Origin of the sequence: Thermodesulfovibrio sp. Kuro-1, from assembly GCF_006538445.1 — a bacterium.
Lineage (GTDB): Bacteria > Nitrospirota > Thermodesulfovibrionia > Thermodesulfovibrionales > Thermodesulfovibrionaceae > Thermodesulfovibrio > Thermodesulfovibrio yellowstonii.
Map to the genome: position 1 here is coordinate 1 of NZ_BJKS01000006.1, position 57671 is coordinate 57671.

The window sequence follows — 57671 nt, forward strand, 5'->3', positions numbered from 1 at the left end:
AGTATTCACTTACATTTTAGCCCTCTCTGAGAGAGGTTACGGAAAAAGGCACTAAAAAGCCATAAAAATCAGTAAGTTACAAAGGCTACCGTTGGAAAACAAGACCTCATTTAAAAGGGATTGCGACATTTTATCTTTTTTAATTTTTGTTACCATTTTCCCTCGTTGGAAAACAAGACCTCATTTAAAAGGGATTGCGACTTATTCTTCTTCTGAAAAAGAAAAAGGTAAGAGAGACTTAGTTGGAAAACAAGACCTCATTTAAAAGGGATTGCGACGATTTTTTTTCTGAATTTCCTCGTATTCGCCCCAAAGTGTTGGAAAACAAGACCTCATTTAAAAGGGATTGCGACCAATTCATTTTCTGCTCCATAACCGCTTACATAAAATTGTTGGAAAACAAGACCTCATTTAAAAGGGATTGCGACTCTAAGCACACTTTCTCTTACTTCTAAAGTTTTTTTTGGTTGGAAAACAAGACCTCATTTAAAAGGGATTGCGACTTTTTCAAACATCTGATAGCTTTTAATCATTTTCTCCGTTGGAAAACAAGACCTCATTTAAAAGGGATTGCGACATATTACTATTGCTAACATAAAACGCATACCTTTTCTATGTTGGAAAACAAGACCTCATTTAAAAGGGATTGCGACTTATCTTTATCTTTATCAAACCATCCATTTTTACATATGTTGGAAAACAAGACCTCATTTAAAAGGGATTGCGACACATCAATTTTATTTGGAATCAGATCTATTGCTTTTTGTTGGAAAACAAGACCTCATTTAAAAGGGATTGCGACAAACTTCAACTATAATGACATAGAAAGATTTCCATGTGTTGGAAAACAAGACCTCATTTAAAAGGGATTGCGACTGATTAAAAATAGGGCTATCAAACATCCCTTCTCTGCTAAAGTTGGAAAACAAGACCTCATTTAAAAGGGATTGCGACTTTGATCAAGCAACTCTTTTACTTTGTTGACTTCTACGTTGGAAAACAAGACCTCATTTAAAAGGGATTGCGACTTTTCAAATACTTGAAAATTTTGGTAATCATTTTCCCCGTTGGAAAACAAGACCTCATTTAAAAGGGATTGCGACTCTAAACCTCCTTAATTTTTGATTTTCTTAAATCCGTGTTGGAAAACAAGACCTCATTTAAAAGGGATTGCGACTTGTTTTAAATGATGATGAATCTTTTGTTCTTTTTATTGTTGGAAAACAAGACCTCATTTAAAAGGGATTGCGACGGAATTACACTGTAACTGCTCCAACTCCTTAACTGTTCGTTGGAAAACAAGACCTCATTTAAAAGGGATTGCGACTCTCTCCCTGCCTTTGAGAGCCTCTTGTGGCTGTAAAGCCGTTGGAAAACAAGACCTCATTTAAAAGGGATTGCGAGAGATCTCTGAGCCATTTCGGCTCAAAGGGTTCTTTATGTTGGAAAATAGGACCTCATTTAAAAGGGACATTTATACCTTCAGAATCATGAGAAAGAGTCTCCTTCCAAGTTAAAACAAGAAATTTGAGACTTCAGGACTTAATTTTTGGAATGATATTAGGAATATTTTAATTTCTCCCTAAAAAGTGTTATATTTTTATATGTTTTTTGATGTTGAACTCCTTTTTTAAAAATACTTAGGATTATAGAAAAATCAAGATGAAAAAGCATATTCTTCTATGCGTAATTGGTATGACTCCACAGATAATAACAGAAACAATTTATGCACTTGCTAAGAAAAAAATTAATATTGAAGAACTTCATGTAATTACTACCTTAGATGGTAAAAGAAAATTAACTGAAACCCTTATCAATAAAGGCATTCTCTCACAACTTATATATGAGTATAACTTACCATCTATAGATTTTTCTGAGAAATCAATTTACTTAATTAAAAATTTTAAAAATAAGCCCCTTTCAGATATAAGGACACCCCTTGATAATGAATCCGCTGGAGAAATAATCTGCAAAGTAGTTCATAAACTAACTGCAAGAAAAAACACCATTCTTCACTGTAGCCTTGCAGGTGGTAGAAAAACAATGGGTTTTTATCTTGGAGCAGCTCTTCAGATGTACGGAAGAAAAGATGACAAACTCTATCATGTTTTGGTTAATGAAGAGTTTGAAAATCTTCCCGAATTCTTTTACCCACCTGCAAAATCAAAGGAGATTATAATAAAAACAAAAGATGGACAATTCTTGAAAAAATCTACATCTGAGGTAAAAATAGAATTAGCTGAATTGCCTTTTCTGAGGCTCAAAGAATTAATTGATTTTAGTGGGAAAACATTCAGAGAGCTAATTGATAGCACCCAGATTAAATTTGATAATTTCAAAAAAATACCTTATTTGGGTTTCATCCCCGCTGAAAATATACTAAAAATAGGCGATAGAAAGATAAAACTCAGTTACAATTTGTGGGAATTTTATACTAAATTAGCACTTCAGAAAAAAAGAGCCTGCAAACACCCTCAGAAACTTTTCTGCATGAACTGCACAGACTGTTTTCTACCAATGAAAGGCAATACATCTCTCTTAACTTTATTCAATCAAAGAGAGGAAAATATAAGAATGAAAATCTCAAAAATAAACTCTATAATAAAGAACTCTCTCATTGCCTATTATGGAAAGGACAATATAAACTTTTTCTTAATTAATTCTGTGGGTAGTCATGGCAGTAAAAAGTATGGTATTTTTCTTGATAAATTAAAGATTGTCAGGGAGGATTAGCTAAAACTGTTAATATTGGCTTCATGTTCGTTTTTCTATATTTGAATATTGTGAAATTTCATTTCTTTTCTGAGCCATTCAAAAAATTCATTTAAAAGTTGTATATCAAGTATTACATTGGTAGGTTGTATTGATGGCGTTATATTAATGTATTTATTATCATCTATTTTTGAAAGGTCTGGCTGAAAACTGTATGGCATGATAAGATATATAGTTTTTTCAAATGTTTTTTCTCTTTGAATAAAAGGACAACTTCCAATTAATTTATTACTTAGTTTTATCTGCCACCTGCCATCCTGCCTTTTGACTAAATCAGGTTTTTTTACATACAGGATAAAAGTAGCAAAAGAACAAGTGTTTTCCTTTTCTGAATTCTTTTTGAAAAACGATTTTAGTGAATCAATTCTCTTTGAATCCATATTAAATAATCCTCCACTGATTCTCTCTGAATACATGTCAACAAGCTCTACCTTTGAATCAAAAAACTTTTTTATTGCTACCGCTGTAAATGTTGCTTGTCCAACAATATTTCTAATAGGGTCAACTACAGGATTTGTAATAAGCATTAAACTATATTTACCATTCTCTGGAAAAAGAAATTTCATAAAATCTTGTTTGTCTGAATTTTCTATGGATGAAGTAATCTGATTTATTCCGATTTGCACCCATTTTTTATGAATCTCATCCAGTTCAATTTCTTGTTCGTTTTTCCAGTCTGAATATGTTTGAGTTATTTTTTGATAATAATTCCATAAATTTTCTGTTTCCAGTTCAAAAGATTTTTTATCTTCACTGGCTAAACAAAAAGAATTAGCAAACAATATTACACCCAAAAACACATAAATCAAAATAAGTAACTTTTTCATATGAATATCCTCCTTTCTTAAAACATTCCGCCAATTTGATTGGCAATTTTTTCGGCAATTGCTCTTGCTGCTTCTACTTTGTCAATGTTTGTCTGCTGAGCAGTGCAGGCAATTTTGGTTCTGTAAATCTGGTAGTTTGAGCTTATTTCCTGCTTTGTCTGTATCGTAGTTGAACTCCCTTGCTGAGCATTGGTTACAATCTGTCCTGTAACTGGTTTATCAGTTTTCTCCTGTATCTGCACATCAACAACTCCTGCATAGGTTTCAACTTTTAATGCTTTGCCAAGAATTGCTCCACCAATTCCACCAACTAAAGCTCCAATTAATCCAAGGGCTATTGAAGTATCTCTACTCTGTCCAATTAAAGCACCGCTTCCACCACCAACAAGTGCTCCTTCCAGAGCCCCCTCTTTTGTTCCTGTCTGGCGATAATAATCCATATACAAAATATTAGTTTGAATAATGTAGCCAGCCTGAGTTGGGTCATTTACAACTTGATATCCCTTTGCTGCAAGTCTGCTTGTAATAAGATTCTGTAGCATCGTTGTATCTACTTCCTGCATGTCTGATGTGTTGTTTACTGCTACGTAGATTGTTCTGTTTTTGGCTTTTACTACAGGATCAAGAAATATTGTGTCTGTCATTTTAAGTTTTACTTGCATGTCACTGTGTTCAATAGCGTTAATCATCTGCCCGCAGCCTGTGGTTTGAAGAAGAAATAAAGTAAGAATGAGTAAAATAAAAACTTTCTTTTTTGGATTTGTCCATTCTCTCATAAGCAATCCTCCCTTTTAAATTATGAATTTTAAAAAACTTGCAATTCCCTGGAAATCAAGAAACTGCAAGCCTATTTAACCTGCTCAAGCAGGCAAGAAATATTCTCCAATCCCTTTATTTTTTATATTTTCTAAATTAACATTAATCTGAACATGAAAGACTATTTTGGAAACATTTTGGAAATATTGGCAAGAAAAAGTTCTACAAAGCAGGTTTATTTAGCTCTTGGATGATGTTTAATATACTCTTTACGAAGTCTATCCATTGAAACTTTTGTATATATTTGTGTTGTAGATATATCGCTGTGACCAAGCATTTTTTGCAAAGACCTCAAATCTGCTCCACCTTCAAGCAAATGAGTTGCAAAACTATGCCTTATCATGTGAGGTGTCACATTTACTCCGGCGATTCTACCAATTGCTTTTATGTTCTGCCAGAATCTTTGTCGGGTCATTGGTTGTCCACGATTGTTTAAAAAAACATACTCTGAAGCTTTTTTTTTAAGAAGGACAGGTCTTAACTTAGTTAAATAATTTTTAATTTTATCTATTGAACGCTGAGCTATCGGAACAACTCTTTCTTTGTCTCCTTTGCCTTTAACCCTTATAAATCCTGCTTCAAAATTTATATCACTTAATTTTAATTTTACAAGCTCACTAACTCTTAATCCTGAAGCATACATTAATTCAAGCATGGCAATATCTCTTAAATAATACTTATTTTCAGCCATTACTGAAAGCAGCCTTTTTACCTCATCAATCTCAAGAGCCTTTGGAAGTCTGAGCCAGAGTTTTGGTGATTTGAGCCCTTCTGTTGGGTCATGGTTTATTATGCTGTCAAAAATCATAAATCTAAAAAACTGCTTTAGAGACGAAAGAATTCTTGCAATAGATGTTGAGCTATAAGTTTTTTCTTTAAGATTTAAAAGATACTGCACAATATCATCTTTTTTACAGTTCAAAACTAAAATATTTTGTTCAGTAAGCCATTTTAAAAAATTTTTTAAGTCATTTTCATATGATTTAACTGTATTGATAGAAAGAGCTTTTTCAGTGAGAAGATAATTAAGAAACTTTTTGAGAATCTCTTTTTGTTCCATTACCTGTAAACTCTTCAATTCCTACCTGTGAACGCAACATTTCATAAAAAATCCTTCCGAGATGAAATAGATTCTCTGTATCTGCCCTGTTATAAGAAATTAAAAGTTCAAGACTGTCAGTGCTTCCGTTTAAATAAGCTTTCCATAGTTTTATGGCATCATATCCATTAAGTCCTTTAAGTTCTTCTTGCCTTTCAATTAGAAACATAGTTTCAAGTTTTTTAAGTCCTCCCTGAATTCCAAGCCGTTTTCCCGCAAAAAAAAGGTCAAAATGCGGAATATGCTCAATTTGTAAATTGGGAAACTCTTTTTTAAGAAAAGGAATATCAAAAATAGTTCCATAAAAAGTAATTAGATATTTGTATTCATTAAGGGTTCGTTGTAAATTTTCCTCTGTCAGGTTTTCTCCTCTAATTAGAGATTTATACCCTCCTATTGAATATAAACCAACAACTGTCACATATCCACCCTTTTCATGGGTCAAACCATTTGTTTCTATATCAAGACATACTGCATTATTTATAAATTCCTGAAACAGCCGCCAGTGTTCTCTTTTTTTGAGGTTTTTTGAAAAAAAACTGCAATCTTTACAAGATAAAGCTTCAAAAGCTCGGTGTAAAAAATCGTCATAAATTCGTTTTCTTTCAAAGTCTATATCTAAAACTTCTTTACAGTGAAAAAAGTCTTCCCATGTAAGAATTCCTTCTCTCCATAGTCTCTTTTCTCTTTTTTCTCCAATTCCATCAAGCAGTAAAAATGTATTTTTAATCATAGTTTTATTATATTAAGCTTTGGAAAATTTAGACAAGCATTAAAAAAATTTAACACTTGAATATTGATTTAAAATTTGAAATAATAGTTTATCCAAGATTGAAAAAAGGGGGTGATTTTGTGTATAAACTCAAGAAACTGATATTAAAAATTTTTTCTCCTATAACAATCATGCTTATTCCGCACGGAAGAACAAAAGTTTATGGAGTAAAAATTCCTTTTTTATTAATATTTTTATTTATCTGCTGCTGGCTTGCTTTTAATATTTACGTTTTTTCTATAGCTGTCAATACAATTGAGTATTATCAGATGAAACAAAATCTTTCATCTATAATGAATAAGTTTAATGAACTTAAGTCTACAATTATCGCTCTAAAACATGCTGAAGCAGAATTTAATAAAATCTTCTCATTGAGGTCAAAAAAGGAAATCCTTGAATCAATAAATTTTCATCCCTCTGGTGATATTGATATAGAAGAATTAAAAAAACATGCTGAAAAGGCTATAAACACAGTCAGCGAGATAAAAAATTTCTTATCAGAGCAACAGGACATATACAAATCAACTCCTCTTGGATGGCCCGTAAAAGGGGAAATTACCTCGCCTTTTGGTAAAAGAGAGCATCCAAAATACGGCTATGAAGAATTTCATACTGGTATTGATGTCTCTGTGCCCCCAGGTACAGAGATTAAAGCAACAGCAGATGGCATCGTTGTTTTTTCAGGATATCAGGGTCGTAACGGAAATGTAGTAATGATTAAACATGGTTATGGATTCACCACAGTTTATGCTCACAACAAACAAAACCTTGTAAATGTAGGACAAAAAGTAAAACGAGGAGATATTATTGCCATTTCAGGAAACACGGGCTCTACAACAGGACCACATCTTCACTATGAAGTATGGAAAAATAATTCTCCTGTTAGTCCTTTGTCCTATCTAAAGGAGGATTTCTAATGTTTATAAAAAAACAACAAAAAATGGAAACAGTAATAGGCGCTGAGACTTTTATTAAGGGAGAGATTACTTCAAATAGCAGTATAAAGATTGACGGAACAGTTGAAGGAATAATAAAAGCTGATTGGATTTCAGTGGGAGATTCAGGAAAAATTACAGGAAACATTACATGTAGGGGTATTGTAGTTGGCGGAAATGTTAACGGAACTATAAATGCTTCCGAAATTATCACAATTACTCATAAAGGAAGTGTAACAGGAGAAATATTCACCGTAAAAATTTCCATTGAAGAAGGGGGAAAATTTGAAGGAAAATCCTGCATCCAGCTTTCTTCTCTTTTCCCTGATGAAAAATAGAACACTTTTTTAGGCTCAAAAAATCATCTTGCTTACTATATAAAAATTTCTTTCGGCTAAGAATTTCTTGACATTTCGTTATGTCTTATTATATATTTCCATACTATGAAAAAAAGAGGCAGAAAAGCTCTTAAAGATCCGCATCATTTCTGTGTAACTGGAGGAGGAAAACACGAAGGGTATGAACTTAAAGGAAAAATCTGGATTGATGGAAATGAAGGAACTTTTCTTGGTTATGGAAGAATTGCTTTGCTTGAAAAAATTAAGCAGTATGGCTCAATTTCAAAGGCTGCTAAATCAATAAATATGTCTTATAGGCAAGCGTGGAGACTTATCAGTTCAATGAACAGGCAAGCTGGAAAGTCTTTTGTTGAAACACAGATAGGAGGTAAAAATGGTGGAGGCACAAAACTTACAGAAGCGGGAGAAAAAGCAATAGAACAGTTCTGGAGGATTCATAAAAAATTTAAAAAATTTCTTTCAAAGGAGATTAAAAATTTTGAAATTTAGCTTTTTTTATGTTCCATCGTTATGTTTTATTGAATATAAAGAGGCACTAAATAAAATGTCTGTTAAAAGAAGAGGCTGTTCAATTATTAAGGGTTATCCTGAAGGCTTTGCCTGAGGAATCTTCTTCTCTGTCATTCCGAACGCCCTCAATGGGTGCGAGGAATCTCTACCTTTTTGTCACCCTGAGGTGAAGCCGAAGGGTCTCCTTTGAATGTTAAGAGATTCCTCAGCTGCTTACGCAGCCTCGGATTGACAGAAAAGAGGCTTAAAATGACAGTTGGAGGGTAAGATGAAACGATTTTTAATCACTATTTTGTTCTTACTAATTTTTGTCGGGCGTGCTTTTGCTGAACAGAATGTAATATTACTTGCTACCACCACGTCTGTTGAAAACTCAGGGCTATTAAGTTATATTCTTCCTACTTTTGAGAAAAAAACAGGTATAAAGGTAAAAGTTATTGCAAGAGGAACAGGTGCAGCCATTGAGATGGGTAAAAGAGGAGATGCTGATTTAGTTTTTGTTCATGCAAAGGAGCTTGAGCTTGAAGCTGTAAAACAAGGGTTTTTTATAAATCGTCATGATGTTTGCTACAATGATTTTATTATTGTAGGACCCAAAAATGACCCAGCAGAGATAAAGGGATTTAAAAAAGCTTCAGAAGCATTTAAAAAGATAGCAATTACACACAGTTTTTTTGTTTCAAGGGCTGATAAATCAGGAACATATATGAAGGAGTTGAAGCTCTGGGAGCTTGCAGGCATTAATCCAAAAGGGCAGAAATGGTATTTAGAGGCTGGACAGGGAATGGAAAAAACACTTAGAATCGCAAATGAAAAGCGCGCCTATACACTTACAGACAGAGGAACATGGCTTGCTGTGAAAGACAGGCTTGAGGAGCTTTCTTTGCTTTTTGAAGGTGACCCTGTTCTTTTCAACCAGTATGGTGTTATGGCAGTTAATCCTCAGAGGCATAAACATGTAAAATATAAAGAAGCCATGCAATTTATAAACTGGCTTATATCAAAGGAGGGACAGAGTTTGATAGGTTCTTTTAAAGACAAAAATGGTAATCAACTTTTTGTCCCCAATGCAAAATAAAAGGTGAATTTTCTTTTAGAATCATTTAAAGAGGCTATTAATTTAATTTTAAATTTAGATATAGAGCTGCTCCAGATAATTCTATTATCCTTGGAAGTATCTGGAACAGCTCTTATTATTGCAATAATGACAGGTCTGCCTGTTGGAGCTATTATTGGATTAAAAAAATTTTTTGGCAGACAGTTAATAATAACAATACTTAATACCTTTATGGGACTCCCACCTGTTGTAGTAGGACTTTTTCTTTATCTTTTACTGTCTCGTAGCGGACCTTTTGGATTTTTAAGTCTTCTTTATTCTCCTACAGCCATGATTATAGCTCAAGCAATACTTGCTTTTCCTATTGTTGCAGCTCTTACTCATTCAGCCATCATAAAGGTGGATCCTGTGATAAGACTTGCTGCTAAGACACTTGGTGCTACCCCCCTTCAGATAAGTCTTACTGTAATAAAAGAAGCAAGATATGGGATAATGGCAGGAATTATAGCAGCCCTTGGAAGAGTGATGGCAGAGGTTGGAGCAATTCTAATTGTTGGAGGAAACATAGCAGGATATACCCGTGTTATGACAACAACAATAGCTATGGAGACAGACAAAGGTAATTTTGAACTTGCCATGGCACTGGGCATAGTTCTTTTATTGATTTCCTTGATTATAAACTTTTTCATGTTTTTAATTCAGAAAAAAGGAGTAAAAGAAACCTCTCAATGGAGTTAAAACTGATTGTTAAAAACCTCTATAAATATTATAACGAAAAGCCTCTATTTGAGAATTGCTCATACACCTTTGACCGTAGCGGAGTATATGTTTTAATGGGACCAAATGGCTCTGGTAAGTCAACTTTTTTAAGAATGTGTGCCTTTTTAGAGAATCCTGACAGAGGAGAGATAAACTACTTTGAGGGCAACAAAGTTTTACCCAAGGATATAAATCTTATGAGAAGAATAACGCTTCTTCTTCCAGAGGTGGGGGTTTTTAATACCACAGTTTTTAAAAATGTTGCCTATGGGCTAAAGATAAGAGGTTTTAAGAATAACAAAATAAAAGAAAAGGTTGAAGAAGCCCTTCAGTTTGTAGGACTTAGTCATAAGAAAGAGCAGAATGCTTTAACGCTTTCTACTGGTGAGACAAAAAGAATGGGAATTGCCCGTGCTTTAGTTTTAGAACCAGAGGTCTTATTTCTTGATGAACCAACTGCTTCTGTGGATTGGAAAAATACAGAAATAATAGAAAACATAATTATTCAACTTAAAAAAAGGCTAAATTCAATAATAGTTATAGCAACTCACGATAAAGAATCCGCTAGGAGAGCAGGAGATTTCCTGCTTTACATAAAAGACGGTAGAATAGATACAAAACATCCTGAGAAACAAATCTTATAATTTTCTAAATTCAAGTTTGTTCAAAAACTTATAGTTTACTGAAAATCAATAAACTACAAGTTCTTTTATTTTTCAATTACCTCCAATCTGTCATTCCCAAGCGAAGCGGAATGAGGAATCTCCTCCTTTTTTTTAAAATAAAGAGAAGCTCCCTCGGGCAAAGCCCTCAGGATAACCCTTAATTAAGGGGCAGATTCCACCGAATCATTGAGACTCAGTAGAATGCCAGATGATATTTGTTACTGCTTCAAGTTCAGCCAGAACTTGTTTTAATCTCTCCGGGTTTTCATCTTCTACCATTATTCTTATTTTCGGCTCTGTTCCTGAAAGCCTGATAATTATCCTGCCGTTTATTTCTTTTTCAAGTGTTGAGGCTTTTTGGGATAATTTTTTTATTACATTTTTGACTTCATCTTTTGATAATGTTTCAGGAATTTTAATACTTTTTATCTCCTGTGGATATCTTGGAATATCTTTTATTAACTCACTGAGATAGAGTTGATTTTTTTTGATTATATATGCAATCTGTACAGCCGTAATTGGACCATCTCCTGTATTTGTATAATCCATACATATTATATGTCCTGATTGCTCTCCTCCAAGATTATAGCTTCCTTTAAGCATCTCCTCTACTACATACTTATCTCCTACTTTAGTTCTGATCAGCTTAATACCGGCATTTTTCAGGTAATTTTCTACTCCCATATTAGTCATTATTGTCGCAACAACTGTATTTTTCTTCAACTTTCTCTCTTTTTTAAACTCCTCTGCCAAAATTGTTAGAATAAAATCACCATCTATAATATTTCCTTTTTCGTCTACGAGAATTGTTCTGTCTGCATCTCCATCATGAGCCACTCCAAAATGTGCCTGTGTCTCTCTTACTATTTTTATAAGAGATTCAGGATATAATGCTCCACATTCTTTATTAATGTTCACTCCATCAGGTTTATCATTGATGGTTATAACTTCAGCTCCCAGTTCATGAAATAATGTTGGTGTTATCTTGTAAGCAGCCCCATTTGCTGGGTCAATAGCTACTTTTAAACCTTCCAGATTTGAATCCTTTGGCAGTGTTGACTTTATGAATTCTATATACCTTCCCTGAGCATCTTCAATTCTGTATGCTTTCCCCAATTCTCTTGCAGAAGGTCTTATAGCAGGAAAATCCTTATCATTTATTAATTTTTCAATGTCATTCTCAAGCTCTTCTGTTAACTTGAAACCATTATTAGAAAATATCTTTATTCCGTTATCACTAAAAGGATTATGGGAGGCTGATATTACAATGCCTGCATCAACTCTCATACTTTTAACTAAAAAAGCAACAGCAGGTGTGGGGATTGGACCAACAAGATAGACATCTCCTCCCATTGAGGTTATTCCTGATGTTAAAGCAGACTCTATGACATATCCTGAAATTCTTGTATCCTTACCGATTAAAATTTTAGGCTTATGGGGAAGTCTTTTCTTAAGTAGAAAGCATAAAGCCATACCTGCTCTTAAACAAACTTCAGGTGTCATAGGATAATTGTTTATTGTGCCTCTTATGCCATCAGTACCGAAAATTCTCATTAGTGCCTCCTTAATTTGACAGTCACGTATACAGTATCTTTATCAGTTCTGAAAATTTTGCCTTCAGGATCTATTTTTGCCTGGATAGTAAGATTGTCTTTTATTCCCTCTATGTCAATAGGTTCTGTTTTAATTAAGCGAATCCTGTCAAGTTCTCTCTTTGCTCCTTCAATATTAATAGATGAAGGATTAATTTCTACAGAGCTTACAACAAATCCCTTTTGAGGTTTACCTGTAATAACAGCTTTAACTGGTACAGCTTTTTGTTCTTTCTTATCTAAATATAACTTCACAGTAGAAGGGTCTATTCTCAGTATTTCAACGCCCCGTGGGAGTTTTACAGAGGATTTTGTTAGAGGAATTGAGTTTTCTCCGAGCTTGACATTTGAAAGATCAACTATAACTCTAATATCATTTTGCGCTATTTCTCTCAGAATTCTTTCTCTTGCAGAGATAGAAACTGTTATCTTTTTTGCACTTTGTTTTAAAACTTCCATTTCAGAAGGAGTATTTTTAAATTCTAAAGGAACATCCAAAGATGTTTCTGTCTGTCCTTTAAAAGTAACAAAAAACCACAAAAAAACCGCTAACGCAATAGAAATAATTTTGATTGTAAGATTTTCTGTAAGAATATTTTTAAAAATTCTGTTCATTTTCTATCTCTTTCTGTTGTAAATAAATTTGTGAGCCTTTGTCTCAGTTTTTCCATATCAAGATTACTTTCAAGCTGTCCATGAACAGCAAGAGAAATAGCTCCTGTTTCTTCTGAAATTATCACTGCGACTGCATCTGTTTCTTCTGTTATTCCAAGTGCTGCTCTGTGTCTTGTTCCATATGTTTTACTTAAGTCTGCTCCTAATTTTATTGGCAAGAAACATCCTGCTGCAAGGACTTTATTCCCCTTGATTATCACTGCTCCATCATGAATAGGGCTTGTAGGATGAAAAATGCTCATTAAAAGCTCTTTTGTAACTTTTGCATCAAGAGGGACTCCAATTTCAATGTATTCCGCAAGGCTTACATCTCTCTCAAATACTATGAGAGCCCCAATCTTTTTATTCGCAAGTGATTGAGAGGCTTTCACTATCTCCTCTATGGTTTTCATCTCCTCTGCAGAACTAAATCTATGGAAAAGTGGAGTCTCTCCCATCTGAGCAAGAGCTTTTCTTATCTCGGGTTGAAAAAGAATTATGAGGACAATAACAATCTGTGTCCAAAAACTCTGAATAAGCCAGTCAAGAGTATATAACTCAAGAAATCTTGAAAGAAGAGAAAGAGCAAGTAAAACACCAACTCCGATGAGCATTCTTGCAGCACGTGTGCCCTTTACAAGGATGAAAATCTTGTATATGATGTAAGAAACTATAATAATGTCAATTAGATCTTGCCATCTAAGTTGACTTAAAAATCTCTCCATTCTACGATAAAGCCTCTTTGTTTATTTTAATCTTAATCTGGCTTCTGATAGAGTTTAAAAAGGCTTTTATATAAACACTATCAGAGATTTCACTTGCTCCTTTAGAAAAAGCTATAACCTGAATGGTTTTGCCTATTGTAATTTCTCTTTTTAAAGAAGCTTCATATTGAGCAGGATTTAATCTGTTCAGCTTTAAAATCTGAAAATATATATCCCTTTGAAAGATGCCATTTCGCATAAATCTTGGGTCATTAACAATAGCGTCCTGAACTTCTTTGTCTGTTGCTTCAATTTCATACTTCTTTGCAAGCCAGAGCAAAATTTCTTCATTAATTAAGTCTTCAAGCACCTTTTCTTTTAGTCCCTGTTCCATTTCTGCTGCTTTATCTTTAAATACTTCTCTGTAAAATCTTCTAATTTCCTCATAATTTCTCCAAAATCTTTCAGCAGAAATTTTCTGCCCATCAACATCAGCCACATATTCAACCTTTGGCTTATCTACTGTGCCTACACCCCAAAACACAAAGGTTATAATGACAAGAAAAAACAAAAAATAGAAATATTTTGCATTTTTTCTTAAAGTTTTTATCACAGATGCCTCCTAAGATTTTTTGTTGACACTATTTACTTTAAAAGAATTTTTAGCCATAAGGCAAGCTATGATATAATAAAAATGCTAAAACTTTATTATTAGAGGTGGTAATATGCCTATATATGAATATCTGTGTAAAAGTTGTGGAGAAAATTTTGAGGTTCTTGTATTTGGAGAAAAAAAGGTGGTATGCCCTAAATGCAATTCAGAACAAATAACAAAAAAACTTTCCTCCTTTTCAATGAAAGGAGTTCAAAAAGGTAATTCTATGTGTTCTTCCTGCAAGTCTTCTTCCTGTAGCACCTGCAAGTAATTTATGAAAAAATTATATATTTCTAAATCATGTTATAAATTCCATAAAAAATCAAAGAGGTAGCCTATGCCAAATGTTTTAAAAGTAAATATTGAAGAGGAGATGAAAACAAGCTACCTTGATTATGCAATGAGCGTAATCATAGGTAGAGCTCTTCCTGATGTTAGAGACGGACTGAAACCTGTTCAAAGAAGAATCCTCTATGCCATGTTTCGTGAAGGACTTCTTGCAGGGAAGAAATATTCAAAATGCGCTGGAGTAGTTGGTGAGGTATTAAAGAAATATCATCCACATGGAGACCAGGCAGTATACGATGCATTGGTAAGACTTGCTCAAGATTTCAATATGCGTTATCCTCTCATAGACGGACAAGGTAATTTTGGTTCTATTGATGGTGATCCACCTGCTGCATATCGTTATACTGAAGCAAGACTTACAAAAATTGCTGAAGAATTACTACAGGATATAGATAAAGAAACAGTTCCCTTTGCCCCTAACTTTGATGCTACAACACAAGAACCTCTTGTGCTTCCTGCTCGGATTCCAAATCTTCTTATCAATGGCTCTTCAGGAATTGCAGTAGGAATGGCAACAAATATACCACCACACAATCTTAACGAAATTGTGGATGCATTAATTAAACTTCTTGAAAACCCTCAGATTTCAATGGAGGAACTATTAGAATTTGTAAAAGGACCAGATTTCCCAACGGGTGGCACAATTTATGGCATAGAGGGAATCAGAGATCTTTATTTAACAGGCAGAGGACTTATAAGAATAAGAGCAAAAGTTAAAATTGAAAGAGAAACAAAAGGTAAAAAGAGCAAGGAAGTTCCACTATTTGAAATAGAGCCTGAAGGCAAAGCATTTAAAGAAAAAATTATAATCACAGAAATTCCATATCAAGTTAATAAAGCTAAACTTATTGAAAAGATTGCAGAGCTTGTAAGAGAAAAGAAAATTGAAGGAATAACAGAAATAAGAGATGAATCAAACAGAGAAGGAATAAGAGTTGTTCTTGAACTTAAAAAAGGAGAGATGCCAGAGGTAGTCCTCAATAATTTATATAAGCATACTCAAATGGAAACTACGTTTGGAGGAATACTGCTTGCAATTGTTGATGGTCAGCCAAGAATACTGAATCTAAAAGAAGCCTTATGGGAATTTCTCAAACATAGAAAAGATGTTGTAATAAAAAGAACAGCTTTTGATTTAAAAAAAGCAGAACATCAAGCACATATATTGCTTGGATTAAAAATAGCTGTTGAAAATCTTGATGAAGTAATCTCCATTATTAGAAAATCTCAAAATCCTGAAGAAGCTAAAATGAAACTCATGAACAGATTTCCTTTAACAGAAATCCAGGCACAGGCAATACTTGATATGAGACTCCAAAGACTTACAGGATTGGAAAGAGAAAAAATTATCCAAGACTATGAGACAATACTTAAAGAGATTGAACGACTAAAAGCAATCCTTGAGAGTGAAGAACTGGTAAGAAATATTATTAAAGATGAGCTTATTGAAATAAAACAAAAGTATGGAGATGAAAGAAAAACTGAAATAGTAACTGAAACAAAAGAGATAAACATTGAAGACCTTATTACACAGGAAGATATGGTCATAACTCTTACACATCTTGGCTACATAAAAAGGACTTCTCTTTCTGATTACAGAAGTCAAAAAAGGGGAGGAAAAGGATTAACTCCTATGGAAACTGTTACAGATGACTATCTTGAATCAGTTTTGATAGGCTCAACTCATGATCACATAATGTTTTTCAGCAACTTTGGAAGGGTGTATTGTCTTAAAGTTTATCAAATTCCTGAAGCTGGCAGAGTTTCTAAGGGTAAAGCTATTGTAAATCTTCTACCTCTTCAGGAAGGAGAAAAAATAACCACTGCATTAGTTTGCAAGGACATAGAAGAAGGCTATCTTATGATGTTCACAAAAAAAGGATTTGTCAAAAAAACATCTCTTGAAGAATTCAAAAATATCAGACAAAAAGGCGTAATTGCTATAGACCTTGAGGAAGGTGATGAACTGATATCAGTAAGAAAAACAACGGGCAACAACCAGTTAATAATTGCCACAAAAATGGGTATGGCAGTAAGATTCAGTGAAATAGATGTAAGACCAATGGGTAGAACAGCTCGGGGCGTAATCGGAATCAGATTTTCAGAACCTGAGGATGAAGTAGTATCTGCAGATGTGGTCTCTGAAGGCTCCTTTGTTCTTACAATCACTGAAAAAGGAATTGGTAAAAAAACACCAATTGAAGAATATCGTTTACAACATAGGGGAGGCACAGGTGTAAAAAACATTAAGCTTTCTCTAAAAACAGGCAATGTAGTGTCATCCCTTCAGGTTAAAGAAGATGATGAAATTATAATCTGTAGTAGCAGTAAAATGATAAGGCTTAAGGTTTCTCAAATCCGTCCACAGGGAAGAGCTACAACAGGTGTTAGATTAATAGACCTTTCTGCTGATGATACTGTTGTAAGTATGGGCAGAATATTAGAAGGAGAAGACGATGTCAATCTATAATCTTGAATATTTCTTTAATCCAAGAAGAATTGCTGTAATCGGTGCTGATAATACCCCTGGAACAATCGGATATACTGTTTTCAGAAATCTTATTGGTGAGGAATATAAAGGAATTGTTTATCCTGTAAATCCAAAATCCGACTCTGTTCAGGGAGTTGAAGCATATAAAAGACTAAACGATATTTCAAAAGAAATAGACCTCGTTGTCTTAGCAGAAGAATGTGGAGGAAATGTTCTGGATATTCTTGAAGAATGCGGGCAAAAAGGTGCTAAAGGAGTTATTCTGCTCTGCCCTGACTTCAGAACAAAAGTTAAAGAAGCAATGCATCTTGAAGAAAAAATAGAGGAAATTCATAGAAAATATGGCTTCAGACTTTTAGGTCCTAACAGTCTTGGCTTTATAAGACCAGGAATAAATCTGAATGTAAGTCTTTTCAGAAGAAAACTTAATAAAGGAAATATTGCTTTAATAGCACAAAGTGCGACTCTTTCAGTTGCTCTTTTAGACAGAGCAGCTGATAAAAACATTGGTTTCAGCTATTTTGTTTCTCTCGGTTCTGACATAGATATAGACTTTGCTGACCTTATAGATTTTTTTGGCGTTGACCCTTCCACAAGAGCAATAGTCATATATATGCAATCTATAAAAAATGGCAGAAAATTTATGACTTCTGCACGTTCTTTTGCTTTTTCAAAACCCATTGTCATAGTAAAATCCGGTAAATTTGTTGAGTCTCTGGAAGTTGCTTTAACACATTCAGGGCTTCTTGCCGGAGAAGACAAAGTTTATGATACCGCTTTTAAAAGAGCAGGCGCTGTAAGGGTAGATGAAACTCTTGATATGTTTTATATAACTGAAACTCTTTCAAAACAGAGGAGACCAAGAGGAAAAAGACTTGCAATCATTACAAATGCGGGCGCTCCAGCTGTTAGTGCGGTAGATAGCCTGATTAAACTTGAAGGAGAGCTTGCTGAATTTTCACAGGAAACAGTAAAAGAACTTGAAGGAATTGTTCCTGCTCGTATAATTAGAAATCCTCTTGACTTAGTCTCAGATGCAAAGCCTGAGGATTATGAAAATGCTTTAAAAATAATCATTAAAGATAAAAATGTAGATGGAGCTCTGATAATGTTTACTCCTTCATTGGGAACGCAGCCTGTAGAAACAGCTCAAAGAGTTATAAAAATAGTAAAAGAAAATCCTTATAAACCTGTGCTTACTAACTGGATGGGAGCTGCGCTGGTTAACGAAGCAAGGGAATTACTTAATTCACATGGAATTCCTACATTTGTAACACCTGAACAGGCAGTAAGAACATTCATGTATATGTATCGTTATGATTTCAACCTTAAACTTCTTCTTGAAACACCTCAAACCATTCTTAAAGATGTAACTTTTAATGCAGAAAGAGCAGCAGAAATTATTGAAAGAGCAATTTCTGAAGGTAGGTCCATTCCTACATTCTTTGAAGCTTCAGAAATTCTTTCTGCATACGGAATTCCTGTAATTCTTACAAAAAGAGCAAATACCTTAGAAGAACTTAAAAGTGCAATTACTGAAATAGGCTATCCAATTGTTTTAAAGATAGACACACCAAAAATAATACATAAATTTAAAAAAGGTGGTGTGATTCTTGACATAAGAGATGAATTAGAAGCTATTGAAGGATTTAAATGGCTTAAAAAACTTGCTAATGAACACGGGGATGCTGAGGCTTCAGTTATTGTTCAGCCAATGGTTATAACATATGGATATGAGATTGCTCTTGGAGCAAAGAAAGATCCTACTTTTGGAGCAGTTATTCTTTTTGGCACAGGAGGTAATCTTCTTGAAGCACTGGAAGACTATTCAGTTGGACTTCCTCCTTTAAATCAGACACTCGCAAAAAGACTGATGGAAGAAACAAAAATTTATAGATATCTTAAAAAATACCCCTACTATGAAGATGTCCTGCTTAAGCTTGAAGAAACTGTTGTAAAATTTTCTTATCTCATATCTGATTTCCCACAAATTAAAGAATTTGATATTAATCCTATATTTATCACAGACTCTGAGATATTTGCTCTTGACTGTAGTATAATTTTAGACAAAACCGCACCAAAGAAAAAAACAGTGGTGAAAGGAGAGTTTTGTCCACCTCATTTGAGCATATGTCCTTATCCTGTTCATCTTTATAAAGAGGTTGAACTGAAAGATGGCTTAAAAGCAATCGTAAGGCCCATAAAAGCTGAAGATGAAACTTTGATTGCAAATCTTCTTGGAAGATGTTCTGAAAGAACCATAAGCTTGAGATTTTTCCAGAGAGCAATTGACCTAAGACATGAAAATCTTGTTAAATTCTGCCAGGTTGACTATGATAGAAACTTAGCCTTTGTTTGTGTTGTAAAAGATATTGATGGAGAAAAAATAATTGGGGACGTTAGACTCTCTCGTGACCCTGATGGAATAGATGCAGATATGGCTATACTTGTTGAAGATGAGTGGCAGGGAAAAGGCGTTGGAAAGGCATTATGCACTTATGCTATTGAAGTAGCAAAAGATTTAGGAGTAAAAAGAATCTGGATGGATATATTAAGAATTAATACTTATATGTTAGGACTCGCTGAACGATTGGGATTTGTAAGACATCATGTGGAGGATGATAGTGTTAAGGTCTTGCTAAATCTTGAAAACAATTCATGAGTGAAAGACTGCTAATAGCAGATGGTAACAGCACTCTAAGAGAAAGTCTGAGTAATTATCTACAAAAAGAGGGTTTTATTGTTGATTGTGCATCAAATTTTCAGCAGGCATTAAATATTTATGCATCCTATATTCATGATCTTGCAATTATTGAAATAGAACTACCAGATGGTGACGGTATAGAGTTAGCAAGCAAAATTAAGATTTTAAATCCCAATGCAAAAATTATTCTTACCACATCCTATCCATCAATAAGCACTGCTCTTAAAGCAATTAAAATAAAAGTAGAAGATTATCTTATAAAACCTTTTGTTTATGATGAAATAAAACTCTCTCTTAAAAAACTCATTAAACCATCAATAGTTGAAGAGCCAAAGGAGAAAATACCAACCTTTAAAGAAAAAGAAGAACTCTGTGCAATAATAGGTGAATCAGTAGAGATTAAACTTCTTTTTGAAAAAATCAGAAAAATTGCTAATACTCCAACAAATGTTCTGCTTCTTGGTGAGACAGGCACTGGTAAAGAACTTTTTGCACGAGCAATACATGAGGCAAGTTATAGAAGAAAAAAACCTTTTGTGGCAATCAATTGCGCAAGTCTTCCTGAAAATCTTCTTGAAAGTGAACTTTTTGGTTTTATAAAAGGAGCTTTTACAGGAGCTGCTTCTGACAAAAAGGGGCTTCTGGAGATAGCTGATGGAGGTACGGTTTTCCTTGACGAAATTGGAGATCTACCATTAAGTCTTCAGGCAAAACTTCTCAGAGTTTTAGAGGATAGAGAAATTCGTCCACTTGGTAGCGTCATAAGTAAAAAAGTTGATCTCCGATTTATCTCTGCAACTAATAAAGATTTAATTGAAGAGGTAAAAGAAGGAAAATTCAGAGAAGACCTCTTTTTTAGATTGAATGTTATTACTTTAAGCATTCCTCCTCTAAGAGAAAGAGGTAGAGATATTGAGATTCTTGCTCATCATTTTATGCGGAAATTTGCAATAAAAATGGGCAAAAATTTGAAAAAAATAGACTCTCAGGCTCTGAAACTTCTTTACAAACATCCATGGCCAGGGAACATAAGAGAGTTACAAAATGTTATTGAACAGGCGGTTGTTTTCTGCGAAACAGATACAATAATGCCAGAGGACCTTCCAGAATATATACAGCATCCTGAAAAATTTTTTGATAGAGCAAAGGAAATCCCCGTGCTTTCTATTGAAGAATACACCAAGGAATTTATTCTTAAATATCAATCTATTTATACAGAGCAAGAACTTGCTGATATGCTTGGTATTACAAGAAAGGCTTTATGGGAAAAGAGAAAAAAGTGGGGAATTCCAAGGTCTGCTTAATTCTATTATAAGAATTTTTTATATTTAGTTCAGTTTATTTTATTTTAATTTCCATCCAAATTTATTTTAAAATTTCCTTCATTTTTTTACATATCTATTTACGGAGACAGATTATGCAAGATATAAGAATTTTAGGAATAAAAGCAGAAAGTGGTAGATGGTTCTATGTAATTTTTGGACTTATAATAAATATTTGTCTTGGTGCTATTTATGCATTCAGTATTTTCAGACCTCCTCTTGAAAAACTCTGGGATATAACTGCAACAGAGAGCGGATTACCATTTATGATATTTTTAGCCATGTTCGCTTTTGCTATGCCTTTTGCAGGAAATTTAATGCAAAAATGGGGACCTAAAACTACAATGTTTTTAGGTGGTATTCTGGTTGGAATAGGATGGATTGCTGCTTCTTTTTCAACAAATATCAATAGCCTAACTTTACTCTATGGAGTAATAGGTGGCACTGGAGTTGGTATTATGTATGGCGCCCCTATTGCAACTTCTGCAAAATGGTTTCCAGACAAGGCTGGTTTGGCAATTGGATTAACAGTTGGTGGATTTGGACTTTCAGCATTAATAACAGCTCCGATAATCAAGCAACTAATTGGTTCAGTCGGACCATTAAGTACTTTCTTATATTTAGGAATAGCTTTCTTAATAATACTCATAATTCTCTCTATACCCTACAAATTCCCTCCTGAGGGATGGAAGCCTGCGGGTTTTATTGCAAAGACTTCTTCTAATCCTACTTCAAATAATATAGAACTTGACAGAGAGGAAATGATAAAAACTAACTCATTCTGGGCATTATGGCTAACCTATACTATAGGTTGTTTTGCTGGATTAATGGCTATTGGAATATCCGCTCCTGCGGGGAAAGAAGTAGGTTTAACACACGAAATGGCTGCGCTTGCGGTTTCTCTATATGCAATTTTTAATTTTTTAGGTAGGCCCTTTTTTGGATGGCTAACTGACAAAATAAAACCAAAAGCTGCTGCAATTTTGTCATTTTTGATAATCGGAGGAGCTTCTTTATTAATATATGGAGTTCGTGAAAAAATCATATTTATTATTGGATTCTGTTTACTATGGTTAAATCTTGGTGGATGGCTTGCAATCGCTCCTACAGCAACAAAAATTTTTTATGGAACTAAATTTTATGGAAAAAACTATGGACTGGTATTCACAGCATACGGAACTGGAGCAATCACTGGAGTTTTAATTTCAGGACAGATTAAAGATTTACAAGGTTCTTATTTTTCGGTTTTTCCTTTTGTGGCTGTATGTAGTCTCATCGGTATTATTGTTGCACTTTTTTTCTTAAACAATAAAAAGCTAAATTCAAACTAAATAGACATATTTTAAAATCCCTCTATTTATTTCTGTTACTTTTTTTCTTGTTGTTTTACTTTATGTAACAGCTTGATTTTCTCATAATGATTGGGGAAAACCTTATTTTACTTAATTTGTCTTCTGGCATGTTATTTGAGTAATCTTTTTTCATGTTTAAATTTTTTAGAAAAAACAGGATAGAATCAGAAATTTTCCGTAATAAAGAATTTGTTGTTATTGATACCGAACTCACAGGATTAGATGAAAAAAATGACAGTATTATATCCATCGGCGCAATCACAATGAGGGAAAGAAGCATTTTAATTGGGGATATTTTCTATAGAATTTTAAATCCTCAGTGTAAGCCAAAAGACAAAGCTGTATTAATACATAAATTGACATCAACGGAGTTGGAACAATGTCCTGATATAAAACTTATTCTTAAAGAATTTATTGACTTTATCAAAAATAGACCAATTGTAGGACATTTTATTGAGATTGATATTAAGTTTCTGAGAAAGGAGACTTCAAAATGGCTAAATACAGGCTTCACTCCTGAAGCAATTGATACATACATAATATTTAACTGGTTAATAGAAAGAGAAATTATATCTAAAAAATTCAAAGGAGCAAAATCATTGCCTGAAATAGCGGAAGCCTTTGATATAAAAGTAGACATGCTTCATGATGCTCTCTATGATGCCTTTATAACAGCACAAATTTTTCAAAGAGAGATTATCATGGTTCAAAAAATCAATGCTTCCTGGTTTGATTTACTGAAAAAAATAGGGAAACCAACTGTATCCGGATACATGTTTGGGAAATATGAAAAAAACTATCAATTTTAAAGGAGGTATTTATGGTAACGAAGGAAACGCTTGATGCTTACTGGCGAGATAACAGAATTCTAATGTATGTTATCTTGCTAATCTGGTTTGCTGTCTCCTATTTGGCAGCAATTTTTGCTTCTTCTCTTAATAGCATTACAATTTTAGGCTTTCCATTTGGCTACTACATGGGTTCACAGGGTTCTCTTATAGTATTTGTTCTTCTTAATTATTTTTACTCCATGAAGATGAATGAACTTGATAAAAAATATGGATTAGAGGAGGAATAACCATGGCAAATGATGCAATGCAAGCATGGAAGAAAAAATTAAGGCAGATTTATGGAGTATACACTGGTATATTTCTAATTTTTGTTATAGCCCTTTGGATTGGAGAAAATATGGGGCTTCAACAGAAGTATATAGGTTATGCCTTTCTATTTGGAACAATTGGAGTTTATGCTGCGATAGGCATCCTGTCAAGAACTTCAGTTGTTGCTGAATATTATGTTGCGGGTAGGAAAGTTCCTGCAATATTTAATGGTATGGCTACAGCTTCAGACTGGATGAGTGCAGCTTCTTTTATTGGAATGGCAGGTGCTCTCTATTTGCAGGGCTATGACGGTTTAGCCTTTATTATGGGATGGACAGGTGGATATGTTCTTTTAGCAGTTATGGTTGCACCTTACATAAGAAAATTTGGTCAGTTTACTATTCCAGATTTTCTGGAAGCCAGATATGGTGGTAAACTTCCAAGAATGATAGGAATTGTATCTGCCATAATAGTCTCTTTTGCCTATCTTGTGGCACAAATTGTAGGTGTTGGAATTATTACAAGCAGATTTGTGGGAATTCCCTTTGAAGCAGGTGTATTTCTTGGCTTATCAGGCATATTAGTCTGTTCGTTTCTGGGTGGCATGAGAGCAGTAACATGGACACAGGTTGCTCAGTATATAATATTGATAACTGCCTATATGATCCCTGTTGTTGCCATTTCTTATAAACATACAGGAATCCCAATTCCGCAGGTTATGTATGGACAAGCTTTACAGGTGATTGAGTCAAAACAAAAAGCTCTTGTAAATGACGTTAAAGAAATAGAGGTTAGACAGGAATGGAAAAAGAAGGCTGAGGAATTAAATGCAAAAATTAAAGAATTACCAGAAAGTTGGCAAAAAGGAAAGACCGAGCTTGAAGAAAAGCTCAAAAACTTACCTACAGAAAACCCTGAAAGAACAAAGGCTGAAAAAGCTCTGAAAGACTATCCTAAGACACCGGAAGAAGCAAAAGAAAAATGGACTGCTACGATGAAAGAAGCGCAGGTAATGTCTAAGCCACCTAAGTCCTATGTATCTCCACCTTCGGATACAAAAGGAATAATTAACTTTCTTGCACTTACTTTTTGTCTGATGGTTGGAACAGCAGGGTTACCTCATGTTCTTATGAGATTTTATACTACACCTACAGTTCGTGAAGCAAGAAGTTCTGCTGCCTGGGCTTTATTTTTCATATTCTTGCTTTACTTTACTGCACCAGCTTACGCAGCTTTTGCAAGAAGTGAGATTCTTACAAACATAGTTGGGCAGGCTTTTACCTCTCTTCCTGGATGGGTTGCCAAATGGGCTTCAGTAGGATTAATCTCTATAAAAGACATGAACGGAGACGGAATTATTCAGTTTTCTGAAATTATAATAAGGGCTGATGCAGTAGTGCTTGCAACTCCAGAAATTGCAGGACTACCCTATGTAGTTGCTGGATTAATCGCTGCAGGAGGGCTTGCCGCGGCGCTTTCCACTGCTGATGGACTTCTAATCACCATTTCAAATGCCATATCCCATGACCTTTATTACAAAATCATTAATCCAAATATATCACCGTCCACAAGAGTGAAAATTGGAAAAGCTCTCTTAATCGTTGTTGCTGCAATTGGTGCCTATGTGGCAAGTTTTAAACTGGCAATAATTGTTGAACTTGTTGCCTGGGCATTTTCCCTTGCTGCTGCTACATTCTTTCCAGCTGTTGTACTTGGAATATGGGACAAAAGAATGAACAAAACTGGAGCAGTAACAGGAATGATCGTTGGGCTACTAATTACTACATATTATATAATTGGAAGCAGATTTTATGGAATAGACTGGTTTGGGATAAAAACAATTGCAGCAGGCATATTTGGACTTCCTGCAAATATTATTGTGGCTCTGGTCGTATCAAGAATTACAGCTGCACCCTCTCAAGAACTCCAGGAATTTGTTGACAGTATAAGATATCCCAAAGGTGCAGTAAAAGGTGGAGTTGAGGAATGACATTAAAGCTTTTTCTCAATTATACCCTTTCCTTTATAATGTGGCTCGTCATAGGACGAGCCATTTTATCTTTTTTTACAAAAGATCCTAAAAACCCCATCTATGGACTTTTTATGAGAACAACCGAACCCTTATATACATTAGCAAGAAGGATATTCCCTAAAGGAACAACAATTTTTATAATAATCTTTATAGTTATTCTTCGCCTTTTAGTTGTAAAATATTTTTGATGTTATGGAAGATTTAGAGAAAATCAAAAAAATATATCCCTTTGATACCCTTCCCATAGAAGAGATTGAAGAAATAGTTTCAATAGCTGAATTGAAAACTTATAAAAAAAATGAAATACTCTTTAAAGAAGGCAGTGAACCACTTAATTTCTTATACATAATTCTTGAAGGTGAGGTATTTCTTGAAAAAAATTCTCAGCTAATAGCTCATCTCAAAGGAGGAGACATATTTGGTTATGTATCTTTAGTTAGTGAGATGTCACCTGTATCTACTGCAAGAATTGTTGAGGATAATACAAAAATTCTTCAGATAAAAAAAGAAAAATTTCTTGATTTGCTGAGTAAATATGAGAGTTTTTCTAAATATTTCACAAAAGAACTTGCAAAAAGAGTTCACAAGGTCCCTAAGCTAAGAAGTTCCTTCCAGATGGAAAGACTTCTTGATGTAAGAATAAAAGACATTAAAATTAAAGAGCCTCTGTTAATCAAAGGAAACATGAACATAATAGATACAGCAAAAACAATGGCTGAGCATGACTCTACATTCTGCCTTGTTCAAAAGGATGGAGAAATAGGCATTATTACAGAAAGAGATATAATAAAAAAAATCCTTGCAAAGGAGATAAATCCTTCTCTTGCAAAAGCTCAAGATGTAGCTACTTTTCCGATAATTACAATGGATGCCTCTGAACCGCTTTTTAATGCACTGCTAACAATGGCAAAACACAGAATAAGAAAATTAGTAATAATGGATTCAGGAGCAATCTGGGGAATACTTGACGATAGAGTGGTTATATCCCATGAGAGTAAAAACATAATTTTTCTTATTAAGGAAATTGATAGAGCTAAAAGCACAGAGGAACTTTCCTACCTTTATTCTCTTGTAAATGAAAGCGTAATTGATGGTGTTATGTCTGGATTAGATCCTGAATATGTTGGAAAATATATAGCAGAACTTAATGACCATTTTATGGCAAGGGTAGTCAGGCTTGTAGAGGAAGAAATTGGTTTACCACCCTGTAATTATTCTATTATGGTTATAGGCTCAGAAGGAAGGAGAGAACAGAGCCTCAAAACAGATCAGGATAATGCTCTAATTTTTGAAGGTAATTCTGCAAATAGGGAATATTTTGAGAAGTTTTCAGAACTATATATAAAATATTTGCTTGATATCGGCTTTCCCCCTTGTCAGGGAAATGTTATGATTAGTAATCCTTACTGGAGAAGAACAAAAGAAGAATGGTTCAAGGAAATTGGTAGATGGATGGAAAATCCTAAACCTGAAAATGTTTTAAATATAAGTATATTTTTTGATTTCAGAAATGTTTTCGGTGAAGATAAATTAATAGATGAACTATGGCAGTTTATATTCCAAAGGATAAGAATTTCCAAACATTTTCTACCTTTTCTTGCCTCAGAGGCAATAAAATTCACTCCTCCTGTAGGTTTTTTAGGCAAGTTGAAGACTGAAAAAGAAGGGAAGTATAAGGGAGAGATTGATATAAAAAAATACGGTATTTTCCCTATAACTCAAGGTATAAGAGTTTTATCTCTCCATAATGAGATAAGAAATACAAATACCTTTGAGAGAATTAGAAAATTAAAAGATTTATCTATTTTTACACCTGATTTTGCAAGAGATCTGGAAGAAGGATACAGGTTTTTAATGACTCTTCGACTAAAATCACAAGCTAAGAAAATAAGAAATAATATACCTCCAGACAACTATATAAATCCGAAGGAATTATCAAAAACAGAAAAAGAAATTCTCATTGATGTTTTTAAAAAAATAGAGGAATTTCAAAAACTTCTTTTTGATAAGTATAATCTTAGATATTTTTCATAAATTTGTTACCCAAATAAACATCCTTAGTTACTTTTAGTAACATTTTTAGAATGAGTTAATTAACCTCTTAAATATCTGAGCACCTTTAAGCTATGGCATAATATTTGCTTCATTGAAAACTATATGGTAAAGATAATTGAAGATATCATGGATTTTCTAAAATCTGTTCCTCCTTTTGAATTCTTAAGTGATGAAGCTATTAATTCTGTAACAGTTAAAACATCTATGGAATATTATCCTAAGGGGACTCATATTCTTCTTCAGGACGGTCCTCCCAGTGAGTTTCTTTATGTTATTAAAAAAGGTGGAGTTAAAGTATACCGAAGAGTTGAAAATGAGGAAATTGTCATAGACTACAGAAGCGAGGGAGACAGTTTTGGCTTTGTTTCTTTGATGAGTGGAGATAAATCACGAGCAAATGTTGTTGCAATTGATGATACTATCTGCTATCTAATACCAAAGGAAACTATCTCTAATCTTATAAACAAATATTCTGAAGTGAGAGACTTTTTCTTAAGGTCTTTTATGAACATATACTTTGACAAAGGATACAGAGAAGAGCAGTCTAAAAAAACACTAACTTATACAGTTGATAAACTTCTTTTTACCACTCCTGTTGAAGAAATTGCTACTAAAAACGTTATTTCTGTTCCTGAAAATACTTCAATAAGAGATGCTGCAAGGCTTATGTGTGAAAACTCTATAAGTTCTCTAATCATTATGGATAGCCAAGGAATTCCAGTTGGAATAATCACAGACAAAGACCTACGCAGAAAAGTAGTTGCCTCAGCAAGAAATGTTGATGAGCCTGTTAAAAACATAATGAGTTATCCAATTATAAAGATTGATGCAAAGGATTTCTGTTTTGAAGCGGTCGTAAGAATGCTTAAATACAATATACACCATCTTTTAGTAATAAAAAATGGAAAGATTGAAGGAATTATTACAAATCACGACATAATGATGCTTCAGGGTTTTTCACCAGTTACTATTGTAAGAGATTTAGAAATTCAGCAGACAGTAGAAGGCTTAATGAATACATCTAAACAAGTAAACACTATTGCAGGAAATCTGATTTCTCAAGGAGCTAAAGCAAGCAACATAACCCGAATCATAACAGAGATAAATGATAGAATTGTCAGAAAAATTATTCAGTTTGCTGAAAGAGAGTTTGGGCAACCCCCTGTCCCCTATTGCTGGATTGCTCTTGGCTCAGAGGGCAGAAAAGAACAAACCTTTAAAACTGACCAAGATAATGCACTTATCTATGCTGATCCGCCTCAGGCACAACAGGAGGCGGTGCAAAAATATTTTCTTGAACTTACAGCTTGGATAAAGGAAAATCTTCTAAAATGTGGTTTTCCACCTTGTCCTGGAGATATCATGGCAAGTAATCCTAAATGGTGTCAGCCTCTCAAAGTCTGGAAAAAGTATTTCTCTCAATGGATTTATACACCAAAGGGTGAAAACATCAACCTTTCAAATATATTTTTTGATTTTAGAGGAATTTATGGAGACCTTTCCTTAGAGGAAAATCTAAGAGATTATCTTCTCAATATTGTTAAAGACCAGAAAGTATTTCTTGGATATTTAGCTAATCTTGCAGTGAGAAACAAACCTCCACTTGGTTTTTTCAAAACTTTTGTTGTAGAAAAAAGCGGTGAACATAAAGATAAACTAAATCTAAAAATTAAGGGTATTGCTCCTATTGTTGACATAGTAAGACTTTTCAGCCTTGAAAAGGGAATAAGAGAGACCTCAACCTTAGAAAGAATTGAAACATTAAAAAGTAAGCATACTGTTGTAAGGGATTATGCAGACGAAATGGCATATGCTTTTGAGTTTCTCATGTTTTTAAGAATGCGTCATCAGCATGAACAAGTGTTACAGGGCAATATGCCTGATAATTTTATTAATCCTGAATCATTAAGTAATCTTGAGAAAAAACTCTTAAAAGATACTTTCCAGCTTATATCAAAGCTTCAGGATATTCTTATTGAGAGATATAAGCTGATGATAATATAGGTATGATTAAATTTTTTAGAAAAAAGAGAGACAAAGGCATTATCTCTCAACAGCTAATAAGCGAAACAGATTTTGTAGTTGTTGATACAGAACTTACAGGTTTAAATGAGTTCAGGGATAACATAATAGCCATTGGTGCAATAAAAATGAAGGGAAGAACTATAAAGATAGGAGATATTTTTTATAGAACAGTAAGCCCCTCAACAAAGAAATTCCGAAAGGAAAGCATAATGATTCATGAAATAACACCCTCTGAACTTGAAAAATGTCCTCAAATAGAACCTATTCTAAGAGAATTCATAAAATTTTCCAAGAATTGTTTAGTTGTAGGACATTGTGTTGATATAGACTTAACTTTTTTAAAAAAAGAAATAAGAAATAATTTGAGAGAGATTTTTGAACCCTTTAGCATAGACACATTACTAATTTATAAATGGCTTATTAAAAAAGAGATTTTACCATCTGATTTCTCAAATAAAAATTCACTTGAAGACATTGCTTTATCTCTTGATATTGAACCAAAAGAACTACATGATGCTTTGTCAGATGCATTTATTACAGCACAAATCTTCCAGAGATTACTTGCTTATCTTGGAGAGTTAAAAATATTCACCGTTGGTGAATTATTAGAAATAGGCTCTATTTATGAAAAAAGCTTCGGAACAACCATTAAAAAAGAAGCCTATCAACTTTAAGGAGGTTTTTTATGAAGGAAGAGTTACTAAAATCCTCTCTATTTAAGGAGATTGTGAGAAGCAAAAATTCTATCTCTCTTATTCTTACCGTGTTAGAGTTAATTATTTATTTTGGTTTTGTTTTATTGGTCGCTTACAACAAAGAGTTTCTTGGAGAGAAACTATACGGTTCTGTTACTGTTGGTATACCCATAGGAATAGGAGTAATAATACTAAGTTGGCTACTTACAGGAATTTATGTTTTATGGTCTAACAAGGTTTATGATGAAAAAGTTTCTAAGATAAGAGAAAAAATAGGAGGTGAATAATAATGCAAACTGTTCTTGGACAACCAACACTGACAGGAATATTTTTCTTTTTGCTTTTCGTTGCCGCAACATTGTATATAACATACTGGGCAGCAAAAAGAACAAGAACAACAGCAGAGTTTTATGCAGCAGGAAGAAGTATAACAGGACTACAGAATGGTCTTGCTCTCGCTGGAGATTATATGTCTGCAGCAAGTTTTCTCGGAATTGCTGGACTGGTTTCATTGAAAGGATATGATGGTTTAATATACGCAGTAGGCTGGCTTGTTGGGTGGCCTATTGTAATGTTCTTAATTGCAGAACCGCTCAGAAATCTTGGTAAATATACCTTTGCAGATGTTGTTGCATACAGACTTAGGCAGAGACCTATCAGAACAGCTGCTGCAACAGGAGCTTTAATAACTGTCCTTTTTTATTTAATTGCTCAGATGGTCGGTGCAGGTTCTTTAATAAAATTAATGTTTGGACTTCCTTACGAATTGGCAATAATTATAGTAGGGTGTCTAATGATAGCTTATGTTTTATTCGGAGGAATGCTTGCAACAACTTGGGTTCAGATTATAAAGGCATGTCTTCTTCTTGGAGGTGCCACAATTTTAGTTTTTCTCACTCTTTATCAATTTGGATTTAATTATGTTGAACTATTCTCAAATGTTACATCTAAGTATGGTGATAAGTTTGTTCAGCCAGGTGGTTTAATAAAAAATCCCATTGATGCCATATCACTTGGCATAGCTCTGATGTTTGGTACAGCAGGGCTTCCCCATATTTTAATGAGATTTTATACAGTCCCTGATGCAAAAGAAGCAAGAAAATCAGTATTTTATGCAACTGGGTTCATAGGTTACTTTTATATACTTACATTTACTATTGGGTTTGGAGCAGCCGCATTGGTAGGACATGAGATAATTAGTAAAATTGACAAAGGTGGCAATATGGCAGCACCTTTACTTGCTGAAGCACTTGGAGGAGAAATATTTTTAGGATTCTTAGCGGCTGTTGCTTTTGCAACTATTTTAGCTGTAGTTGCCGGATTAACTCTTGCAGGTGCATCAGCAGTGTCGCATGATATCTATGTAGGCGTGGTTAAGAGAGGAAGAGCAGATGAAAAACAGGAGGTAAAAGCAGCTAAAATAGCTACTCTTTGCCTTGGATTGCTTGCAATAATACTGGGAATTGTGTTTAAAGGACAGAATGTTGCTTTCATGGTTGGTTTAGCCTTTGCAGTAGCTGCTTCTGCTAATTTTCCAGCTCTGTTTATGTCTATATTTTGGAAAAAATTCACCACTCAGGGGGCTGTTTGGAGCATATATACAGGACTTTTGTTGAGTGTTATATTGATAATTTTAAGTCCAACAGTTTGGGTTGATATATTGAAAAATGCTCAACCCATATTTCCTTTGAAAAATCCAGGAATAGTTTCATTCTTTGGTTCATTTATAGCTGGTATAGTAGTTTCTTGGCTTACAAAAGAAAAGGAAGCAGAAGAAAAATTTGAAACTGAAAAAATAAGGTCATATATAGGTATCGGTGCTGAATAAAATTCTAAAATAATGTTAAAATCAATAGAAAAAAAGGAGGTAATCTATGACACAAGGAATTGATGTATTACTTAAAGAACAGAGGGTTTTCCCTCCACCAAAAGAAATTTCAGAAAAAGCCTATATTAAAAGCATGGCCGAATATGAAGCTATGTATAAGCGTTCTGTAGAAGATCCAGAGGGTTTTTGGGCTGAGATTGCTGAACAAAATATTACATGGTATAAAAAGTGGGATAAAGTTTTAGACTATGATTTTAATAAACCTTACATAAAGTGGTTTATAGGTGGAAAGCTAAACGCCTCATATAATTGTCTTGATCGCAATCTTTCAACCTTAGGTAATAAGGCTGCACTCATTTGGGAAGCTGATGATGGCGAGGTAAAAACATACACCTACTGGCAACTTTACAGAGAAGTCAATAGATTTGCTAATGTTCTAAAAAAGCTTGGCATTAAAAAAGGAGATAGGGTTGCTGTTTATCTTCCCATGATTCCTGAACTTCCTATAACCCTTCTTGCCTGCGCAAGAATTGGTGCAATTCACAGCGTAGTCTTTGCAGGTTTTTCAGCTCAATCTCTTAGAGACAGAATAAATGACTGCGGAGCAAAACTACTTATCACAGCCAATCAGGGACTAAGAGGAGGAAGACTCGTACCCTTAAAAGCAAATGCTGATCAAGCACTGGAAGGTGCACCCTCTGTAGAAAAATTAATTGTTGTAAAAAGAACTCCAAATTTTGTTGACATGGACCCTGAAAGAGATTTCTGGTGGCATGACCTGATGAATGACCCTGAGATTGGAAACTATTGCGAACCTGAACAGGTGGATGCAGAAGACCCATTATTCATTCTTTATACTTCAGGTTCTACTGGAAAGCCAAAAGGAGTTTTACATACAACTGGTGGATATATGGTTTATGTAAATATTACTTTTAAATTAACATTTGACTATAAACCAGAGGAAATATTCTTCTGCACAGCTGATATAGGCTGGGTCACAGGGCATAGTTATATAGTTTATGGACCACTCAGCGCAGGAGCAACCTCTCTAATGTTTGAAGGAGTTCCCACCTATCCAAACCCAGGAAGATTCTGGGAAATTGTTGAAAAGCACAGAGTTAACATATTCTATACAGCTCCAACTGCCATTAGAGCTCTTATGCGAGAGGGAGAAAAATGGCCGTATCAGCATGACCTTTCAAGTTTAAGAATTCTTGGCACTGTTGGTGAACCAATTAATCCTGAAGCATGGATGTGGTATTACAAACATGTTGGTAAAGAACGTTGTCCAATTGTAGATACATGGTGGCAGACTGAAACAGGTGGATTCATGATAACTCCTCTTCCTGGTGCTATGACTCTTAAGCCAGGGTCTGCTACAAGACCATTTTTTGGTGTTGTTCCGAGAGTTCTAAAAGAAGATGGTTCTCCTGCAGCAGTAAATGAAGGAGGCTACCTGGTAATTGAAAAACCATGGCCGGGTATGCTTAGAGGAACATGGGGAGACCCTGAAAACAAACGAATTAAAGAAGTCTATTTTTCACGTTTTCCAGGCAAATACTTTACTGGTGATGGAGCAAGAGTAGATGAAGATGGCGATTACTGGCTTATGGGAAGAATTGATGATGTTATAAATGTATCAGGACATAGAATAGGAACAGCTGAGGTTGAATCAGCTCTTGTTGCTCATCCAGCTGTTGCCGAAGCAGCGGTAGTAGGATTTCCACATGATATAAAGGGTGAGGGAATATATGTTTATGTTGTTCTTAAAGAAGGACATGAGCCATCAAGGGACCTTGAAAAATTGCTCATATCTCACATAAGACAGATGATAGGACCTATCGCAACTCCAGATAAAATACAGTTTGCTGGCGGACTTCCAAAAACAAGAAGCGGTAAGATAATGAGAAGAATTTTAAGAAAAATTGCCTCTGGCGCACTGGAAGAACTCGGAGATACATCAACCCTTGCAGATCCATCTGTTGTAGAAGAATTGATAACAGGAAGAAAATAATTAAGCATAGGGGAGAAGGGCTTCTGCTTTCTCCCCTAAAAATATCATTAAATCAAAATACGCTTTTTTCCTATTTATACTTTAATATTCCTTAAAAATTCAGAGGCTACTTCTGGCAAAAGATGGTTTATATACATGCCAGAACCAAGTTCAAATCCAGAAGCTTGAACAATTCTTGGCACAATACTGATATACCAGTGTAAATATTCTAATTCACTTTCTGCAATGCTACCTGACCTTAATACTAAATTAAAATCAGGATTTTCAAGTCCATAATAAAGTTTAGCCATTGTAGACTTCAAATTAAAAGCAAGGTCCCAGATTTCATTTTCTTTTATTGTTGCAAAAGAACCAGAATGTCTTTTTGGGAATATCCATATGTGAAAAGGAGAAAGAGAAGCATATGGAATAAAGGAAACAAAATGTTCGGTATTACAGATTATTCTTATAGAGCAAGACAGTTCTTCATCTAAGGTTTTGCAAAAAATACATTCTCCTGTGCTATCAAAGAAATGCATCGCCTTTGCTGTTCTTTCTCTTATTTGGAAAGGCACAATTGGAAGCCCTACTATCTGAGAATGAGGATGTTGAATAGTTGTCCCAGACAAGGGTCCCTGATTTTTGAAAATTATTACATGCTCTATTCTTCTATCACTGTAAAAGGCAAGAAATCTCTCCTTATATGTTTGGAGAACATCTTTTATCTGACTCACAGGCATAATTGCTGTTGTTAGGTTATGAAGTGGAGATTCTATGATTACTTCATGCAGACCTGTTCCTGTAATAGTTTTTCTTAATCCATCCTCACTCCTTATTTTTTCCATATCACCAGATAAAACAGCATATTTATTAGGCACAATCCTTATCCTCCAACCCTTTTCATCTCTTATTCTGTAAACTTCTGAAGGTGTATATATCTCATTTCCAGGACAAAAGGGACAACTCTCAACAAATTCTGGTAATTTTCTTTTCTCTTTGACAACATAATCCTGAGGGGAGGTTTCTCTCCCTATCATTATGACCCAATCATTAGTTATAAGATTTAATCTTAATTCAGACATTTTTTCAAAATATTCTTACAATATTAACATAAACTAACGTGTAGTTAAAAAGCAAAAAACTCTTGAGCAAAAACTGGAAGCTTTTATTTATGAAAATCGTGTTTTTAAATTAATTTAAATTGAATTATTTTTATATTTAATCTAAAAATTGTCTAAAAATTGCAAAAAATTGAGTATTTTTATAAAATATTTTTATTATATTTCAATTTTATTTTTAGGGGGAAATATGAAAAAACTAATTATTAAATGGCAAAGACTTGTTCAAAATAATACTACATGTCCAAGATGTGCAGATACTGGATTGGAAATTGAGAAGGCTTATATTAAGCTTAAGGAATCTCTTAAGCACTTTAACATTGAAGTCTTATTAGAAAAACATGAATTAACCGAGACAGAATTCAATAAAAACCCCTTAATTTCCAATCTCATACTGATCAATGATAAACCTCTTGAGGCATGGATTAGTGCAGAAACAGGACAGTCTAAATGTTGTAGTGTATGTGGCGATGAAGAATGCAGAACCATTCAGTTTAGAGGGAATATTTATGAAGCTATTCCTGAAAATTTGATAATTAAGGCAAGCTTAATCGCTGCATCTGAACTAATTCCAATAGACAAAAAGAGTTCAATTTTAACAATCAAAAATTTTAAATAACGGAGGATTGAATGAAAAAATTTCTTGAGAAGTTGCACAACTTCAGACTCCTTCCCTTTTTCGTGATTATCAGTATGATTATCGGAATTGCAATAGGTAAGTGGTATGGTATTTCAAATTTTGAACTTACACCGCCAATTGATGCTATTAAATCAATATTTAAAGGTGGCTATGAGTTTAGTTTGCCCAATACATTAGCTCTCGGAGTAGTAGTTGGTTTGTTTATGATGATGTATCCTGCAATGGCAAACATAAAGTTTGAAGATCTTGGAAAAGCAATGAAATCCCCTAAACAGCTTGCCATTGTAGCCTTTTTTAATTATGCTGTTGCACCTTTTTTTATGCTTTTACTTGCTAAATTTTTCTTAATTGGTGAGCTGGATTTGTATACTGGGCTTGTATTGTACGGACTTGCTCCATGCATTGCAATGGTAATTGTCTTTACTTATCTTGCAGGAGGAAATGGTCCTCTTGCGATAATTCTTGTTGCCTTTAACTCCATTGTTCAGATGCTCTTAATTCCTGTATATGCAAAACTACTTCTTGGAGATGTTCAATTTGATGTTTGGGTTGTAGGCGAAAGCGTGGTTTTATATCTTGGAGTGCCCTTAGCTGCTGGAATGCTCACAAGATTTTTAGGAGTTAAAAGATTTGGAGAGGGATGGTTTAAAAAACTCAAATTTTATCTTGACACAATGTCAATTGCAGGACTTCTTTTCACTCTTATTGTAATGTTTGCTCTTAAGGGAGATTTAATTCTTGAAAAACCAATTTTTATTGTTCAGATGGCTATTCCAATGACGATTTTCTTTTGGACAATGTTTGTTATTGTTTACCTTGTAAGCTGGAAATTTAAGTTAAATTATGAGGATTCTGTAGCAGTAGCATTTAATTCTACAGGAAGAGATTTTGAAATAGCTATCGCAATTGCAATTTCTGCATTTAATCCGACAGTTGCCCTTGCTACAGTAATAGGACCACTAATTGAAGTTCCTGTAATGCTTGCGTTAGTAGGTTTTGCAAAAAAGACAGAATATAGACTTTTTAAAATTCAAAAATAAGGAGAAGCCTATGTATGAAAAAATTCTTTATCCAATTAAATTTGAAGAATTTTCAATGGATATTTTGAAGTGTATGCTAAATTTCAAAAAAGTTGGAACAAAGGAAATAATTCTCATTCATGTAGTTGATGTATCAAAACTGCCGATGGAGAAATATGCAGGATATGACTTAGATTTTGTAAAAACTTTAACAGAAATCGCAGATAAAAAAATGGAAAAAGCCCTTAAATTAATCTCCGAGGCAGGTTTATCATCAAAAAAATTTATCTCCACTGGAGTTCCTTACCGAGAAATTCTTAAAGTAGCTGAACAGGAAAGTGTTTCGTTTATTATTTCAGGAAGGCAGAGAAAGAGCCTCCTGGGAGAAATATTTATTGGCTCAAATACAGATAAAATAATTCGTTACGGCAGATTTCCTGTTTATGTCCCAAAATATCCTGCTTGCTTCGGTGATGATTTTTCAGCATGCGAACGTTATTGTGAAAATCCTTTCAAAAAAATTCTGTATCCAACAGATTGGTCTGATTGTGCTGAAAGCGCAATTAAATATATCTTGAGACTAAAAAATTCAGTTGAAGAGATTGTGATAGCTCATATTATGGATGAAAAATCTATGAAACTACAGCCTCTTGAAAAATTCAGAGAATTTGAAAGAATAAATATGGAAAAACTTGAAAGCCTTAAGTTAAAACTTGAACAAGAAGGGTTTAAAGTTAAAACTCATCTTTCTGTAGGGAAACCTTCAGCAGAAATTATAAATTTAGCAAAACAAGAAGATATAACTTGTATAGCAATGGGCGTTCATGGAAAGGGCTTCATAGAGGGAATTTTGTGGGGTTCTGTTTCAAGAAATGTTGTAGAGTATAGTGACAGTCCTGTACTTGTAACAAAGGGAGGAGTTTGTTAGAAATGTTCCACGTGGAACATTTCTAACAAACTATAGTTTTAAACTTTCTTTCTTTTATCTATGATTCTTACTGCTTTTCCGGGGACCCTTTGAATGGTTCCCTCTGGCACTACCTGAATTTTACTATGAAATCCTAAAAAATCATAAAGTTCAAGGTCAAGTTGATCAAGTTCCCGCTGAGTAATGCCATTATCAGCCTTTTCAACTATTATTGTCATCTCATCTTTGCCTTTCGCTGTTTCTATTACAAGTTGATAATAAGAGGAAAGTCCTTTATGTTTCAACAAAATCTGTTCAACCTGCGAAGGATAAAAGTTAACGCCCTTTACCTTGAGCATATCATCTGTTCTGCCGCGAATTCTGCTAACACGAATATGTGTTCTTCCGCAATCGCACTTTTCATATGACAAAATTTTTGATATGTCTCTTGTGCGATACCTTATAAGAGGAAGTCCTTCCCTGGTAAGAGTTGTGATAACCATCTCTCCTTCCTCGCCGATAGAGAGAGGTTTTTCTGTTTCAGGGTCAATAATTTCTACAATATAGTGATCTTCCCAGATGTGAATTCCTGTTTTTCTCTCACAGTCTATTCCAAGTCCAACTCCTCCTGTTTCAGTAAGTCCAATAATATCAAAAGTTTTTATGCCCATCTCTCCTTCAATTCTACGTCTGTATTCATCAGACCATGTTTCTGCTCCTAAGATTGCAGCTCTTAATTTTGTCTCTCTGAAATCAAAGCCGTTGTCCTTCGCGACCTCTATAAGTCTTGCAGGATAGGAAGCAATTGCACCAAAGGCTGTAACTCCAAGGTCTTTTATCAGTTTAAGCTGCATGAGTGACCTACCAGCACCTGCAGGAACTATGAAACAGCCAAGACGCTCAGCTCCATAGTGAAAGCCAAATCCTCCATTAAAAAGTCCAAAGGAAGGCATGATCTGAAGCTTGTCTTTTTCAGTCAGTCCAGCTGCTGCCAGACATCTTGCCATTATCTCTCCCCACTGGGCAATATCATTTTTTGTCATAGCATTTATTACTGGTACTCCTGTGGTGCCAGAACTCATATGCATTCTTGCACAATCAGAAGGCTCAACAGCAATGTGCCCAAAGGGATAGCAGTCTCTTAGGTCATCTTTTGTGACAAAGGAAAGGCTCTTAAGATCATCAAGGCTACGGATATCTTCAGGCTCTATATCTCTGTATTTTTCCTTAAGCTTTGAGCGTGAATTTTTAAGAAATCTGAGGGTTTTTCTCAACCCTGTAAGTTGCAGTTTTTCAATTTCTTCTCTTGGAAGTGTTTCTTTCTCAGGATTGAACATAATCGCACCCCTTTATAAATGATTTTTTGTTTTCCTCATCAAGAATATTTATGAAATCTTGGCACTCAAAAAGTTTTGTCTTTTTTACAAAAACACCGAGTAAAAAGGTATTAACATATCTCATGGGCACACTTGCCCTCGCAGTTTGTATTTCATCATCAGTAAAAGCAAATGTATTTTCACTGAAAGTTTTTGCATACTCAAGCAACTCTCTGCTCAAAAGAACAACCATATCTGCTGTTCCTCTTCTAATCATTCCGCTCATTCCTTCACCGATCTTCATCTGTATCTCAACAGCACCACCCTTTTTAGCCATTCCTTTAATTTCTGTAGAACAAACAGAAAGTCCCTTATTGATTGATGCCTGAGCAATCACTCTTGAAAAAAATATAACTCCCTGTCCACCTTTGCCAAGTATAACGAGTTTCATAGTCTTCTATTATATCAAACGAATTGCTTTAGTAGGGCATATATGGACACAGCATCCGCATCCTACACAAATGGTATGGTCAATTTCTGCTTTGACATCTTCTTCCTTGAATACTATTGCAGGACATTCAAACTCGGTAAGACAAAGCTTACAGCCTTTGCATAGTTCTTTCACTACAGCTACATTATATCTTGGATTGGCACTTAATCCTTCCTTTGTGTTTACACATAGGTGTCTAAAAACTATAACTGCTACTTCATTTCTCTCCTTAAGAAACTTCTTTGCATCCTTTAGCATTTTTACTGAAACATCAAAATCGTAGGGGTCCACAGTTTGAACAAAGTTAATTCCAATTCCCTTTACAACATTCTCAATAATTATTGGGGTTACTGGTTCACCTGAGGAACTTACTTCATCAGAAAGAGTTTTCTGGTTTCCTGTCATTGCTACTGTTTTGTTATCTAAGATAATTGTTAAAAAGGGAACTCTGTAATGGACTGCATCAATTAAAGGAGGTATTCCTGTATGAAAAAATGTAGAATCTCCAATTATAGATACCACATCCTGCTCAGTGCCAGCTAATTGAAAGGCTTTTTTAAATCCAAAACCAAAGGAGACACTTGCTCCCATACATAAAACCGTATCTGTAACTCCAAAATTAAGAGCAAGGGTGTAACAGCCTATATCTCCTGCATAAATTGCTTTTTTGCCGAAAACTTTTTTTACCGCATAAAGAGCAATTCTGTGTGCACAGCCAGGACAAAGAGAGGGTCTTTTAAGTGGAGGAACAGTTATGGTTTTGCCTCGCTTTATTAATCCAATTCTTCCTAAAATCTCCTCGCAAACCTCTGGAGTAAGCTCTCCCTGCTTTGGCACTATCCCGTTTCTTCTTCCTTCAGTGCATAGTTGTAACTCAAGCACTGGCATGGATTCTTCTATAGCAATGACTCTACTGTAGCCTGAAAAATCAAATTTTTTAAGTGGATAGGGCATGTCTACCTTTGCTAAAGTCAACTTATTTTGTAGTCCATACTCTTCAATTAACTCATAAAGATAAGAAAAAACTGCTCCGCTTGAGATTATAAGAATATCACCTTTGAAAAAGAATCTTAATTCATTTGTTCTCTCTATTTCAGCAATTTTCTCATTTAAAGCAGCATGAAGCATAAGTCTTTGACGAGGAGTAGCTGCATAACGCCAAAGTTTTTTATCCCAATCCTTTAGAATTTTAAATTGAGCTTTTAATGGCTCATTTACAAAATCTCCTTTAAGCTCTACATCAGCCCTTCCATGAGAAACCCTTGTTGTACTCCGGAGCATAACTGGTATACCATATTTTCTGCTTAGTTCAACTGCCCTTTTTGCAAAATCATAGGCTTCCTGAACTGTTGAAGGGTCAAGTATAGGTATCTTTGCAGCCATTGCAAAAAAGCGACTGTCCTGTTCTGTTTGAGAAGAATGAGGACCAGGGTCATCCACACTTACAAGCACCATAGCAGAGTTTGTTCCCACATAGGCAGAGTTCATAAACGGATCCATTGCCACATTAAGTCCAACTTGTTTCATTGTAACAGCTGTCTTAATTTCTGCAAGGCTTGCTCCGTAGGCAACTTCATAGGCAACCTTTTCATTTACTGACCATTCTGCAAATGCCTTTAATCCTTTGTTTTTAATTATTTTTTGAAAGGTAGGAATAATCTCGCTTGATGGAGTTCCTGGATAACCAGTGATAAATCTAACTCCTGCCTGAATTAAACCATAAGCAATCGCTTCATTGCCTGAAAGATATAATCTGGGCATCTATATATGATAGGAAAAAATACTCTATTGTTTCAAATTAAAATTAAAATAAGTTTGTATGGCAACAACATTAACTAAATTTGAGTTCTTTTATCTTTTCAGCAGGATTATCACTTAAAACAATTGATGTTCCTACTAAAATAGCATCTACTCCTTGCTTAATAAGCTCCTGAACATGTGATTTTCCAGAAATCCCACTTTCGCTAACAATGACCTTGCCTTCAGGAATTAATTTTTTAAGTTTGAAAGTTGTGTTAATGTCAATCTGAAGAGTCTTAAGATTTCTATTATTTATTCCTATTATATCAGCGCCAGCAAACAATGATTTATCTAAATCTTCCTCATCATGAATCTCAAATAAAACATCCATGCCAAGGCTCTTTGTAAGTTCATATAAAGTTTTACATTGTTCCTTAGTTAAAATGCTTGCAATTAAAAGAATTGCATCTGAATGTAGCAATTTTGATTCATAGACCTGGTATTCATCAAAAATAAAATCTTTTCTTAAAACCGGAATATGAGGATGATTTTTTTTAATAGTCACCAGAAATTGAGGGTTTCCAAGAAAGAAATCTTCCTCGGTTATAACTGAAATTGCATCTGCACCTGAGGATACATAAATATTTGCCATTTCCTCTATATCATATTCTTTCAATATACCCTTTAGAGGAGATGCTTTTTTTATTTCTGCAATAAGTTTTATCGGTTCATGGGGAAGTCTTTTTATTTTTTTATAAAACAGATAATCAGACTTATTCCCAAAAGCCAAAGCCTTTTTTTTAATATCTTCAAAGGATAAAACTTTTTTCTGTTCCGTAATTCTTAACTTTTTTCTTTCCACTATCCTCTGTAATATATTCATCCTTTTATCCTGCCTTTGACTTGATATACAAAAACAAGAATTTCTGCTACAGCCTTATACAATTCCACAGGAATCTCTTCATAAATATCAAGCTTTGAAAGAACCTCCACTAAAGCCTCATCTTCTTTCATAGGAACTCCATGCTGCCTTGCCAGTTCAATTATCTTCTGAGCTATAAAACCCCTACCTTTTGCAACAACCTTCGGAGCTGCATCCTTCTCTGCTTCGTATTTTAATGCAACTGCCTTTTTGCTATCTGTCATACTGTTAAACTCACACTGCCTTCTTTAATGTTCCACTGTTTAATTAGTTCTTCAGTTTTTGAAACATAGTTTATTCCACTAAGGAGCATTCCTTTATCTTGAAATCTCTCTCTTAATATTGCCTCTTTATCCTTAAGGCAACTAAGTATTTCAGGTTGACCTGAAAAGCTAATAAAAAAGCTTTTGTTTATCATTGTTACAATAAAAGAAAGATATTCTTCTTTAAAATTAAGGGTGACAAAAACTGTGTGATATTCCTTCCCCTCTCTTTTAAAAGATTTATACGCTATATTACCTCCTTCTATATCCTGCCATAAAAGAGGTAAAAAGGTAAAAAAGCTTTGATAGGTTTTGGAAAGAATCTGATATCCATCTATTTGCCTTAAAAGTTGCTCTGCCTTAAGGGCTACTTCTTCAATACTCTGTGATTTTGCTTCCTTTATAATTTGATTAAGAATAACTTTTAAGTCTTCCTTAATCTGCTCAATTTTAACAGAATCAAAAAGAGCCTGCTTCATTTTTGCTTCAAAGGATACTCCAGAATTTAATAAAGTTTGCTTTAATTTCTCAGGAGTTATTTCCTCATGAGTTGTAATAATTAGATTTTTTAGCTGAGAAATCTGCTCTTTTGGAAAATCATTTTGTTCAAGAAGCTTTATTAATTCATGAAGATTTTCTGATGTATCCTGCTGTGAAAAAATTACATCAATTATTTTATTCATAAGCACCGTCTTTTGTGTTTCAGAAAGCTTTTCCGTTGGAAAAGAAAAAATTGTTTTAATTATATCCATTTGTTGTTTTGTTTCTTTTATTGAGTTCGGATTATTAGAAAAGAGTGATTCAATTAATTTAAAGATTTGATCCGATATTTCAGTTTCAGCCTGTATCATGGCTTTCTGAACCTCTTTGGCTTCAGAAGCAGATAAAACTCTCAAAGGAATTATACCCTCTTCAAGAGGCTTTTCTACCTTTACCATCACAGTGTCTCCCTTGTTTAAGGGCAATTCTCTCTGAGGCTGAGCATTTATTATTCTATTGTTAATTTTTAGTTGCATTGTTCCAGTGGGGAATATGTCCATTATCTCTGCGGTTAGAATCTCACCAACTACAAGCTTGATAGGCTCTGCCTGTTTGCCTTTAAATATATGAATTACGCCTGAAGAGTCAATTATAGGCTGAATCATCTTATTACATCTATACCCATATAGGGTCTTAAAACTTCAGGCACTATTACAGAACCGTCTTTTTGTTGATAGTTTTCAAGAATTGCCACCAATGTTCTACCAATGGCAAGTCCTGAACCGTTTAATGTGTGGACAAACTCTGTTCCTTTTTTATCTCTTCTACGAAATCTTATATTAGCTCTTCTTGCCTGAAAGTCTTCAAAATTGGAACAAGAAGAAATCTCTCTGTATCTACCCTGTCCTGGAAGCCATACTTCAATATCATAGGTTTTTGCTGAAGCAAATCCTAAATCTCCGGTGCATAAAGCAACTACTCTATAGGGAAGCCCAAGCATCTTTAGAACTTCTTCCGCATCCCTTGTAAGAGACTCAAGTTCTTCATAGGAGTCTTCAGGTTTTACAAATTTTACAAGCTCAACCTTATTAAACTGATGCTGCCTAATGAGTCCCCTTACATCCTTGCCATGTGATCCAGCTTCTTTACGAAAGCAAGGAGTATAAGATACATAATAAATTGGCAACTCATCTTCAGAGAGAATCTCTTCTCTGTGAATATTTGTTACGGGAACTTCTGCAGTAGGAATTAAATAAAATTCTGGGTCTACTATTTTAAAGAGGTCCTCTTCAAATTTAGGCAATTGTCCTGTCCCTGTCATAGAAACCTTATTTACCAAAATTGGCGGTAATATCTCAATATATCCCTTCTGTGTGTGCAGATCAAGCATAAAGTTTATAAGTGCTCTCTCAAGTCGGGCTCCCATACCTTTCATTATGGCAAATCTACTTCCCGCAATTTTACTTGCCCGCTCAAAATCTATTATTCCAAGAATCTCTCCTATATCCCAATGATTCATTGGCTCAAAATCAAAATGAGAGGGTTCACCCCAACGTCTTATCTCTACATTCTCATTTTCATCTTTACCAAGAGGGACAGAATCATGAGGGATATTTGGGAGAAAAAGCAAGAAGTTTTGAACCTTATCTTCTATTTCCCGTAGTTTTTGCTCAATAGAGCCTAATTCTTCTCCAAGTTTACGCATTTCAGCTATAAGTTTATCTATTGTTTCATTGTCACTCTTTAACTTTTTAAGGTGGGCAATTTCTTGGGAAACAGAGTTCCTTATCGCTCTTTTCTGCTCAATCTCTCTTAAAAGCAAAAGTCTTTCTCTTTCAAGAGAGAGAAACTCTTCAAAGTCTATCTGATAGCCTCTCTTGTCTAAAGCTTCCTTTAGTTTTTCAGGATTTGCTCTTACAAATTTTATATCAAGCATGTTTGCTCTTATATATCAAGATTTCTCACCTCAAGGGCATGCCTTACAATAAATTCCTTTCTTGGCTCTACTTCATCTCCCATAAGTATCGTAAATATCTCATTTGCTCTTTGAGCATCCTCAACTGTAACCTGGAGTAATGTTCTTTTCTCAGGATCCATAGTTGTTTCCCATAACTGCTCAGGATTCATTTCACCAAGTCCCTTGTACCTTTGTATTGTAAGTCCTTTTTTTACAGCATCCATAACTTTATTGTAAAGTTCCCAAAGAGATTTTGTTTTTACTGCTTCAGTTTTTATCCGAATAATGTAGTTTTTATCTTCTCTTATTCCCTGAATTAATTTAATTTTTTCAAATATATTTTGAAGGGTTTCAAAATCCCTTAAATCAACAATCTGATTATCTTGTTGAAATTGCAGTGTTTCAAGTATGTTTTCTATATAAAATGGAGAAAATCCCTTTCTTTCAAAATTTTCAAGAATTCTTCCATACTCAAAAAGTAGTTTCAAAAAACTTTTTTTTGTGCTCAATTCTGATTCTTCAATAAATGATATTTCATCAACTGCAATATCCATAAGAAATTCATGAAATTCATCTTCTGTCTGTATATATCTCTCCCATTTACCCCTTTTTATTCTGTAAAGAGGTGGCTGGGCTATGTAGAGGTAACCTTTTTCAATTAAAGGAAGCATCTGTCTATAGAAAAATGTTAAAAGAAGAGTTCTTATATGCGCACCATCTACATCTGCATCTGTCATAAGAATTATTTTATGATATCTGACATTTTCAGGTTCAAAATGTTCCTTACCAATGCCGCCCCCTATTGCTGTAATGAGAGTTTTTATCTCTTCAGATGTCAACATCTTGTCTATTCTTGCCTTTTCTACATTTAAAATCTTTCCTCTTAAAGGTAGCACAGCCTGACTGCGTCTGTCCCTTGCTTGTTTAGCAGAACCACCTGCACTGTCTCCCTCAACAATGAAAAGTTCAGCATGAGAAGGGTCTTTTTCCGTACAGTCAGCAAGCTTACCGGGTAAGGTGGTATCTTCAAGAATACCCTTTCTTCGTGTCAATTCCTTTGCTTTTTTTGCTGCCTCACGAGCTCTTGCCGCATCTTTTGCTTTTTCAATAATTCTTTTAGCATAATTAGGATTTTCTTCAAGCCATCTACTAAGCTTCTCATTAAGTATAGTCTCTACAATTCCCTTTACCTCGCTGTTACCAAGTTTCATTTTTGTCTGCCCCTCAAACTGAGGCTCAGGAATCTTTACACTTATTACACCAACAATTCCTTCTCTCACATCTTCACCAGAAAGTGATTCTTTTCCTTCTTTTAAAAGTCCATTTAGCATTGCATAACTATTTATTGTTCTCGTAAGAGCAGATTTAAAACCTACTAAATGTGTTCCACCTTCTTTAGTATTAATATTATTAACAAAAGTAAGAATTTCTTCTGAATAACCTTCATTATACTGGATAGCTATTTCAACAATAACTCTATCTTTTTGCCCTGTAATATATATGGGCTTAGGATGTAAAGGCTTTTTCCCTTTATTTAAATCTTCTACAAAAGAAACTATGCCGCCTTCTTTTATAAACTCTTCCACATAGCCATCACGTTCATCAATAAGAATGATCTTTAATCCTCTATTTAAATAGGATAACTCTTTAAATCTGTGGGCGAGAATTTCTCTTGAAAACTCTGTAACTTCAAATATTTCTGGATCAGCTTTAAATTTTATCTTTGTGCCTGTCTTTTCTGTTTGTCCAATAACCTCAACCCCTGTAACTGGAATACCACGACAATATTTTTGTCTTACTACTTTACCATCTCTTTGCACCTCAACCTCAAGCCATTCAGAAAGAGCATTAACAACACTCAATCCTACTCCATGAAGTCCACCTGATACTTTATATGCCTTTGATTCAAACTTTCCTCCTGCATGAAGTTCTGTAAGAACAATCTCAAGAGCTGTCCTTTTTTCAGGATCATCTGGATGAATCTCTGTAGGAATGCCTCTACCATTATCAATAACAGAGCAACTACCATCTGTATGTAACCTTACTTCAATTTTATTGCAAAATCCTGCAAGTGCCTCATCTACACTGTTGTCAACCACTTCATAAACAAGATGATGAAGTCCTTCAACCCCTGTTGAACCAATATACATTGCAGGGCGGGTTCTTACTCCTTCAAGTCCTTTAAGAATCTTTATATGTTCTGCTTTATAGCTCTCTTCTTTATTCACCTTACCTCCTACGATTTTTACAAAATCCTTTTTGTTCAAAATATTAAAGCCTCAATGGCATAACAACACATTCATAGACAAAGGAGGCAGTCTCTCCATCTGTTATATATACAGCTTTATCTGGCTCGCTCATAGTGATTTTTGCCTTATCTGATGTAATTCTTTCAAGAGCCTCTATTAGATATCTTGCATTAAATCCGATAATAAAAGGTTCACCCTGATAATCAACGGTCAATTCATCTCTTGCCTCACCAATTTCAGGGTCTGATGAAGATATGATGAGTAAATCTTTATCCCATTCTGTTTTTACAGCATTCTGTCGTTCTCTGCTTAAAACAGAAACTCTTTTTAATGAAGCTATTAACGAATTTTTATCAACAATAGCGATTTTATCATTATGTCTTGGTATTACTGTTTCATAGTCTGGATAATTACCCTCTATCATTCGGGTAAGAAAGTTTATACCGTCAATTTCGCACATAACATGTGTTTTACCAATATGAATAGAAACTGTTTCCGTATCAGATAGAAATTTTCTAAGTTCATTTAAAGATTTTTTTGAAAGAATAACTTTTTTTTCTCCTTCTATTGAACTTATATCTTCAACCGTTGCCTTAAAATGAGCAAGCCTGTGTCCATCTGTACCAACCACATTAAATTCTGCAGGCTCTTTTATTTGAAAAAGAAGTCCATTTAAAACATATCTCGCATCAGCTTCGCCTGAAGCATAAATTGTTTTCTCTATTGCTGTAAGAAGAAAATCTCTTGATAAATTAATTTGTGTAGCGTCTCCAATCTGTGGCCATACAGGAAATTCAGAAGGATCAAGGCTGGCAAGTCTGAAATTTGACCTTCCAGACTGAATTTTAATCCACTGTTCTAAAAGCATTATTTCTATATCTTCATCTAATTCTTTTACAATTTCATAAAATTTTCTTGCAGGAATGCATGCTTTGCCTATCTCAAGCACTTCTGCTTCAAGTGGTTGTTTTACCGCTGTTTCCAGGTCTGTGGCTAAAATAAATACAGCATTCTCTGTAACATCCATTAGAAAATGATTTAATACAGGCATTATGCTCTTTTTTTCAACAATATTTTGAATTTTTGAAAGACTTTCCTGTATTTTTTGTTTTTTCAGTTTTAAATGCATAGTTTTGCCTCCTTAAAATTTCTTTATTGTCCTGTAACTTTTTTTATTATGCTATCTATTAGTCTACTTATAGATTCATCCTTTTCCTTCTCTTTTTCAACCTGTTTGCAAGCATATATAACTGTTGCATGATCCTTACCACCGAATGCATTACCTATTTCTGCAAGAGAAAGATTCGTAAGTTTTTTTGTTATATACATGGCTAATTTTCTTGCATTTGATATTTCCTTTGTTCTTTTTTTTGATTTAATATCCTGAATCTTAAGCCCTACAGCCTCACATACGGCTTTCTGGATTAATTCAATTGTAATTGGCTTATTTTCATCAGGAAGTAAATCTCTTAGCACATATTTTGCTACATCCATACTTATTGGTACTTTTGTAAGAGAAGTATATGCACAAAGCTTGATTAAAGAGCCTTCAAGCTCTCTTACATTTGATTTCACTCTTGAGGCTATAAAATATGCTACATCTTCTGGTAATTTAACACCTTCCATATCTGCTTTCTTATATAAAATCGCAAGCCGTGTTTCTATTTCTGGTGGTTGAATATCTGCTATAAGCCCCATCCCAAATCTTGAACGAAGTCTGTCAGTAATATCTGAAATTTCCATTGGCGGTCTATCACTTGATATGACTATCTGTTTCTGTTTACTATAAAGCTCATTGAATGTATGAAAGAACTCTTCCTGTGTTGAATCCTTCCCTGCAATAAATTGAATATCATCTACTAAAAATACATCTACTGTTCTATATTTATTTCTGAATTCAGGCATTTTTTCATGTCTTATTGCAGAAACAAATTCTCCTGTGAATTGTTCTGAAGAGATATAACAAACATTCATTTCAGGTTTTTTATCTAAAATATAATTTCCTATAGCTGTTATAAGATGGGTTTTACCAAGTCCGACTCCTCCATATATAAAAAGAGGATTATAAGCAAATCCCGGATTTTCAGCTACTCTAAAGGAGGCTGCATGTGCAAACTGATTTGACGGACCTACAACAAAAGTATCAAAAGTATACTTTGGATTCAGGTTACCTTTTTTTATTACCTGTTTTTTTTCTTCAATTAAGCCTGTTTCATGTTCCTTACCTGTGATGATATATTTAACTTCCACTTGACTGCCTGTAATTTGATAAAATGAGTCACTGATTATTGAAGGGAAATTATCTTCTATCCAATCCTTAAAAAATCTATTTGGAACTTCAATAAAAGCCTCAGAATTTTTTATATCTAAAAGCTTTATAGGAGAAAACCATAATTCAAAAGTTGATTCTCCCACTTTCTCTAATATAATCTCTAAAATTTTTTGCCAGATTTTATTTATTTCATTCATTTTTCAACAACTTTTTAACACTTGTTAAAAACTTCTATGTTAAATGCCTGTTAAATTAAAAAGACTTAAAATTCAAAGGCTTATAGATATAGCGTTAATTTTAAACTTTTTCATTATATCCTATAATTAACAAACTGAGCAATAAATTGTTTAAAACTTCAAAGTTATTAACATTTTAATCATTTATAAAATAATTTCAATTCAAACTTGTTAAATCTGTGAACAAAATAACTTACTTTTTCAACACTCAAAACACTCATAAAAAAAGCATAAAAAACAGATTTAAACACAAAAAGCATCCCCTATAACTACTTCTATAACAAAAAATTAAAAATTAAGAAATTGAAGCAAACTTTTTAAGATACGTCTCAATAAAAATATCTATATTACCATCTAAAACATCTTCAACATTATAAACTTCAATATCAGTTCTATGGTCTTTTATTAACCTATAAGGATGAAGAATGTATGACCTTATCTGACTTCCCCATGCTATTTCCTTTTTATTACCTGTAATAGATTTAATCTTGTCTTCTTGTTCCTTTTGTAAAAGGGCATAAATTTTTGATCTCAAAATTTTCATTGCAATTTCTCTATTTCTATGTTGAGATCTTTCAGTCTGACAAGTAACAATAATACCTGTTGGAATATGAACAATTCTTACAGCAGATGAAACTTTATTTACATGTTGACCACCTGCTCCTGAAGCTCTAAAAGTATCAACTCTTATATCTTCATCTTTTATTTCAACTTGAATATTATCTTCTATTTCAGGCAAAACAGACACAGCAGCAAAAGAAGTATGTCTCCTTTTATTTGCATCAAAAGGTGAAACTCTTACAAGTCTATGAACACCGGATTCACATTTTAAATATCCATAGGCATATTGACCTTCAACTGTAAAAGTAACATCTTTAATACCTGCTTCTTCGCCTAATTGTAAATCAACGATTTCAACTTTAAAACCTTTTTTTTCAGCCCATCTTAAATACATACGCATGAGTATCTCAGCCCAATCCTGACTTTCTGTGCCACCTGCTCCTGGATGAATTGACACTATAGCATTATTTTTATCGTGCTCTCCTTTTAGTAAAAGCTTTATTTCAAGATGTTCAATTTGTGATTTTATATTTTCTACTTCCTCTTCTAAATCTTTTAAAAGTAAGTATCCATCTTCTTCTGTTTCTGCAATAACCAAAGCTTCCTCAATATATGAAAAACGATTAGTAATGTTTTCAACAGGTTCAACTATTTCTAAAAGTTTATTTTTTTCCTGCTGAATTTTTTTTATCTTTTCTAAATCATTCCAGACTTCCTCTTTCTGAAGTTCTTTATCCAGATCGTCTAATCTATTTTTAAGCTTCTCTATTTCAAAGACAACCTCTTAAAGAGAAAATTTTTTCTTTAATTTCTTTTAAATAAATTTTTAAATCCTCAGATGTAACCATTTTTTACCTCCAAATTTTATATTTCCAATTATAAATATTAACGAAAAAATTATACAGACATAAGCAAATATATCCCCATATCTTGTATAAAAACTTACTTTATCATTTTCATGAATATCCTCAACTAAATAAACTCTTTCAAATAGTTTTGTTTTGCTTATAATTCTTCCCTTACTATCTATAAAACCTGAAATCCCAGAATTAGCAGCTCTTATCAAAGGTTTTCTATTTTCAATGGCTCTAAACACAGCCATTGAAAAATGCTGATAAGGTCCTGATGTAGTTCCAAACCACCCATCATTTGTAATGTTTACAATAAAACTTCCACCTTTCTGATAAAATTTTCTTACCTGCCCAGGGAATATACTTTCATAACAGATTAAAGTTGCAAAATTTCCAAAGGGGGTGGTTGCTATATTGTAACCATTACCAGCTTGGTAATCTCCAATACCTACTGTTAATTTATCAATAAAAAATAAAATTTTTCTTAATGGAACATACTCACCAAAAGGTACTAAATGTATTTTATCATAATAATAAGCCATAATACCATTTGGATCAATTAAAACAGCACTGTTTGTGTATTTATCCTGCTGTCTTTCCATTATACTTCCAAAGAGTAAATATATATTCTGCTCTTTAACAAAGTTTACTAATTCCGAACTAAAATATTTATTTTTTTCAAAGATAAAAGGAACTGCTGTTTCGGGCCAGACAACTAATTGAGGATTGTAGGTTTTAGCTTGATGTGTAAGATTTTTATAAATATTTAAAATTTCATTTATTTTATTAAAATCCCACTTCTCATTTTGAGGTATGCTTCCTTGAATTACAGCAACTCTAAAGATTTTTCCATTAATTGGGTCATAAAGCCTTTTTATGCCATAACCTATAGTTAGAATAAAAACTAAAGAAACAAGAATTATGCTTATAACAGTAGGTATATATGATAAAAGAGGATATCTGATTTTATTTTTCTTAAAGATTAACAAATCAAAGATAAAACAGTTAAATAAAATAACAAGATAAGAAATACCATAAATTCCTGTAATATCAGCAAGTTGTGCAATTATTAAAAATTTATATTGGGTGTAACCTATAATTGCCCAAGGAAATCCTGTAAAAAGATAGTTTCTTAAAACCTCAAGACTAACCCATATAAAAGGAGCATAAAATGAGGTTGGAAGCATATTTTTAAATAAATTTTTATATATCAATGCAAAAAATGCAGGATATAATGCAAGATATAAAGCCAAAAGGGCAACAATAAAATAGCTTAAAATCAGAGGAACAGAGCCATAATAATAGAGGGAATGATATATCCAGTAAACATTTCCTAAAAAATATAGAAAACCAAAAATTAAACCACCTTTAAAAATAGTTTTGTAATCGGTGGTTTTATATAGGAAGAAAAAAAATGGTAAAAGACAAAACCATGCAAGAAAATAAAGGTCAAAAGGTGGAAAACTTAAGATTAAAGCAAAAGCTGATAATGCTACCAAAAAATATTTTTTTAGTCCATTAATCAGATAAGTTTTTGTTTCTTCTATAAAATCTGGCCAAAGCATTAGATATTTATGTTATCATAATTATTAATGTTATGGTTACTATATGTGTAATCCCTGCAAGATATGGTTCAACAAGATTCCCTGGAAAACCTCTTGCTTTCTTAAAAAATAAACCCATTATTCAGCATGTGTATGAGAGGGCTAAATCTTCTAAAATGATAGATGAAGTTTTTGTAGCTACTGATGACAGTAGAATTTTACACACTGTAGAATCCTTTGGCGGTAAAGCTATAATGACATCCTCTAAACATCCTTCAGGAACAGATAGAATTGCTGAAGCAGTTGATAAATTATTACAGGAAGGATATAATTTACAAGAAAGCTCAATTGTAATAAATCTTCAAGGAGACGAACCTCTCATTAAAAAAGAGATGATTGATCAATTAATAGATTTAATGAAAAATGAAAATGACTCAATAGGTACGCTTGCAAAGCGTATTGAAAAAGAAGATGATTTTTTCAATCCTAACATTGTTAAGGTAGTATTTGATAAAAATGGATATGCTCTTTATTTTTCACGTAGTCCTATTCCTTTTGACAGAGAAAAGTTCATAAAAGGTTTTTCTAAGAATAACTTTATGTATAAGCATATTGGAATTTATGGTTATAATGTAAGAATTCTTAAAAATTTTGTAGGACTCCCCATGTCAAGGCTTGAAGAAATAGAATCTCTTGAACAATTAAGAGCACTTGAAAATGGAATAAAAATTAAAGTTGGTTTAACCGAATATGATTCCTTTGGAATAGATACCCCAGAAGATTTGGAGGTAGCAGAAAAATGCCTAAATACATATTCATAACAGGAGGTGTTGTATCAGCCTTAGGAAAAGGGATAGCAGCAGCTGCCATAGGTGCACTTCTTGAAGCAAAGGGTTTTAAAGTAACAATACAGAAACTTGACCCATATATAAATGTTGACCCTGGAACATTAAGTCCCTTTGAACATGGTGAAGTCTATGTAACTGACGATGGATGTGAAACAGATTTGGATTTGGGGCATTATGAAAGATTTACCCATTTAACCACCTCTCACGTTAATAATTATACATCTGGGAAAATTTATTTTAATGTTATTTCCAAAGAAAGAAGAGGTGATTATCTTGGACATACTGTGCAGGTTATACCTCATGTTACTGATGAAATCAAAGAAGCAATTAAATCTGCCGCAGGAGATAATGAATATGATATTGTGATTGTTGAAGTTGGAGGCACAGTTGGAGATATTGAAGGACTTCCTTTTCTTGAAGGAATTAGGCAACTCAGATATGATGTGGGACGAGAAAATGTTCTTTATATTCATTTAACACTTGTACCATACATCAAGAGTGCGGGTGAACTTAAAACTAAACCAACTCAGCACAGTGTAAATAGTTTAAGAGCAATTGGAATCCAGCCTGATATTTTACTATGCAGGGCAGACAGACCTATTCCTTATGGACTTAAGAAAAAAATTGCCTTGCACTGCAATCTTGACTTTGATGCTGTAATCTCTGCTCACGATGTAGAGACAGTTTATGAAGTTCCCCTCAATTTCAAAAATGAAGGGCTTGACCTTCTTATTGAAAAGAAACTTTCTCTGCCGCATAGATTAGAGGATTTATCAGCATGGGAAGAAGTAGTAAACAAGATTAAAAATCCAAAAACTGAGGTTAATATTGCTGTGGTGGGTAAATATGTTGGTTTAAGGGATTCCTACAAGAGTCTTAATGAAGCTTTAATACATGGAGGAATAGCTAATAACTCTAAGGTTAACATATTATGGGTAAATTCAGAGGACATAGAAAAGGACGGAGCAAAAATATATCTCAGTGACGCTCATGGTATTTTGATTCCTGGAGGATTTGGAAGCCGTGGAATTGAAGGTAAAATTGAAGCAATAAGATATGCACGAGAAAATAAAATTCCCTTCTTTGGAATATGTCTTGGAATGCAGTGTGCAGTTATAGAGTTAAGTAGAAATCTTGCAAAACTTAATGCACATTCTACAGAATTTGATCCTGACACAGAACATCCTGTTATTTATCTTATGGAAAGATGGTTTAATCCAAGAACAGGCAGATATGAAATTAGAACAATAGAATCTCAAAAGGGTGGCACAATGAGATTGGGCGCATATCCGTGCATGCTTAAAGAAGGGACAAAAGCATATGAAGCTTACAAAACAAAAGAAATTTCAGAAAGACACAGACATAGATATGAATTTAACAATAAATACATTCCCATTCTTGAAGAAAAAGGCGTTGTTTTTAGCGGCACTTCTCCTGATGGACAACTTGTAGAGATAGTTGAATTAAAGGAACATCCGTGGTTTTTAGGATGTCAGTTTCATCCAGAATTTAAATCAAAGCCTTTTAAACCTCATCCTTTATTCAGAGAATTCATAAGAGCATCTTTAAAGGAAAAGCCTTCTCTTTTTAATTTTTAGTGAACCAATAAAAAGTGGCATCAAGAATAGAGAAAATTTACGAGAAGAATAAATAGAGAAGCGAGAATGTCTCCCGCTTCTCTATTAGTTATAACCAATAATTTTTTTAATCAACAATCTGTTTCTGCCCGTATTTGTCAAAAACTGACTTTTCTTTTACTGTAATAGCAATTTTGTAAAGAACAGTTATGACAAGTGCACCTACTGACCATACGCCAGCAGCAACAAGAAATTCATTTAAAGCAATCCATGCTTCTGTTACTCTGTCAAATGGATTTGGAATAAAACCGCTTACTACAAATGCAAATCCCTTATCCATCCATATTGAGAAAAATATGCAAACAGCAGCAATCAATTTGGTTACATTCCATTTTCTAAGAGGCGGAAATATGAAAATAATCAATCCAACAAATGCAAGTAGTGTTGATATAGCCATCCATGGAACAAGTTTTTCGTGTCCTTCAAGTCCGTAATATAGATATATCAATGATTTCATGTGATCAGGTATCTGACTGTAGAATGCTGTAAAGAATTCAAGCCCGATGAAGAACAGATGAATTATTAATGCATAGGTTGCTATCTCTGCAAGCTTGTTGATTGCCTGCTGCCCTGGGTCAAACTTGGAGACTTTTCTTATTATCATGCTAAGAATTATGAGCAATGAAGGTCCTGCTGCAAAGGCGGTGGCAAGAAAGTGAGCTGCCTGAAGGGCTGTCATCCAGTGAGGTCTTCCAGGTAAACCGGCATATAGAAAGGCTGTTACTGTATGGATTGAGGGCGCCCACAGAATTGCCCAATATATAAATGGTTTGATCCATTTTGGCGGTGGAGCGCTTTTTTTCTCAGCATGAAGAACTGTCCATCCACAGAGTAAATTTAAAGATAAATAAGTTATAAGAACCACCATATCCCAGAAGATAATTGAATGAGGTGTAGCATGAAGTAAGACATTCCATACACGAGAAGGCTGTCCCATGATAACAAAAACAGATAGCATGGCTATCAAAACACATCCAACAGCAAGAAACTCGCCAATTACAGCCAGTCTTCCGAAGGTTTTATAGTTATGAAAATAGTATGGGAGAACAACAAGTACAGCAGAAGCAGCAACACCAACAAAAAAGGTTAATTGTCCAACATGAAATCCCCATGTTACATCTCTGCTTAATCCTGTTGTAAAAGCTGCGCCGATGTGATGTTCTCTCATCCAGCATATAAATCCAATAAGTATCATTGTTATTAAAAAGGATACCCAAATCCAGTATCTTGGTTTGCCTTTTAACGCTAAATCAAGCATCTCTTACCTCCCGTTAAATTATGTAGAAAACCATTGGTTGTGTGCCAAGTTCAACTTTTCTGCGAATAACTATATTTTCAGAAAGAACTTTTCTGATTTCAGATTTAGTGTCAAATAAATCCCCGAATACTATTTTCCCCTCTGAAGCCTCTACGCAATATGGAAGAAGACCTTTATCTATTCTTTCATTACAGAATGTGCATTTTTCAACAACGCCGATTGTTCTTGTTGGATATTCAGGATTTAATTCTTTGATATAGTCTCTTGGTGGCAGAAAGTTATAGTTTCTTGCACCATAAGGACATCCAGCCATGCAAAATTTACAACCTATGCAACGATGCATATCTTGCATTGTAATACCATCAGCTCTTTTGAATGTTGCCTTAACAGGGCAAACTCTTACGCAGGGTGCGTTATCACAATGATTGCAAAGAAGTAGAAATTTTCTATGTTTGATCTCTTCTGATATATATTCTTCTGCTGTCCCAGCAAAGGAATGCTCATAATCATCAGTCCATATCCATTTTACTTCGTGAAGAGGATTGATAATTTCAGGAACATTGTGAGCTTTATGACAGGCTTTGATGACTTTTTCAAAGTCTTGTTCAGTTTTAAATTTCCTTGTATCAATCACCATTGCCCATCTCTTACCCTTCATTGCTTTAATATCTTGTAATACTTTCTGCCCTGACTCTTTTTCTAATGCATTAATAGTAAATGCACCACCCAAGCCGAGCAAAGAAGTGAAGGCTGTTATCTTTAGAAAATCTCTTCTACTTATCATTTTAACCCTCCCACCTTAGGCTCAATATGGCAATCCCAGCAATAGGGCTTAACACTCACATAGTTGTGGCATTCATCACAGAATTTTTCCTTGTTAGAATGGCATTTCATACAGGTATTCTGAAGGCTTATATTGTATTGTTTGCCGTCTGATGCTATATAAACTCTTTTACCTTCTCTTGTAGCATAATCTTTCCAGGAATAGAGAAGCTTGATGTGAGCTTCGCGCATATACTGTTTTGATTCAATACATTGTTTCTTTTCCATTTTTTGGATTTCAGGAGTATCAATACTTGGTTTAGGCTGCACATAAGTTTTTCCTATACTCATTGTAAAAGGCAGCGTTACGATTATTACAAAAACTACTAAGCCAAGAATTATTTTCCATCCATCATACATTTTACTCTTCCTCCTTTCCTGGTAGTGGCTCCATCCTTAAGTTCATTGTTCTTTCTTTTT

At 34.1% G+C, this 57671-nt stretch carries 52 protein-coding genes and 1 CRISPR repeat array (1 of these 53 running past the window's edge); of the genes, 27 read left to right on the top strand and 25 right to left on the bottom strand.

Features of this window, described 5'->3' with window-relative positions:
• Positions 1-90: 90 nt before the first annotated feature.
• A CRISPR array of direct repeats spans positions 91-1478; the repeat unit is 37 nt; unit sequence GTTGGAAAACAAGACCTCATTTAAAAGGGATTGCGAC.
• A gap of 184 nt (positions 1479-1662) precedes the next feature.
• Positions 1663-2733: a CRISPR-associated ring nuclease Csm6 gene (csm6, locus tag FLY87_RS08460; RefSeq protein ID WP_141266930.1), complete on the top strand. Its 1071-nt coding sequence runs from the start codon at positions 1663-1665 to the stop codon at positions 2731-2733.
• Positions 2734-2768: 35 nt separating this feature from the next.
• On the opposite strand, the gene FLY87_RS08465 is transcribed toward csm6, so the two are convergent.
• The 4 genes from FLY87_RS08465 to FLY87_RS08485 all read right to left on the bottom strand — a co-directional run bounded on the left by FLY87_RS08465 (position 2769) and on the right by FLY87_RS08485 (position 6247).
• Complete coding sequence (locus tag FLY87_RS08465; RefSeq protein WP_028842127.1) at positions 2769-3599, bottom strand: hypothetical protein; 831 nt, start codon at positions 3597-3599, stop codon at positions 2769-2771.
• Between the two features lie 17 nt (positions 3600-3616).
• The gene (locus FLY87_RS08470) at positions 3617-4375 is read right to left on the bottom strand and encodes a complement resistance protein TraT (protein WP_012546045.1); all 759 of its coding nucleotides are present in this window, start codon (positions 4373-4375) and stop codon (positions 3617-3619) included.
• Between the two features lie 215 nt (positions 4376-4590).
• On the bottom strand, positions 4591-5475 hold the full coding sequence (xerD, locus tag FLY87_RS08480) for a site-specific tyrosine recombinase XerD (RefSeq protein WP_141266932.1): 885 nt from the start codon (positions 5473-5475) through the stop codon (positions 4591-4593).
• A complete protein-coding gene (locus FLY87_RS08485) occupies positions 5441-6247 on the bottom strand; it encodes a ribonuclease H-like domain-containing protein (protein ID WP_012545335.1) in 807 nt (268 codons plus the stop codon). The genes xerD and FLY87_RS08485 overlap by 35 nt, the downstream gene beginning before the upstream one ends.
• A gap of 119 nt (positions 6248-6366) precedes the next feature.
• Here FLY87_RS08485 and FLY87_RS08490 point away from each other — a divergent pair, with 119 nt between their 5' ends.
• The 6 genes from FLY87_RS08490 (at position 6367) to FLY87_RS08515 (ending at position 10550) form a co-directional block, all read left to right on the top strand.
• Positions 6367-7203, top strand: coding sequence for a M23 family metallopeptidase (locus FLY87_RS08490; RefSeq protein WP_012545938.1), 837 nt, complete (start codon positions 6367-6369; stop codon positions 7201-7203).
• Entirely contained in the window at positions 7203-7559 is a 357-nt protein-coding gene (locus FLY87_RS08495) for a polymer-forming cytoskeletal protein (RefSeq protein WP_012544962.1), read from the top strand. Before FLY87_RS08490 ends, FLY87_RS08495 begins: the two co-directional genes overlap by 1 nt.
• A gap of 105 nt (positions 7560-7664) precedes the next feature.
• On the top strand, positions 7665-8069 hold the full coding sequence (locus FLY87_RS08500) for a winged helix-turn-helix domain-containing protein (protein WP_141266934.1): 405 nt from the start codon (positions 7665-7667) through the stop codon (positions 8067-8069).
• A gap of 289 nt (positions 8070-8358) precedes the next feature.
• Entirely contained in the window at positions 8359-9168 is an 810-nt protein-coding gene (locus FLY87_RS08505) for a substrate-binding domain-containing protein (RefSeq protein WP_141266936.1), read from the top strand.
• A gap of 3 nt (positions 9169-9171) precedes the next feature.
• On the top strand, positions 9172-9885 hold the full coding sequence (locus FLY87_RS08510; RefSeq protein WP_028842118.1) for an ABC transporter permease: 714 nt from the start codon (positions 9172-9174) through the stop codon (positions 9883-9885).
• A complete protein-coding gene (locus FLY87_RS08515) occupies positions 9876-10550 on the top strand; it encodes an energy-coupling factor ABC transporter ATP-binding protein (RefSeq protein WP_141266938.1) in 675 nt (224 codons plus the stop codon). Before FLY87_RS08510 ends, FLY87_RS08515 begins: the two co-directional genes overlap by 10 nt.
• Positions 10551-10754: 204 nt before the next feature.
• Here the strand turns inward: FLY87_RS08515 and glmM are convergent, their stop codons facing one another.
• The 4 genes from glmM to FLY87_RS08535 are packed head-to-tail and all read right to left on the bottom strand — an operon-like array spanning position 10755 to position 14134.
• The gene (glmM, locus tag FLY87_RS08520; RefSeq protein ID WP_141266940.1) at positions 10755-12125 is read right to left on the bottom strand and encodes a phosphoglucosamine mutase; all 1371 of its coding nucleotides are present in this window, start codon (positions 12123-12125) and stop codon (positions 10755-10757) included.
• Positions 12125-12778, bottom strand: coding sequence for a YbbR-like domain-containing protein (locus FLY87_RS08525; protein ID WP_012545937.1), 654 nt, complete (start codon positions 12776-12778; stop codon positions 12125-12127). Before FLY87_RS08525 ends, glmM begins: the two co-directional genes overlap by 1 nt.
• Complete coding sequence (gene cdaA / locus FLY87_RS08530) at positions 12775-13542, bottom strand: diadenylate cyclase CdaA (RefSeq protein ID WP_012545037.1); 768 nt, start codon at positions 13540-13542, stop codon at positions 12775-12777. The genes FLY87_RS08525 and cdaA overlap by 4 nt, the downstream gene beginning before the upstream one ends.
• A 1-nt stretch (position 13543) precedes the next feature.
• Positions 13544-14134 (bottom strand): SurA N-terminal domain-containing protein, encoded by a 591-nt coding sequence (locus tag FLY87_RS08535; protein ID WP_012546615.1) that lies wholly within the window; start codon positions 14132-14134, stop codon positions 13544-13546.
• A gap of 112 nt (positions 14135-14246) precedes the next feature.
• On the opposite strand from FLY87_RS08535, the gene FLY87_RS10445 reads away from it, so the two are divergent.
• The 15 genes from FLY87_RS10445 (at position 14247) to acs (ending at position 34142) form a co-directional block, all read left to right on the top strand.
• Positions 14247-14447: a zinc ribbon domain-containing protein gene (locus FLY87_RS10445; protein ID WP_012545791.1), complete on the top strand. Its 201-nt coding sequence runs from the start codon at positions 14247-14249 to the stop codon at positions 14445-14447.
• 66 nt (positions 14448-14513) lie between these two features.
• Positions 14514-16994 carry a DNA gyrase subunit A gene (gene gyrA, locus FLY87_RS08545; RefSeq protein ID WP_012545423.1) on the top strand — a complete coding sequence of 827 codons (2481 nt, stop codon included), beginning with the start codon at positions 14514-14516 and terminating at the stop codon, positions 16992-16994.
• The gene (locus FLY87_RS08550; RefSeq protein WP_012546831.1) at positions 16981-19677 is read left to right on the top strand and encodes a bifunctional acetate--CoA ligase family protein/GNAT family N-acetyltransferase; all 2697 of its coding nucleotides are present in this window, start codon (positions 16981-16983) and stop codon (positions 19675-19677) included. The genes gyrA and FLY87_RS08550 overlap by 14 nt, the downstream gene beginning before the upstream one ends.
• Entirely contained in the window at positions 19674-21023 is a 1350-nt protein-coding gene (locus tag FLY87_RS08555) for a sigma-54 dependent transcriptional regulator (protein WP_012545848.1), read from the top strand. Before FLY87_RS08550 ends, FLY87_RS08555 begins: the two co-directional genes overlap by 4 nt.
• A gap of 113 nt (positions 21024-21136) precedes the next feature.
• Positions 21137-22372, top strand: coding sequence for an OFA family MFS transporter (locus tag FLY87_RS08560; RefSeq protein ID WP_012544926.1), 1236 nt, complete (start codon positions 21137-21139; stop codon positions 22370-22372).
• A gap of 152 nt (positions 22373-22524) precedes the next feature.
• Positions 22525-23202 carry a 3'-5' exonuclease gene (locus FLY87_RS08565; RefSeq protein WP_012544928.1) on the top strand — a complete coding sequence of 226 codons (678 nt, stop codon included), beginning with the start codon at positions 22525-22527 and terminating at the stop codon, positions 23200-23202.
• Between the two features lie 11 nt (positions 23203-23213).
• Positions 23214-23471: a DUF4212 domain-containing protein gene (locus FLY87_RS08570; RefSeq protein ID WP_012546253.1), complete on the top strand. Its 258-nt coding sequence runs from the start codon at positions 23214-23216 to the stop codon at positions 23469-23471.
• A 2-nt stretch (positions 23472-23473) separates the two neighbouring features.
• Positions 23474-25483 (top strand): sodium:solute symporter family protein, encoded by a 2010-nt coding sequence (locus tag FLY87_RS08575; protein ID WP_141266942.1) that lies wholly within the window; start codon positions 23474-23476, stop codon positions 25481-25483.
• Complete coding sequence (locus FLY87_RS10450) at positions 25480-25713, top strand: YggT family protein (RefSeq protein WP_038058694.1); 234 nt, start codon at positions 25480-25482, stop codon at positions 25711-25713. The genes FLY87_RS08575 and FLY87_RS10450 overlap by 4 nt, the downstream gene beginning before the upstream one ends.
• A 4-nt stretch (positions 25714-25717) precedes the next feature.
• On the top strand, positions 25718-27559 hold the full coding sequence (locus FLY87_RS08585) for a putative nucleotidyltransferase substrate binding domain-containing protein (RefSeq protein ID WP_012546223.1): 1842 nt from the start codon (positions 25718-25720) through the stop codon (positions 27557-27559).
• Positions 27560-27706: 147 nt separating this feature from the next.
• On the top strand, positions 27707-29584 hold the full coding sequence (locus FLY87_RS08590; RefSeq protein ID WP_181406022.1) for a DUF294 nucleotidyltransferase-like domain-containing protein: 1878 nt from the start codon (positions 27707-27709) through the stop codon (positions 29582-29584).
• A 2-nt stretch (positions 29585-29586) separates the two neighbouring features.
• Positions 29587-30279 (top strand): PolC-type DNA polymerase III, encoded by a 693-nt coding sequence (locus tag FLY87_RS08595; RefSeq protein ID WP_012546015.1) that lies wholly within the window; start codon positions 29587-29589, stop codon positions 30277-30279.
• 11 nt (positions 30280-30290) lie between these two features.
• The gene (locus FLY87_RS08600) at positions 30291-30587 is read left to right on the top strand and encodes a DUF485 domain-containing protein (protein ID WP_012545871.1); all 297 of its coding nucleotides are present in this window, start codon (positions 30291-30293) and stop codon (positions 30585-30587) included.
• Positions 30588-30589: 2 nt separating this feature from the next.
• Entirely contained in the window at positions 30590-32128 is a 1539-nt protein-coding gene (actP, locus tag FLY87_RS08605; protein ID WP_028842104.1) for a cation/acetate symporter ActP, read from the top strand.
• 46 nt (positions 32129-32174) lie between these two features.
• Positions 32175-34142, top strand: coding sequence for an acetate--CoA ligase (acs, locus tag FLY87_RS08610; RefSeq protein ID WP_028842103.1), 1968 nt, complete (start codon positions 32175-32177; stop codon positions 34140-34142).
• Between the two features lie 74 nt (positions 34143-34216).
• Here the strand turns inward: acs and FLY87_RS08615 are convergent, their stop codons facing one another.
• On the bottom strand, positions 34217-35203 hold the full coding sequence (locus FLY87_RS08615; RefSeq protein WP_141266946.1) for a DUF4931 domain-containing protein: 987 nt from the start codon (positions 35201-35203) through the stop codon (positions 34217-34219).
• A gap of 226 nt (positions 35204-35429) precedes the next feature.
• Between FLY87_RS08615 and FLY87_RS08620 the strand changes: the two genes are divergently transcribed.
• Genes FLY87_RS08620 through FLY87_RS08630 form a run of 3 tightly spaced genes read left to right on the top strand, consistent with a single transcriptional unit; the run spans position 35430 to position 37826 of the window.
• Positions 35430-35858, top strand: a complete 429-nt coding sequence (locus FLY87_RS08620; RefSeq protein ID WP_012546393.1) for a DUF2703 domain-containing protein — start codon at positions 35430-35432, stop codon at positions 35856-35858.
• 11 nt (positions 35859-35869) lie between these two features.
• On the top strand, positions 35870-36919 hold the full coding sequence (locus FLY87_RS08625; RefSeq protein WP_012545026.1) for an arsenic resistance protein: 1050 nt from the start codon (positions 35870-35872) through the stop codon (positions 36917-36919).
• A 10-nt stretch (positions 36920-36929) separates the two neighbouring features.
• Positions 36930-37826 carry a universal stress protein gene (locus FLY87_RS08630; RefSeq protein WP_141266948.1) on the top strand — a complete coding sequence of 299 codons (897 nt, stop codon included), beginning with the start codon at positions 36930-36932 and terminating at the stop codon, positions 37824-37826.
• A gap of 38 nt (positions 37827-37864) precedes the next feature.
• On the opposite strand, the gene FLY87_RS08635 is transcribed toward FLY87_RS08630, so the two are convergent.
• The 12 genes from FLY87_RS08635 to lnt all read right to left on the bottom strand — a co-directional run bounded on the left by FLY87_RS08635 (position 37865) and on the right by lnt (position 52707).
• Positions 37865-39142 carry a phenylacetate--CoA ligase gene (locus tag FLY87_RS08635; RefSeq protein ID WP_012545255.1) on the bottom strand — a complete coding sequence of 426 codons (1278 nt, stop codon included), beginning with the start codon at positions 39140-39142 and terminating at the stop codon, positions 37865-37867.
• Positions 39129-39572, bottom strand: a complete 444-nt coding sequence (locus tag FLY87_RS08640) for a 2-oxoacid:acceptor oxidoreductase family protein (protein WP_012546200.1) — start codon at positions 39570-39572, stop codon at positions 39129-39131. The genes FLY87_RS08635 and FLY87_RS08640 overlap by 14 nt, the downstream gene beginning before the upstream one ends.
• 9 nt (positions 39573-39581) lie before the next feature.
• Positions 39582-41372, bottom strand: a complete 1791-nt coding sequence (locus tag FLY87_RS08645; protein ID WP_141266950.1) for a thiamine pyrophosphate-dependent enzyme — start codon at positions 41370-41372, stop codon at positions 39582-39584.
• A gap of 70 nt (positions 41373-41442) precedes the next feature.
• Positions 41443-42234, bottom strand: a complete 792-nt coding sequence (trpC, locus tag FLY87_RS08650; RefSeq protein ID WP_012545376.1) for an indole-3-glycerol phosphate synthase TrpC — start codon at positions 42232-42234, stop codon at positions 41443-41445.
• Positions 42231-42497: an EscU/YscU/HrcU family type III secretion system export apparatus switch protein gene (locus FLY87_RS08655; protein ID WP_012545507.1), complete on the bottom strand. Its 267-nt coding sequence runs from the start codon at positions 42495-42497 to the stop codon at positions 42231-42233. Before FLY87_RS08655 ends, trpC begins: the two co-directional genes overlap by 4 nt.
• A complete protein-coding gene (locus FLY87_RS08660; protein ID WP_028842097.1) occupies positions 42494-43681 on the bottom strand; it encodes a hypothetical protein in 1188 nt (395 codons plus the stop codon). Before FLY87_RS08660 ends, FLY87_RS08655 begins: the two co-directional genes overlap by 4 nt.
• Positions 43678-44952, bottom strand: coding sequence for a serine--tRNA ligase (serS, locus tag FLY87_RS08665; RefSeq protein WP_141266952.1), 1275 nt, complete (start codon positions 44950-44952; stop codon positions 43678-43680). The genes FLY87_RS08660 and serS overlap by 4 nt, the downstream gene beginning before the upstream one ends.
• Positions 44953-44960: 8 nt before the next feature.
• Complete coding sequence (gyrB, locus tag FLY87_RS08670) at positions 44961-47201, bottom strand: DNA topoisomerase (ATP-hydrolyzing) subunit B (RefSeq protein WP_028842096.1); 2241 nt, start codon at positions 47199-47201, stop codon at positions 44961-44963.
• A gap of 43 nt (positions 47202-47244) precedes the next feature.
• Positions 47245-48351 carry a DNA polymerase III subunit beta gene (gene dnaN / locus FLY87_RS08675; protein WP_141266954.1) on the bottom strand — a complete coding sequence of 369 codons (1107 nt, stop codon included), beginning with the start codon at positions 48349-48351 and terminating at the stop codon, positions 47245-47247.
• 23 nt (positions 48352-48374) lie between these two features.
• Positions 48375-49691, bottom strand: a complete 1317-nt coding sequence (gene dnaA / locus FLY87_RS08680; RefSeq protein ID WP_012545093.1) for a chromosomal replication initiator protein DnaA — start codon at positions 49689-49691, stop codon at positions 48375-48377.
• A gap of 334 nt (positions 49692-50025) precedes the next feature.
• Positions 50026-51139 (bottom strand): peptide chain release factor 2 gene (gene prfB / locus FLY87_RS08690; RefSeq protein ID WP_338065295.1). Its coding sequence is split into 2 segments (ribosomal slippage): positions 50026-51063 and positions 51065-51139, totalling 1113 coding nucleotides; the frame shifts between segments, so codons are not numbered across the junction.
• Entirely contained in the window at positions 51118-52707 is a 1590-nt protein-coding gene (gene lnt, locus FLY87_RS08695) for an apolipoprotein N-acyltransferase (RefSeq protein ID WP_141266958.1), read from the bottom strand. The genes prfB and lnt overlap by 22 nt, the downstream gene beginning before the upstream one ends.
• 32 nt (positions 52708-52739) lie before the next feature.
• On the opposite strand from lnt, the gene kdsB reads away from it, so the two are divergent.
• Both kdsB and FLY87_RS08705 read left to right on the top strand, forming a co-directional pair.
• Positions 52740-53507 carry a 3-deoxy-manno-octulosonate cytidylyltransferase gene (gene kdsB / locus FLY87_RS08700; protein WP_012545187.1) on the top strand — a complete coding sequence of 256 codons (768 nt, stop codon included), beginning with the start codon at positions 52740-52742 and terminating at the stop codon, positions 53505-53507.
• Positions 53486-55132, top strand: a complete 1647-nt coding sequence (locus FLY87_RS08705; RefSeq protein ID WP_012546318.1) for a CTP synthase — start codon at positions 53486-53488, stop codon at positions 55130-55132. The genes kdsB and FLY87_RS08705 overlap by 22 nt, the downstream gene beginning before the upstream one ends.
• Before the next feature lie 106 nt (positions 55133-55238).
• On the opposite strand, the gene dsrP is transcribed toward FLY87_RS08705, so the two are convergent.
• The 4 genes in view from dsrP to dsrK are tightly spaced (at most 13 nt apart) and all read right to left on the bottom strand, a layout consistent with a single transcriptional unit that may run on beyond the window.
• Positions 55239-56429 (bottom strand): sulfate reduction electron transfer complex DsrMKJOP subunit DsrP, encoded by a 1191-nt coding sequence (dsrP, locus tag FLY87_RS08710; RefSeq protein WP_012545494.1) that lies wholly within the window; start codon positions 56427-56429, stop codon positions 55239-55241.
• Positions 56430-56442: 13 nt separating this feature from the next.
• Positions 56443-57213, bottom strand: coding sequence for a sulfate reduction electron transfer complex DsrMKJOP subunit DsrO (gene dsrO / locus FLY87_RS08715; RefSeq protein WP_012546852.1), 771 nt, complete (start codon positions 57211-57213; stop codon positions 56443-56445).
• Complete coding sequence (gene dsrJ / locus FLY87_RS08720) at positions 57210-57611, bottom strand: sulfate reduction electron transfer complex DsrMKJOP subunit DsrJ (RefSeq protein ID WP_012546711.1); 402 nt, start codon at positions 57609-57611, stop codon at positions 57210-57212. Before dsrJ ends, dsrO begins: the two co-directional genes overlap by 4 nt.
• Position 57612: 1 nt before the next feature.
• A protein-coding gene (dsrK, locus tag FLY87_RS08725) for a sulfate reduction electron transfer complex DsrMKJOP subunit DsrK (RefSeq protein WP_012546048.1) crosses the window boundary here: on the bottom strand, positions 57613-57671 show its end. It continues 1555 nt past the right edge of the window; the window shows 59 of its 1614 coding nt (coding positions 1556-1614); its start codon lies beyond the right edge, outside the window; the stop codon is at positions 57613-57615.

Coding starts and splice junctions, on each gene's coding strand:
- FLY87_RS08585 (WP_012546223.1), top strand. CDS start 25,718: ATGGAAGATTTAGAGAAAATCAAAAAAATATATCCCTTTGATACCCTT.
- FLY87_RS08600 (WP_012545871.1), top strand. CDS start 30,291: ATGAAGGAAGAGTTACTAAAATCCTCTCTATTTAAGGAGATTGTGAGA.
- FLY87_RS08560 (WP_012544926.1), top strand. CDS start 21,137: ATGCAAGATATAAGAATTTTAGGAATAAAAGCAGAAAGTGGTAGATGG.
- FLY87_RS08505 (WP_141266936.1), top strand. CDS start 8,359: ATGAAACGATTTTTAATCACTATTTTGTTCTTACTAATTTTTGTCGGG.
- kdsB (WP_012545187.1), top strand. CDS start 52,740: ATGGTTACTATATGTGTAATCCCTGCAAGATATGGTTCAACAAGATTC.
- FLY87_RS08555 (WP_012545848.1), top strand. CDS start 19,674: ATGAGTGAAAGACTGCTAATAGCAGATGGTAACAGCACTCTAAGAGAA.
- FLY87_RS08630 (WP_141266948.1), top strand. CDS start 36,930: ATGTATGAAAAAATTCTTTATCCAATTAAATTTGAAGAATTTTCAATG.
- dnaA (WP_012545093.1), bottom strand. CDS start 49,691: ATGAATGAAATAAATAAAATCTGGCAAAAAATTTTAGAGATTATATTA.
- FLY87_RS10445 (WP_012545791.1), top strand. CDS start 14,247: ATGCCTATATATGAATATCTGTGTAAAAGTTGTGGAGAAAATTTTGAG.
- dnaN (WP_141266954.1), bottom strand. CDS start 48,351: ATGCATTTAAAACTGAAAAAACAAAAAATACAGGAAAGTCTTTCAAAA.
- gyrA (WP_012545423.1), top strand. CDS start 14,514: ATGCCAAATGTTTTAAAAGTAAATATTGAAGAGGAGATGAAAACAAGC.
- FLY87_RS08595 (WP_012546015.1), top strand. CDS start 29,587: ATGATTAAATTTTTTAGAAAAAAGAGAGACAAAGGCATTATCTCTCAA.
- FLY87_RS08590 (WP_181406022.1), top strand. CDS start 27,707: ATGGATTTTCTAAAATCTGTTCCTCCTTTTGAATTCTTAAGTGATGAA.
- FLY87_RS08465 (WP_028842127.1), bottom strand. CDS start 3,599: ATGAAAAAGTTACTTATTTTGATTTATGTGTTTTTGGGTGTAATATTG.
- FLY87_RS08625 (WP_012545026.1), top strand. CDS start 35,870: ATGAAAAAATTTCTTGAGAAGTTGCACAACTTCAGACTCCTTCCCTTT.
- FLY87_RS08485 (WP_012545335.1), bottom strand. CDS start 6,247: ATGATTAAAAATACATTTTTACTGCTTGATGGAATTGGAGAAAAAAGA.
- FLY87_RS08575 (WP_141266942.1), top strand. CDS start 23,474: ATGGCAAATGATGCAATGCAAGCATGGAAGAAAAAATTAAGGCAGATT.
- serS (WP_141266952.1), bottom strand. CDS start 44,952: ATGCTTGATATAAAATTTGTAAGAGCAAATCCTGAAAAACTAAAGGAA.
- FLY87_RS08620 (WP_012546393.1), top strand. CDS start 35,430: ATGAAAAAACTAATTATTAAATGGCAAAGACTTGTTCAAAATAATACT.
- FLY87_RS10450 (WP_038058694.1), top strand. CDS start 25,480: ATGACATTAAAGCTTTTTCTCAATTATACCCTTTCCTTTATAATGTGG.
- FLY87_RS08640 (WP_012546200.1), bottom strand. CDS start 39,572: ATGAAACTCGTTATACTTGGCAAAGGTGGACAGGGAGTTATATTTTTT.
- lnt (WP_141266958.1), bottom strand. CDS start 52,707: ATGCTTTGGCCAGATTTTATAGAAGAAACAAAAACTTATCTGATTAAT.
- FLY87_RS08635 (WP_012545255.1), bottom strand. CDS start 39,142: ATGTTCAATCCTGAGAAAGAAACACTTCCAAGAGAAGAAATTGAAAAA.
- FLY87_RS08470 (WP_012546045.1), bottom strand. CDS start 4,375: ATGAGAGAATGGACAAATCCAAAAAAGAAAGTTTTTATTTTACTCATT.
- FLY87_RS08515 (WP_141266938.1), top strand. CDS start 9,876: ATGGAGTTAAAACTGATTGTTAAAAACCTCTATAAATATTATAACGAA.
- csm6 (WP_141266930.1), top strand. CDS start 1,663: ATGAAAAAGCATATTCTTCTATGCGTAATTGGTATGACTCCACAGATA.
- xerD (WP_141266932.1), bottom strand. CDS start 5,475: ATGGAACAAAAAGAGATTCTCAAAAAGTTTCTTAATTATCTTCTCACT.
- FLY87_RS08705 (WP_012546318.1), top strand. CDS start 53,486: ATGCCTAAATACATATTCATAACAGGAGGTGTTGTATCAGCCTTAGGA.
- actP (WP_028842104.1), top strand. CDS start 30,590: ATGCAAACTGTTCTTGGACAACCAACACTGACAGGAATATTTTTCTTT.
- dsrO (WP_012546852.1), bottom strand. CDS start 57,213: ATGATAAGTAGAAGAGATTTTCTAAAGATAACAGCCTTCACTTCTTTG.
- FLY87_RS08565 (WP_012544928.1), top strand. CDS start 22,525: ATGTTTAAATTTTTTAGAAAAAACAGGATAGAATCAGAAATTTTCCGT.
- dsrJ (WP_012546711.1), bottom strand. CDS start 57,611: ATGTATGATGGATGGAAAATAATTCTTGGCTTAGTAGTTTTTGTAATA.
- acs (WP_028842103.1), top strand. CDS start 32,175: ATGACACAAGGAATTGATGTATTACTTAAAGAACAGAGGGTTTTCCCT.
- FLY87_RS08570 (WP_012546253.1), top strand. CDS start 23,214: ATGGTAACGAAGGAAACGCTTGATGCTTACTGGCGAGATAACAGAATT.
- FLY87_RS08615 (WP_141266946.1), bottom strand. CDS start 35,203: ATGTCTGAATTAAGATTAAATCTTATAACTAATGATTGGGTCATAATG.
- FLY87_RS08655 (WP_012545507.1), bottom strand. CDS start 42,497: ATGACAGATAGCAAAAAGGCAGTTGCATTAAAATACGAAGCAGAGAAG.
- FLY87_RS08500 (WP_141266934.1), top strand. CDS start 7,665: ATGAAAAAAAGAGGCAGAAAAGCTCTTAAAGATCCGCATCATTTCTGT.
- cdaA (WP_012545037.1), bottom strand. CDS start 13,542: ATGGAGAGATTTTTAAGTCAACTTAGATGGCAAGATCTAATTGACATT.
- dsrP (WP_012545494.1), bottom strand. CDS start 56,429: ATGCTTGATTTAGCGTTAAAAGGCAAACCAAGATACTGGATTTGGGTA.
- FLY87_RS08495 (WP_012544962.1), top strand. CDS start 7,203: ATGTTTATAAAAAAACAACAAAAAATGGAAACAGTAATAGGCGCTGAG.
- trpC (WP_012545376.1), bottom strand. CDS start 42,234: ATGAATATATTACAGAGGATAGTGGAAAGAAAAAAGTTAAGAATTACG.
- FLY87_RS08525 (WP_012545937.1), bottom strand. CDS start 12,778: ATGAACAGAATTTTTAAAAATATTCTTACAGAAAATCTTACAATCAAA.
- FLY87_RS08645 (WP_141266950.1), bottom strand. CDS start 41,372: ATGCCCAGATTATATCTTTCAGGCAATGAAGCGATTGCTTATGGTTTA.
- glmM (WP_141266940.1), bottom strand. CDS start 12,125: ATGAGAATTTTCGGTACTGATGGCATAAGAGGCACAATAAACAATTAT.
- FLY87_RS08550 (WP_012546831.1), top strand. CDS start 16,981: ATGTCAATCTATAATCTTGAATATTTCTTTAATCCAAGAAGAATTGCT.
- FLY87_RS08660 (WP_028842097.1), bottom strand. CDS start 43,681: ATGATTCAGCCTATAATTGACTCTTCAGGCGTAATTCATATATTTAAA.